This is a genomic window from Staphylococcus sp. AC872 (genome assembly GCF_979255425.1).
Map to the genome: position 1 here is coordinate 36,017 of NZ_CEEDKW010000004.1, position 57,671 is coordinate 93,687.

A 57,671-nucleotide genomic window follows, 5' to 3' on the forward strand; every position below is an offset into this window, starting at 1 on the left:
TTCAGAGTTACACCCTAAGAAGTTCTAAGCAATTTCTTGCAATAAGGTAGGAACGCCTGAGCTGAAGCTCATGACACACAGTAGATGACTGATATCAATGGACGTTACACTAATTGATATCTAGTCATCCTTGCGGGGGTAACACTAAGAATTTAGAAATTTCAGAGTTACACCCTAAGAAGTTCTAAGCAATTTCTTGCAATAAGGTAGGAACGCCTGAGCTGAAGCTCATGACACGCAGTAGATGACTGATATCAATGGACGTTACACTAATTGATATCTAGTCATCCTTGCGGGGGTAACACTAAGAAATTAGAAATTTCAGAGTTACGCCCTAAGAAGTTCTAAGCAATTTCTTGCAATAAGGTAGGAACGCCTGAGCTGAAGCTCATGCATAAGAAGTTCTAAGCAATTTCTTGCTAAGAACTTCTAAATATTGGCGTAAAGTTATTTTCAAGTGGGTATAGTACATACTAAAGGGAGGTGCCACTATGGACAAAATTCTATTAGGCAATGGTATTGAAATTGCTTATCGTGATGTAGGGCAAGGCATTCCCATCGTATTAATTCATGGATTAGATGGCAACTTAGCAGCATTTAAACAATTATCACAACAGTTAAGTGATCGCTATAGAGTCATAACTTATGATGTACGTGGTCATGGGAAATCATCGAGATGTGAGGCTTTTGATTTAGAAGATCATATCGAAGATTTATATATATTAATGGAGAGATTAAATATAAGTTCTGCACATATTTTAGGACATGATATGGGTGGATTAATCGGTAAAAGATTTACTGAAAAATATCCATTTAAGACCATTTCATTAACTGCAGTCGCTTCAAAAAGAGAGGATATTACCCACGGATTCACTAAATTAATGGTAGAACACCAAGATTTAGTTGCAGGATTTAATAAATCCGAGGCAGTTCTATTACTATTTCCTATTTTATTTAAAGAACAAGATAATACTATGAAATGGTTTCAAGATCAAAGAATGTATTATAGGCAAACATCAGAGGAAAGTGCTATTGCTATAAGAGCACTAATCTCTTATAATGCACAGGAACAAGAAGAACGTCCTTTAGTCAATGTACCAACATTAATCATTAATGGATTTTATGATCCTCTGATTAAGGATAAAAATAATTATTGTGTAGACGATCATTTTGAAAATATTACTAAAATGGTATTTAATGACTCAGGTCATGCACCACATATCGAAGAACCAGAAAAATTTGTAAAAGTATATACGGACTTTATTAGTTCAATTGAACATTGGATTGAAAGATAACGACTTATTCAAAAAAGGGATTTTATCACACGTGCAAATGGCACGAGGATGAAATCCCTTTTAATTTCAGACACGTTATATTTTTTTTCAAATCTAGTCATCATTAAAAAATACCTATCTTTTAAAAGATAGGTATGAGATGGGTAGATATTTACATTCAAATCTATTAAGTTGTTAGCTTAACTGTTTATATCTATCTATCTCGTTTAAAATATCCTCACTTACTTTAAAGCTTATACTTCGTTTTCGTCGTTAGCTTCAGTGATTCGTTTGTTAACACGTTTTAATAATTCATCGATTTTTTTACGTTGTTTAGTATTAACTAAAATTAATACTGTTCTTTCGTCATGTTCATTACGTTTTTTATCGAAATAATCTTCTTGTGATAAGTTTTTAACAGCTTTTACAACTTGTGGTTGTTTGTAGTTTAAGTGGTTGATAATATCTTTAAGATAGTATTCCTCTTCTTTGTGTTCACTAATATAAGTTAAAACTGCGAATTCCTCAAAACTAATTGAGAATTCTTTTTTAATAATACTTTTTAATTTGTCAGCATAAGTGACCATTGCTAGTAATTCGAAGCAATCATTTATTTTTGAAATAGCCATTACTGAAACCTCCCTATTATATACACTTACATATACTTCTATAAGTGCTTTTACCCGATTTTATCTATTTATATCTTTTTTTTGAAAAATACGAAGTGTCTGTCATAATTTAGTATTAAATTAATTTAAAGAATTATATTTAATGCTATATTATTTAGTTAATTATAACTAAATAAAATTAAGAAGTAAACAAATAAGTGTTTATAAAACAAATTATTGATTGTGATATATCTTTTTTTTCTTAAAAATAGCATTTTTCTAATTCAAATTTATCATAACAAATTCAAATTTTCTGTAATTTAATAAAAAAACAACTAAAAAGTAAAGTTTTTGAAATGATTATTACAAATAACTTATTTGAAAGACTTTTTTAAAGTCATCGAAGGTGCGACAATAACGTCTTCATTTAACATTAACCCTTGTGTAACATTTATATACCCATTTTGTTTGGCTATATTGTATTTAACCTCACGTTTAACTATTTTATTTTTGAGTTTAACGAGGACATATTTGTTATCTATTAATGTACTTTTAGGGATACGTATATCATTGGAAAAAAGTTTGATTTTGAAGTGGGTGCCGATAACATAATGTGGTCGAGTCGATATTTCAATTTGATACATAGATGTTTGCTTATTAATCTGTTTTGGGACATTTGAAATATATTTTATTTTTCCAATGAAACGATTTTTATCATTAGAATAGATTGAAATATTTTGATTTATTTTTAATAAATCCTTTTCGGATTCTGATATAGTAGCACGAATAATACGTTCTTTGCTATTGATTTGCATTATGGGTTGATTATTTTTAGAAGGAGATTTATTTAGTATATGTACATAACCGCTAATAGGGGCGTAAGCTTGTGTATGAATTTCTGATTTATCTTTAAAGAATTGTGATTGGTGAAGTGTTCTATCAGTGAGCTGTTGTTGATGTGAAGATGATAATTTAGGGAAGGTTTGCTGAATTTGTTTGAACGTCAGTTGTTGTTGATCATCAAGTTGTGTTGCCTTCGATGGATTGAAATATTCTAAAAGTGGGGAATTCTTTTTAGCGTAAGTAAGAGGTTTAACGAAGAATTGATGAATATAGCCATACTGTTTGTCGTAATAAAGAGTAAAATTTTCGACAGCTTCTTGTGTGCCAATAGTGGAAAGTAAGGTTTCATGTTTTGTCTTAATCGTTTTAACATGGTTAAGTTGATTGGGAGAATGAGAAGAACGATAAAGATAAAAACCGAATCCTGGGGAAATGATTATGAATAGGAGTATTAAAGGAAATAAAATCGCTTTGTTGAAGTTCAATATGTTCACCTCTGGGGATAAGATGGCATTATTATACTACACAATAAGAACGATAAAAATATTAAAACGAAATATTATTGAAATAGATGTTGTTACTATTAGGTAGTGTTGCAGAATATGAAAAATACACAACAAGAATGATAAAAAACTGAGTTCCTAAAATAAGAACTCAGTAGCAATTTAAACGTTAAAATAAACGTAATAATATAATGCCTATAGCAATACAACTCAAACCAATACATTTTCGAAGTGTGATTCTGTTTTTAGGTGTACCTAGTAAACCAAAGTGATCGATTATTACGCCCATTAACATTTGACCGAGCATACCTACAATCGTAGTTAAAGCAGCACCTAGAAATGGCATTAGTATGACATTAGAGGTAACAAAAGCCATACCTAAGATACCTCCCACAAAGTATATTGGTTTGATATGACCAAAATCTGGATGTGTTTGGTGAATTTTTAAGCTTCTATGGAAGATTAATGTCAAAATGAGTAAAGCGATTGTACCTATCGTAAACGACACTAATGAAGCAAAGAATGATGAATGGACTTCTTTTGCCAATGCACTATTGATTGTCGTTTGGATAGGGGGTGCACATCCGAAAATAAAGCCAATGATTAACCATATATATAAATTCGAATGAGATTGATGTAAAAGTTTGTCTTTAGGAATTTGATTCATCAGTAAAATACCTATAAGTAAAAGAACAATGCCCACTGCTTTGAAAAAAGTGAACGGTTGTTGACTTGCACCAAACAAGCCTAATGTATCAATGACAACACCCATCATAATTTGACCAGCTACTGTAATGACAACGGTAAGTGCTGCACCTAATCTAGGTAGTAATAATAAGTTGCCTGTTAAGAAACATACGCCTAATAAGCCACCTACAAACCAGTGATAATTAAAGGTTTGTTCAGTAAAAAAATGAGGAGTGAGCATATGAGGGTTGATTATTAAATTCAGGATGATTAAACATACGGTTCCCACACCGAAAGATACTGTTGAAGCATAAAAAGATGATCGGGTATATTGACTTAGTCTTGAGTTTACGGATGTCTGTATAGGAATTAACATACCAACAAAGATACCTAAAAAATATAGTAAAGCCATAATTAATGTCACTCTTTTCTCGTCATAGTGAATCAATTATATCGAAAATGACACTATTATAAAATAGTAGATTAGACTTGAATAAAATGTCTTAAATATATTTATTCAAATAGAAAGACCCTATACCCAATGTGATAAATATCAGAGGGTATAGGGCGTCAATCAATTATTTATTTTCAAAAAGGATTTGGGTATTTTTGGATACAATATAGGCAGCGTAGACTTTGTTGATTGAACCAACGGTTGATTTTAAAATATCTAATTTTAATAATTGATTCATACTTTCTTTTACGACTTGTTCGGTTAGTGCGCTATCATTTTCGGGTATTTGTAACTTTATTGGTTTGTCTAAGTCACTTTTAAAAACAAGGTCTAATGTAGTTTTCATATGCATTCTCCTAAACTATTGATTGTGTTCTAATGGCTTCAACTTTATCAAATGATTCGCCAGTCAAGCGTTCAATAATAGTTGAAAATGTTTTGATTTGTTCGTCAGTGGTAGCGGGTTTTAAATTTGAAAAACGGCGTTTATGTTGGATTGCTTTACCTTCTGAATCATAAGTAATACGAGTTAAAACAACCACCAGTTGATTTACTTCATTCATTGTTATAACCTCCTTTCACTATATATATCGAAATAAAAATTAAAAAGGGTCACAATTTAATAAATAAATTTAAGCAGATTGCTTTAATGTTACTTAAACATGATTTATCATTAAATAAGAAACTTAATAAGGAGGACGTATGAATCAAGTAGAGCCGATTAGAAGAACAGAAGATATACAAAAAATGTATAGTGTGTTGCGATCTCGTTCTCAAAGAGATTATTTATTATTTAAATTTGCAATACATACTGGAATAAAGTTATCAGAATTGTTAAATATGAGTGTTCAACGACTGAAATCAATTGAAAGTGGGAATATAAAAACAACTTGGATTGATGACGGAGAACCAACGATTCAAATTTTATTACCACCAGATTTAAGAAATGAGTTGCAAGACTATATTGACTATTATGAGATTAAGGAAAATGATCTTGTATTTCAGTCAATACGGACGGGGAAAGGATTATCAAGACAACAAGCATATCGTATTATTAATAAAGCAGCTGAAGAGTTAGACATACCACATATCGGATTAACTACATTGAGAAAAACCTTTGCATATCATGCATACCAATCGGGAATATCAATTTCAATAATCCAGAAGTATTTAGGGCATCAAACAACGCATGAAACAATGAAATTTATCGGTATTAAAGATAAAATGCACAATCGTACTGTCATTGCGTTAAATCTATAAAATATATAAAAGGAGGCTTTTGATGGTCTTGATATACCTAATGGTTATACTGTTAGCCATTATGGGCTTGGTGCTAGTAACCATGTCACATCGCAAATTAAATGCATGGTCTGGTTATGTTGCACTAAGTGCCCCCATAATTACATCAATTTATTTTATCTCGAAGATTCCACAAATTGTGCAACAACAATTTATAGCAGTTCAAATACCTTGGATGACTTCGCTAGATATTAATGTTGACTTGAGGCTAGACGGGCTTAGTTTAATGTTTGCTTTAATTATTTCACTAATTGGTGTAGCAGTATTTTTCTATGCTACACAATACTTATCACCTCAAACAGATAACCTACCTAGATTTTTCTTCTATTTACTATTATTCATGTTCAGTATGTTAGGTATTGTTCTTTCCAATAATACAATTTTAATGTATGTCTTTTGGGAATTAACTAGTGTGTCATCGTTTTTACTTATTTCATATTGGTACGATAACGGTAATAGTCAATTAGGTGCTATTCAATCGTTTATGATAACGGTATTTGGTGGATTGGCATTACTAACAGGATTTATTATGTTGTTTTTGATGACAGGTACAAACAGGATTACGGATATTATAGATCAACGTCATCATTTGATTAACCATACTTTATTCATACCAATGATGTTGATGATTTTATTAGGCGCTTTTACGAAATCAGCACAATTTCCATTTCATGTATGGTTGCCTAAAGCGATGGCTGCACCGACACCAGTTAGTGCATATTTACATTCAGCTACGATGGTCAAAGCAGGTATTTTCTTATTATTCCGCTTCACGCCAGTCTTAGGTTTAAGTGATGCTTATATTTACATCGTCACTTTTGTAGGATTAATCACAATGCTATTTGGTTCGTTAACCGCATTAAGACAATACGATTTAAAAGGTATTTTAGCTTATTCTACAATCAGTCAACTAGGTATGATGATGTCAATGGTAGGTATTGGTGGCGGTTATGCGCAACATCCATCTGATTCATTAACAGAGTTTTATGTTTTAGTTTTATTTGCTGGTTTATTTCATTTAATGAATCATGCCATTTTTAAATGTGCTTTATTTATGGGTGTAGGTATTATTGACCATGAAGCGGGAACAAGAGATATTCGTTATTTAAATGGAATGCGAAAGCTTTTCCCTAAAATGCATATAGCTATGTTGATTGCAGCGCTATCTATGGCGGGTGTGCCATTTTTAAATGGATTTCTAAGTAAAGAAATGTTCTTCGACTCATTAGTGAAGGCGAGTCACTTAGATCAATTTGGCATCACGCTAACAGTAATTGTGGTCACAATAGGCGTAATCGCAAGTATCTTTACTTTCACGTATGCACTTTACATGGTAAAAGAAACATTTTGGGGCAAATTTAATACGTCTTATTTTACGAAAAAAGATATTCATGAACCTTGGATGTTTAGTTTACCTTCATTAGTTTTAATCATACTTATACCAATCATATTCTTTATTCCGAATCTTTTCGGTCAAAATATGATTTTACCAGCTCTTAGATCAGTTACAGACGCAGGTTCGAAAATAGATACGATAGCACCACATATTTCGCAATGGCATGGGGTTAATTTACCGCTTATTCTAAGCGTGACTGTCATTGTTGTAGGCATTGTGTTGGCCTTATCAATAGATTGGAAGTCATTGACACATCGAATCATTAAACATGCTTCGATAACGAATTCGTATCAACAAGTTTATCGACAGTTCGAGTCATATTCTGGATATAGTATTAGAATGTTGATGAAAAATAAACTCAATCACTATATCATCATTACATTGCTGATCTTTGTAGCCATCATTGTCTATGGTTACATTAGTGTCGGCTTTCCACATGTACATCAATTGCATGTGTCTCAATTTGGACCGTTAGAAGTTATTTTATCTATAGTGACATTAATTATCGGAATTGTACTCATCTTTATTCGTCAACGTCTTACAATGGTAGTGCTTAATGGTGTGATTGGCTTTGCAGTAACATTATTCTTTATTGCAATGAAAGCGCCCGATTTAGCATTAACACAACTTGTGGTTGAAACGATAACGACCATTTTATTTATTGTGAGTTTCTCTAGATTACCTAACGTTCCAAGATCTAAGCCAAATATGAAAAAAGAAGTTGTGAAAATTGTTGTGTCACTGATTACTGCAATTACAGTGGTCTCACTGATATTTATTACCCAACAAGCAGACGGTATGCCAACGATTTCTAAATTCTATGAAAATGCGGATAAATTAACAGGCGGTAAGAATATCGTTAATGCCATTTTAGGTGATTTTAGAGCATTAGATACATTGTTTGAAGGCCTTGTACTCATTATTGCAGGTCTTGGTATTTATACATTATTAACTTATAAAGATCGGAGGGGACAAGATGAAAGAGAATGATGTCGTATTACGAACTGTAACTAAAGTCGTTGTGTTTATACTATTAACGTTTGGATTCTATGTTTTCTTTGCAGGACATAATAATCCGGGCGGTGGCTTTATCGGTGGTTTGATTTTTAGTTCTGCTTTTATTCTGATGTTCCTTGCATTTGATGTTAAGCAAGTGCTTATCAGTTTGCCGATCGATTTTAAAAAGTTAATGATCATAGGTTCTTTGATTTCTTTAGCCACAGCTATTGTCCCTACATTTTTTGGTAAACCGTTTTTATATCAAACTGAAGCCAATATCGCGTTTCCCTTATTAGGTCATGTACATGTCACAACGGTTACACTCTTTGAATTAGGTGTGTTATTAGCCGTTGTGGGTGTCATTGTTACAGTGATGTTGTCGATAAGTGGGGGTAAATCATGAATCTTATATTATTACTAGTGATTGGCTTTTTAGTATTTATAGGTACGTATATGATTCTATCTGTTAATTTAATTCGTATCGTCATTGGTATCTCGATTTATACTCATGCAGGTAACCTTATCATCATGAGTATGGGTCATTATGGTGGACATATGACAGAGCCATTAATTACAGGAGGGAAGGCTTACTTTGTTGATCCTTTATTACAAGCCATTGTTTTAACAGCTATTGTCATTGGATTTGGTATGACTGCCTTCTTACTTGTATTAATTTATAGAACATATCGAGTAACTAAAGAAGATGAAATTAACGTATTAAGGGGTGAAGATGATGATGAGTAATTTATTGATTCTACCTATGTTACTTCCATTTCTTTGCGCTTTAATACTTGTCTTTATCAAAGATAAAAGTAAAGTATCTAAATTCTTATGTATTGGCACAATGTTGGTAACAACACTGATATCGTTGTCATTATTAATTTATGTTATGAATGAAAAACCAATTACATTAGATTTCGGTGGATGGAAGGCACCATTTGGTATTCAATTTTTAGGAGATTCATTGAGTTTACTAATGGTAACTGTTTCATCATTTGTCATTACGTTGATTATGGCTTATGGATTTGGGCGTGGAGAGCAACGTGTCAATCGTTTTCATCTTCCATCATTCATTCTATTTTTATCTGTAGGTGTCATTGGTTCGTTTCTAACTTCAGATTTGTTTAATTTATATGTCATGTTTGAAATAATGCTACTTGCTTCGTTTGTACTAGTGACATTAGGACAATCTGTTGAACAATTACGTGCAGCAATTATCTATGTCGTATTGAACATTATCGGATCATGGTTTTTACTTTTCGCGATTGGTTTATTATATAAATCGGTAGGAACACTTAATTTTTCTCATATTGCATTAAGATTAAATAACATGGAAGATAATCAAACCGTGACGATGATTTCACTTATATTCTTGGTGGCATTTAGTTCGAAAGCAGCGTTAGTCATCTTTATGTGGCTACCTAAAGCATATGCGGTTTTAAATACAGAATTGGCCGCACTTTTTGCAGCACTAATGACGAAGGTCGGTGCATATGCATTAATCCGCTTCTTCACTTTATTATTTGACTCTCATGAAGGAGTCACACATCCATTGCTTATTTTTATGTCATGTCTAACAATGATTATTGGTGCTTTTGGTGTTCTAGCATACAAAGATATTAAGAAAATTGCTGCCTATCAAGTCATATTGTCGATTGGTTTTGTCATTCTTGGTTTAGGTACACACACATTTTCAGGTGTTAATGGTGCGATTTTCTATCTAGCTAACGATATTGTTGTTAAAACATTATTATTCTTTATTGTAGGTAGCTTAGTGTATATTTCGGGTTATCGTCAGTACCATTATTTAAGTGGACTAGCCAAGCGCGAACCATTCTTCGGTATAGCATTTATTATTATGATTTTTGCGATTGGTGGTGTACCACCATTTAGTGGATTCCCAGGTAAAGTATTGATATTTAAAGGTGCCATTGAAAATGGAAACTATATTGGTCTAGGATTAATGATTGTAACGAGTCTTATTGCGATGTATAGCTTATTTAGAATACTATTTTTAATGTACTTTGGTGACCAAGACGGTGAAGAGGTTGAATTTAAAAAAATACCTAAACATCGTAAAGGAATTCTAGGTATTCTTGTAGTAGTCATATTATTAATGGGAATCGGTGCACCAGAAGTATTAAATGTCACTGAAAATGCGACTAAGATGAATATGGATGAGCATCAGTTCCATCAAATTGTGAATACGCATTTGAAGGAGGGAGATAATTAGATGAATCAAGTCGTTCTGAATATTGTGATCGCGTTTTTATGGGTTTTATTTCAAGATGAGGACGAGTTTAAATTCACGACCTTCTTCTCTGGGTATTTAATTGGTGTGATCGTCATCTATATTTTACATCGTTTCTTTGGACAAGAGTTTTATTTGAGAAAAATATGGGTTGCCGTTAAGTTTTTAGTTGTTTACTTATATCAATTAATTACATCTAGTATTAGTACAATTAATTATATTTTGTTTAAAACGAAAGACATGAATCCTGGATTGTTAACGTATGAGACCAATTTAACTAATGATTGGGCAATTACCTTCTTAACGATATTAATTATCATAACGCCAGGTTCAACTGTGATTCGTATATCTAAAGGAACAAATAAATTTTTAATTCATAGTATTGATGTAACGGATAAGGATAAGAAAAATTTATTGCGAAATATTAAACAGTATGAAGATTTAATCTTGGAGGTGACACGATGATACAAGCTATGACACAATTTTTTATTATTGCAGCTTTGGTTATTTTTGGTATTGCATTACTAGTATGTCTTTTGAGGTTAATTAAAGGACCTACTACTGCTGACAGAGTCGTGTCATTTGATGCAACGAGTGCCGTTGTCATGTGTATTGTTGGGGTCATGAGTGTGATTATGGGCACCGTTTCATTCCTAGATTCAATCATGTTAATAGCCATCATCTCATTTGTAAGTTCGGTGTCTATTTCTAGATTTATTGGAGGGGGGCGCGTTTTCAATGGAAGTAGTAAAAGAAATCGTTAGTCTCATCTCTGCAATATTCATCTTTCTAGGTAGTGTGATTGCATTAATCAGTGCGATCGGCATCGTGAAATTCCAAGATGTCTTTTTGAGAAGTCATGCTTCCACGAAAAGTGCCACGTTATCAGTATTACTAACGATTGTTGGAGTATTAATCTATTTTGTTGTGAATACAGGTTTTTTCAGTGTTAGATTACTATTATCACTGATCTTTATTAATTTGACATCACCTGTAGGCATGCATTTAGTTGCACGTGCAGCATATCGAAATGGTGCATACATGTATAGAAAAGATGATGTACCAAGACAGTCTTCTATATTGTTAAGTCAAAATGAATTTAATTCACCCGAAGAATTAAAAACACGTGCAAAACTACGTGAACAACGAAGAGAAAAATTGTATTATAAAGAGAATCAAAAGCTAAATAAATAATACCTAAGATTAAAATAAAGCTATCGTGTATCCATAAAAATGGGTGTGCGGTAGCTTTTAATTTATATTAGAAAAAGTTATTGGTTTAAGGTGCGATTTATTTAAGTAATACTCAAAATAGTGATAAAATATTGTACAAGGAAAATTATGAATTTAAGTAGTAAATTTATTGAAAAGGGATAAAAAGATATTTTATGTGTTTGGAACTTTAAAGTATAACTTTGGGATAATGAGTACTGCGTAGTTAATAATGTATTACGTTACTTTAACATTCCAAAACCATAAAATGTGATGGTACTAGGTAACTTTTCAATTCATGTTCAAATGATTGATGTATGGATAACCTAACATTATGATAACTGAGTTGAGCCCTCCTCATAACATCTATATTAATAAATTCAATTGTCATTTAACAATTTGATAAAGCTTATTATTTAATGATTGCTTCTATATTAATTAACCTCTAAAGTACATCAATTCCAATACGTGTTACTTAATTTTCATTCCAAAACAATTCATTAAAGAGGTGAAAGTTTGGAAATATTTGAAACATTACTCATATTTATCGGCGTCGTTATTATTAGTTCATTCGTTCACACGTTTATGCCGAAAGTACCACTAGCGTTTATTCAAATCGCTTTAGGTATGCTGTTATTTATTACTCCTATTCCTGTTGAGTTTAATTTTGATTCCGAATTATTTATGGTTGCCTTAATCGCACCACTTCTATTTGTAGAAGGCGTTAATGTCTCACGGGTGCACTTAAGAAAATATATTAAACCTGTGATGATGATGGCATTAGGCCTAGTCATTACAACTGTCATTGGTGTAGGCTTTTTCATTCATTGGATTTGGCCTGAACTACCTACGGGCGCAGCTTTTGCGATTGCTGCTATTCTATGTCCAACTGATGCAGTAGCGGTACAAGCAATTACGAATGGTAAAGTATTGCCAAAAGGTGCAATGACTATTTTAGAGGGCGAGTCATTGTTAAATGATGCGGCAGGTATCATTTCATTTAAAATAGCGGTTGGTGCATTAGTAACAGGCACATTTTCTATTATGGAATCCGTCGAACAGTTTTTAGTTGCTTCATTAGGTGGGGCCATCGTAGGTTTGCTCATTGGTATGGCGTTAGTTCGATTTAGATTAACGTTAATGCGTCGAGGCATTGAAAACATTAATATGTTTACATTTATACAATTATTGACGCCATTTGTTACATACTTAGTTGCAGAGTTATTTCATGCATCAGGTATTATTGCAGCAGTAGTGGCTGGACTTGTTCATGGATTTGAACGTGATAGAATCGCACAGACACGTACAAGATTGCAAATGAGTTATAACCATACATGGAATATATTAGGTTATGTATTAAATGGATTTGTTTTTTCTATATTAGGATTTTTAGTACCTGAAGTTGTGATTAACATCATCAAAACTGAACCACATAATTTACTGTTTTTAGTGGTGATTACTGTACTAGTAGCATTGGCCGTGTACCTATTTAGATTCTTATGGGTATACGTATTATATCCTTATTTCTATTTAGCTGTCAGTCCATTCCAGAAAATGATTAGCCAAGATGACGACGGCAATAATACAACGGAGAAACCACCTAAACGAAGTCTGTATGCACTTATAATGACGTTATGTGGTGTTCACGGAACGATTTCGTTAGCTATCGCATTAACGTTGCCTTATTATTTAGCCGATCATCATGCATTTGATTATCGTAATGACTTGTTATTTATTGCATCAGGTATGGTGATTATCAGTTTAGTTGCGGCACAATTATTACTACCATTTGTTACTGCCAATGCACCTGAAGTAAAAGTGGGTAGCATGAACTTTAAAGAAGCTAGAATTTACATTTTGGAACATGTCATTGATTATTTAAATCAGAAATCAACGTTCGAAACCAGTTATCGTTATGGCAATGTTATTAAAGAATATCATGACAAATTAACATTCTTGAAAACGGTAGAGAAAGATGATGAAAACTCTAAAGAACTTGAAAGACTTCAAAAGATTGCGTTTAATGTGGAAACGAAAACGCTCGAACAGTTAGTAGATGACGGTAGTATCACAAATAGTATACTTGAGAACTATATGCGATATGCTGAACGTACACAGGTATATAAACAAGCATCATTAATTCGTCGTTTGATTGTATTATTTAGAGGTGCACTATTAAAACGACGGGTGAAGACAACTATTAACTCTGCATCATCTTTAAGCGTGACAGATAACTTGTTAGAATTAGTTAAAATCAATAAAATCGTTCACTATAATGTAGTAAGACGATTAGGACAAGAAGCTAACAATGATAACAAGTTAGAGGTAGGTATGATATGTGATGGCTATCTTATGCGTATAGATAACTTAACGCCAAATAATTTCTTTAATTCTCCTAGTGAAGATACATTGACTCGTATTAAACTAAACGCACTACGTGAACAACGTCGTATTTTAAGAGAGTTAATTGAAGATGAAGAAATTACAGAAGGTACGGCTTTAAAACTTAGAGAATCAATTAATTATGATGAAATGGTTATCGTAGATAGTATGACATAATTATATTAAACAATAGGAAAGCTCGTGAGGTAAGACCTCACGAGCTTTTTCCTGTATATAAAGCAGACACTCGTAAAACTCATCGGGTGAAATATAAGTTCTACGACCTACATTTATGGAGAGAATAGGCCATAAATGTTGAATCATTTGAGATTGAACCATCAGTGCATGGATTCTATACAACCTGTTCAACAGCGTCCTATAGTGAAATCCAATTCAATCTCAATGTTATAGGGATGATTTTATAACTTTGACAGATATATAAATGGATGAAAAGGAAACGTAATTCATGCCATTTTTATTATATTCTGTCAGTTTGAAACGATTTGGTAAAGGGGGATGAAATGATACCTTTACCACTGGGGAGTTAAGATAATGTATAAGCCCACTACATAAATGAGATGAGATAGACTAACACCACCATACCGTGCGTGAGAGAACGATTTTATATTTTAGGAGGATAATATAAAAATTCACGCACGATATGAGACTATTAGCTATATCATAGAGACTTAATAGGGAGGCTGAGTGTGATTCAAGTTATATCTTAATCACTCAGCCAATGGTTCTATTAAGTTATGTTGTCAGTTGTGCGATGAGCATTATTTCATACTACCATGTATTGTATCGATATTTGATTTCATCATTTTATAATAAGAATCACCTTTTGAGCCTTTTTTACCAATTGAATCAGTAAATACCTCTCCGTATATATTTTTATGTGTTTCTTCAGATAAGCTTTCCATCGCTTTTTTATCTACACTTGTTTCGACTAATAGATGCTTAATGTGATTTTCTTTTACAAATTGAATAGCATGTCGCATTTGTGAAGGTGTACCTTGTTTTTCTGTGTTGATTTCCCAAATATAGCCAGGTTTCACATCATATTGCTTAGCAAAGTATTTAAATGCACCTTCACTAGTAATCATGGCTCGTCGTTCTTTTGGAATGTCATTAAATTTGTCTTTACTTTCTTTATTAAGTTTTTCTAATTTAGATAGGTATTGATTACCTTGATGTTTATAATCTTTTTGATTTGATGAATCATATTTGATTAAACTATCTTGTATCGTTTTGACATATTTAATACCATTTTCAATACTTAACCATGCATGAGGGTCTAATTTATCTTTGTTACCTTCTTCTCCATTTAGATAGATAGGTTTAACATCTTTAGAAACAGCGATAACTTTTTTATCATCCATCGATTTACCAGCTTGATCTAACGCTTTCTTGAACCAGCCATTACCAGTTTCTAAATTTAAACCATTATAGAAAATAACATCTGCATCGGTTAACTTTTTAATATCCTTAGGTTTAACTTCATATTCATGTGGGTCTTGTCCAACTGGAACAATGCTATGGACGTCAACGTGATCACCACCTACATTTTTTACCATGTCATAAAGAATAGAGTTTGTTGTGACAACTTTTAATTTATGACCATCAGCATGTTGTTTGTCTCCATTAGATTGACTGCAGCCAACCAAGACGATAAAAATGGCTAACAATAAGGGAATGATTTTCTTCATTTAAATTACGCCTCTTCTCTGTTTATTTTTTAATGTTGTGATACCTAAAGTGACAACGTAAATCGCAAATGTACAAAGTACAATAGCTGCGCCACTAGGTACGTTATATATGTAACTAAAATAAAGTCCTATAATTGAACTGATTACACCAATTAAGCTTGCGACTGCCATCATGCCATATAAATTCTTGCATATAAGAAAGGCAGTGGAAGCGGGTGTGACTAATAGTGCGACGACTAAAATAATGCCTACGGTTTGGATACTCGCAACAGTTACTAATGCAAGGAGTAACATGACAAAATAATGTATTAGCTTAGTATTTAAACCATTCATTCTACTAAATGTATTATCAAACGTAGAAATCATTAACGGTCGATAGAATATAATGATGAGACTTAATACAAATAGTCCGATGATTACGGTAGTCCAAAACGTTGTATGCGTAATGGCGAGTAAATTACCAAATAAAATATGGTATAAGTCCGTCGTGCTATTGATAATACTAATTAAAATGACACCTAATGCGAGGAATGCTGTGAAACTAATGCCTATAGCTGCATCTGGTTTTGTTTTACTTTTAGAAGTAATAAATCCGATTAACATACTTGCAATCATTCCAGTTATTAACGCACCAACAAACATGGGTATGCCGAATAAGAATGATAATGCCACACCAGGTAATACAGCATGACTCATCGCATCACCCATTAGTGATAATCCTCTTAATACAATTAAGCTTCCGACAGTGCCACAAACAACACCAACAATCATTGAAGTGATCAGTGCTCTATTTAAAAATTGATAATTTAAAAGATGTGTGAAAAAGTCATTCATATCTAGGCACTTCCTTTCGATGAAACATCGACATGACTGTTCTGTGACATAAAGGTATCGTTTAACAACGTGTCGCTATTCATTGCCTCTTCTGCATTGCCAAAATAGCGTAATGTTTGATTGAGTAACATAATCCGATCAAAGTACTGGGAAGCCTTAGTTAAGTCATGATGAACAATAAGAATCAACTTACCTTGTGCTTTTAGTTGTCTAATTTTATTCATTATGAGTTGCTCACTTTTAAAATCAATACCGACAAAAGGTTCGTCGAATAAATAAAGTTTACTTTTAGACATGAGTGCTCGAGCAACAAGTACACGTTGCAGTTGACCACCACTTAAGGCAGAAATCTGCTTTCGTTTTAATGATTTTAAGTCTAAATCATCTAATAATTGATTCAATTGTATTTTAGTCTCATGTATAGGTTTGCTAAACCAACCGATGTCGCCATAACATCCTGAGAGAATCACTTTTTCCACATTTATTGGAAAATCCAAATCAATATTTGATTTTTGAGGTATGTATGTCATGTATTTCAATTGAGTATGTATCGGACGTTGATAAAGTAATTGAGTGCCAGTTGCTTGGAAATCTCCTATTAATGACTTCAGTAAAGATGACTTTCCAGCACCATTCGGACCCATAATACCTATCATTTCACCGGCAATAGGAATTTTAAAATCAATATCTTTTAAAATATGCTTATTACCTAAAAAAAGATTTAAATTACTAACTTCTAACAAATATTAATACCTCCTAATTAAAAGTTTAGGTTAACCTAATTTATTTTATAATAAACCGAGAAGTTTTAACATGTCAAGTAGATTCGTGATACAATAAAGTGAATATGTGTGAGGTGAAATGATGTTAACTGAAGAAAAAGAGGATTATCTCAAAGCAATATTAACGAATGACGGCGATGTATCCTTCGTATCAAATAAAAAATTATCTCAATTTTTAAATATAAAACCACCATCAGTTAGTGAAATGGTTGGGAGATTAGAAAAATCGGGCTATGTAGAAACAAAGCCGTATAAAGGTGTTAAATTAACAGAAGAAGGTTTAAATCACACTTTAGATATCATTAAAAGGCATCGATTACTCGAATTATTTTTAATAGAAATTTTGAAATATAATTGGGAAGAAGTGCATCAAGAGGCTGAAATTTTGGAGCATAGAATTTCAGATTTATTTGTCGAACGTCTAGATAATATTTTAAATTACCCAGAGACGTGTCCACATGGTGGCGTGATTCCAAGAGATCATCGTTACAAGGAAAAATATACAAAGACAATACTAGAATTTGAACCTGCGGATGTTGTCACAATTAAACGTGTTAGAGACAAGACAGAGTTGTTAGTTTATCTTTCAAGTAAGGATATATCTATTGGCAATGAGGTTGAAATTGTTTCCAAAGATGACACTAATAAAGTTGTCATTATTAAGCGCAATGATGTGGTTACCATTTTAAGTTATGAAAATGCTATGAATATTTTTGCCGAAAAATAATACTACATCAACTTGAGCCCTAAACTGAATCGTGTGGTGGTTAAGATAAAATGTCTTAACACCATATTGATCAGAAGGGCTCAAGTTTTTGTTTATTATAATCTTTGATAAAGATAGGTTAACCTTTTAAGTTTTAGAACAATAGTAATTTGATTAATATATACACAGTATATAGATTAATCGCAATCCAAATAGAGCTATAGATGACTGTTGGCATTTTACTGATATCAGTTAAGGTACTACCGTCCCAACTTTGTTTAGGTCTTTGGAATGTCAGTCTGAAAATTGTCCAAGACGACTGAAGCACTTCGCCAAGTAATACGCCTAAAATCAAATGGTAACTAAAACTTACAATTTGATGAATAACGAGTAGATCATCGCTTTGGAATAGGAAATACAAGAGTAAAGACATAGCGATAATAATGAGTATAGGTGATAATTTACGTGACGTTAAAATGAGAAAATAAATAAAAATTCCTAAGTAAATGAGAATGAAAAAGCTTGGATGATTATAAAAGACTGTAATGATACCTATCCATAACATAATTGGTGGCATGATATAGCCACCTAAAGTAGTGAACCATTGTCCAAGATAACTCTTAGATTGCGTAATTGCATAACCTTGTTGTAAGGTAGCTTCTCTTTCAGACGGTCGTGTCACAATAACTAAATCTTTAGCATGGCCACCGGATAATTTATTAAAAAGAACATGTCCAAATTCATGAGTTAATACTGGGATATAGTTAAGTATAATTGCAAAGTATCGATAGTAAGATTTATAGCGATTTTGATGGACGAAAATGTAGATGATACTTATGATTAATATGATATAAATATTTAAATGGATATGAGTAGTTAAGAATGATTTGAATTGTGTCATATTAAAGCTCCGTATTTAGAATTAATCAATTGACGCACGGTCAGACTGATTTTGTAAGTTAACATCTATTATACGTTAATATCTAGAAATTATCCTTTAGACTAAAGGCGTAAATTGTATGAGAGATGAAGGTTTTGCGAATAATAATATCTAGATGATTATTGATGTGTTAAAATAAGCGTACATTTTGGTTAAAATTAAAACAATGACAATATATGATTTAACTTGATATATCAGTTGAAATAACTGATCAAGTAGGATAGGAGATTTATTTTATGACATTAAAAGGTCAGCATAATAATAAAGTTGATATATTAGGCTTGAATTTTGACCATACTACGATGTTACAAATGGTTGAAAATATTAAAACATTTTTTATGTCATCTACGACAGATAATTTATTTATAGTTACAGCTAATCCTGAAATTGTAGACTATGCATCAGAAAATCATGACTATCAACAACTCATCAATAGTGCTGATTATGTCATCGCTGATGGTACAGGTATCGTGAAAGCATCGAAACGATTGAAACAACCGTTACCACAAAGAATTCCAGGAATAGAATTATTAGAAGAATGTCTAAAAATTGCACACGTGAATCAACAAAAAGTTTTTATTTTAGGTTCAAAGAATGAAATTATTGAAAAGGCAGAGCAACAATTAAAAGCTAAATATCCACGAGTGACATTTGCACATCACCATGGTTACATTAATTTAAAAGATGAAACAGTGATTAAGCGTATAGAGACATTTAATCCAGATTATATATTCGTTGGTATGGGTTACCCTAAACAAGAAAAGTGGATTGCACGCCATAGTAAAGCTTTTCAACATACAGTGATGATGGGTGTTGGTGGTTCGTTTGAAGTGTTTAGTGGTGCTAAAAAAAGAGCGCCCAAATTCTTTAGAAAGTTAAATATTGAATGGGTTTATCGCTTGTTAATTGATTGGAAACGTTTAGGACGATTGAAGAGTATCCCTAAATTTATGTTTAAAATTGCCAGACAAAAAAGACAACGTTAAAAATATGAACATAAGAAAAGGCAATCATGTGTTATGTAATTAACACAGTGATTGCCTTTTTATTGGTGTTTTAAGTTGATTATTTAACGACAAAGCGAGACGCATCTAAATCTCTTCTAAACGCCTTTTGATCATTTTTAGATTTTTTCTTAAATTCTTTCAAGAATTTTTCATAATTTGGTAAAACATCATCTAATTCGCCAAACTCTTTAAGTTTACCGCCTTCAATCCATGCGATTTTCGTACAGAATTCTTTAACTTGACGGATGTTATGGCTTACGAAAAAGATGGTTTTATTCGCTTCTTTAAATTCATAAATTTTATCTAAACATTTCTGAGTGAAGGTTTGGTCACCAACTGATAATGCTTCGTCAATAACTAAAATATCAGGGTTAACTGTTATGTTAATAGAGAAACCAAGTTTGGCACGCATACCACTAGAATATTTTTTTACAGGTTGATATATAAATTCACCTAATTCACTAAATTCGATTACTTGAGGCATTAATTCTTTAATTTCTTTACGTTTGAATCCCATACACAACATTTTGAATTCAATATTTTCAACGCCTGTTAATTGACCATTTAATCCAGCATTGATTGCAATAACACTCACATCACCTTTGCGATCGATTTTACCTGATGTAGGGGACAGAGAGCCGCCAATCATATTGCTTAATGTAGATTTCCCTGATCCGTTAATACCAACAAGACCAATCACATCTCCTTCATGCGCTTGAAGAGAAACATCATCTAATGCGAAGAATGTTTTGTTTTTATTTTTAGGTATTAAGGCATCTTTAATACGGTCTTTATTCGTTCTATATATACGATATTCTTTAGTTACATGTTCTATATTTACCGATACGCTCATAATTAGTCCTTCCTTAATTACATTTATATAGATTATAATATACTACTCATCAGTTGTTAAATTTATTAACCTAGTGTAAAGTGAGTAGAAGATTTTGTTTAAAATTGAGTAAAAGTTAATTTAACACGATAGACTATGTCTAATTATAGACAATCAATGACATTATTGTCTTTTTAAGGTACTTTATTATGTTTAATAACTTAAATGATTGTATAATAAGATGAGAATTTAATAAACTAATATCTTTTACTATGTTATATAGTTTGGTATATTTTATTCAATTAAAACAAATTTACATATTAAAAAACAATGAGTTTGAGATATGATTATCATCATTTCTGAAGTATTTGTTTAACTTAATTTACACCGTTGATATCATATATAGTGTGGATTGAAAGAAACATAGTACGCCAAATGACAGGTTGTATCTCATTATCAATTGTATATACATTAAATGTTTGAAAGTGTGGTTTAATTCAATGTCAGCAGTAGTTACTGTATTTAAAGAACACATCAAAAACTTTTATTTAATCCAAAGACTGGCACAATTCCAAATTAAAATTTCGAACCATAGTAACTATTTAGGTATGGCTTGGGAACTATTGAATCCAGCGCTACAAATTATGGTTTATTGGTTAGTGTTTGGTCTAGGAATCAGAAGTAACCATCCGGTACATGGTATTCCATTTGTATTTTGGTTACTCGTAGGTATCAGTATGTGGTTCTTTATTAACCAAGGTGTACTCGAAGGTACAAAATCTATTTCCCAAAAATTTAATCAAGTCGCTAAGATGAATTTTCCATTGTCTATTATTCCAACATATATTGTAACAAGCAGATTTTATGGACATATTGGATTACTTGCCATCATTATCATAGCGTGTATGTTTAGAGGTATTTACCCATCTATTCATATTATACAATTATTGATTTATGTGCCGTTTGCCTTTTTATTAACGGCGTCAGTAGCATTATTTACATCAACGTTAGGTATTTTAGTAAGAGATACTCAGATGGCGATGCAGGCATTAATGAGAATATTATTCTATATGTCACCCATTTTATGGATACCTAAAAACCATGGCGTAAGTGGCATTGTGCACCATATTATGTTATTTAATCCAGTATACTTCATTGCTGAATCATATCGTGCAGCAATATTGTTCCATCAATGGTATTTCATTGATCACTGGAAATTAGCCTTGTATAATGTCATGATCATTGTCATATTCTTTGTTTTGGGTTCTATTCTTCATAAAAAATATAGAGATCACTTTGCTGATTTCTTATAAGAATAAAGTGCGTCAAAAGACACATACTAGTAGACCGACGATATAATGTTGGTCTACTTTTTTATTTTATGGACAATAAGTAGAGAGAGAATTATTTTCTATCAATCTTGGAATCGTATATAATTTATGAATAAAGATAAAACGAAATAAAGACGGTGAATGAAATGAGAGTTTTAATCAAAAAAATATATATGATCGTCATTACGATATTTAATGTCATTTTTAGAGGACTAAAAGTTAAAAATAGCAATATTGTTGTTATGATGACATTTCCTAAAGATGTATTGCCGATAATCGAACAATTAAGGACTAAAGGATACAAATTAACGGTTATCACGACAGACAAGCATGCGCATCATATTCAACATTTATCAAATGTGACATATATTAAAGCAGGAAATAAAAATGTTATTCAACATATTAAAGCGCTAAGCACAGCAAAAGTAATTCTCATAGATACTTATTATTTAATTATGGGTGCATACCATAAAAAAGCGCAACAAACTGTTATTCAAACATGGCATGCTGCTGGTGCTTTAAAAGATTTTGGGTTAACAGATCATCAAGTGGATTCGAATAATCAAGCAATGGTGAATCAATATCAACGAGTATATTCAGCTACAGATTTATATTTAGTAGGTGGAGAAGAAATGGGGCATTGTTTTAACGAATCATTTGATGCACACCCTTCACAAATGTTACGTTCTGGACTTCCTAGATTAGTTGAATATTTAAATATTGATATTAAAGAAGAACAACAACGATTAAAAGAGCAATATGGTATCCAAGGAAAATTAGCAGTCTATATGCCAACCTATAGGGAAAATCATCAAGCTAACAGACAAATTAATAAAACTCTATTTGAAAAGGCATTGCCTGAATACACATTGCTTAGTCATTTTCATCCGTCTATCAAAAAAGATAAAGAAGAGCACGACTTAGATTCAACATCATTACTTATCATGGCAGATTTAATTATTAGTGATTATAGTTCAATACCAATTGAAGCGAGTTTACTTAATAAACCAACGCTCTTTTATGTGTATGACGAAAAGGAATATGAAAAGGTAAGAGGACTTAACCAATATTATTATGATATTCCTAATACGTATAAAGTGACGACGGAAGAAGCACTTATTGAAAAAATTAAGCAAGATGATAAGCAATTCAAGTCATTATTTAATCACTGGCATAAATACACTACACAAGAAACATTGAATCAAGTAACAAACTATATAGATAAGTTGGTGAAATCATGAAATTAGCGATTATAATGCCTGTATATAACGGACAAGATACAGTAAGAAGAGCGGTCACGTCGATTGATACTAAAGTAGAATTTGAAATTATTTGTATAAATGATGGTTCGACAGATAATACAAAGCATGAATTAACTGAATTACAAAAAGAATTTCCTAATATTAAAGTCATTCATCAAGAGAATCAAGGTGCTGCTAGAAGTCGTAATGTTGGATTAGCAGCTATGGATGACGATACGGATGCATTTATGTTTTTAGATGCAGATGATCAATATTTACCAAGTCGTATAGATGCAATGATACAAACATATGAGAATCACGAGGAAACCGACATTGTGATAGGCCAAATTGGTCGCGACGTTCATGGCGAATGGAAAGTATTTCCTACACATGAGGAAATTAAGAGAGATGAAGTTGTAACACTCGAAAGAAACCCAGAAATACTTCAATCTATAGGTCCTGGTGGCAAGTTGTTTAGTGCAAAATTTGTTTCTTTAAGGTTTGATGAAGATGTTGTATTTTGTGAAGAGCATACATTTATGGTACGTGCTTTTTCTAAAGCACGAGATATTAACCTTATGTCAATCATTGCATATGGCTATAATGAACGAGAAGGCTCGGTGACAGATAGACGTGCAGATACGTTCTTACCATATATGGAAGATGCTATGAAAGTGCGACAACGCGTAATGGAATTATTACTATTAATGAATGAAAAAATTTATTACAGCTATCGTATGGATAATCTTATTGTAAGTTATTTAATCCAAGCACATTTATTAAAAAATAGTGCGATTACGCCATCATTTATAGACAGTGTGACAAAGTATATTAATTTGATGCAAGAGACAAATTATTCAGGTGATGCAATGTTTAGAATTATAGAAGCGGTTGAACAGGGCGGAACACAATGGACTAAAGATCTCTATCAACCATGGAGGCGTACATTGGCAAATGTAGGTATTGGAAGACCAGGATATGTTCGATTTTTAGCACAGACTTTTCCTAAAAAATCAGCATTTTCTGGAAAGCAAAAGTTAAAAAAAGTATTAAAGAAATAATGGTCAATCATCGTATAGATTTTAAAGAGTGACATGATGTTTTAATGAATTAATGGTAAGCCTATACAATTTATGCTACATTAAGAATATAAATTTTTATTAAATATTTAGTTAAGGAGAATCACGTATCATGAAACGAGTAATTACTTATGGTACATATGATTTATTACATTATGGACACATTGAATTATTAAGAAGAGCACGTGAAATGGGAGATTATCTCATCGTTGCGTTATCTACTGATGAATTCAACCAAGTGAAAAATAAAAAATCATATTATGACTATAATCAACGTAAAATGATGTTAGAATCAATTCGTTATGTAGACTTAGTAATCCCTGAAGATGGTTGGGGTCAAAAAGAATTAGATGTTGAACGTTTCGATGTCGATGTTTTCGTAATGGGACACGACTGGGAAGGCGAATTTGATTTCTTAAAAGATAAATGTGAAGTGATTTATCTTAACCGTACAGAAGGTATTTCTACTACGAAAATCAAACAAGAATTATACGGGAAAGACGCTAAATAATAGCGTATTTATAATAAAGGACAAAGCCAAGACGAGATGTCTGTGCTTTGTCCTTTTATTGTTTTGATTGCATGTGGCCTATTTTCTGCGAAAAGCTTGAATGAATAGATGAATTATAATAGATAATACGATTACTAAACCTATAGCGAAGATAATAGCTATAGTAGGATGAGTTTGCCATATACTTTTAGCAACGGTTGTCGCATGATGGAATATGGGTTTATGTACTGTAACCGAAGGTGGTCCATCTTGTTTAGTGATGAATTCACGTTTGTAATCTGCATGTACTTTGCCTTTATCAATGACTAATTGAAAGTCCTTTTTAGTGAAATCTTTAGGTAGGACGTCGTATAAATCTTGTTCTACATAATATGTTTTACCATTAATTTGATGTTTTCCTTTTGATAGGATTTTTTCATATTTATATTGATTAAATGAACGTTCCATTAACGCATTGCCCATCATGTTGCGTTGTTTTTCTCCGCCGATATGTTTATAATCTCCAGCACCTAATATGACTTGGTTGATTCTAAACCCGTTTCGTTTTGTAGTAATCGTATGGTTGTAATCTGCAGTGTCACTAGAACCAGTTTTTAAACCATCTGTACCCGGTAAACTCATGTCGGCACCATCTAATGAATGGTTGAATGTATAATACGTTACACCATGTGTTGTTGGTGCGAGTTGTTTGGTAAAATCTAATATTTTAGGCGTTTCATTAATCACATGTTGGTCTAAAATGGCATAGTCGCGTGCTGAAGTTGTTGTGTTTTCAGTCTTTTTATATTTAGAAGGAGCAAAGCTCTTGAGACGAGTGTTTTCAGCACCTGAAGGATTCACATAATGTGTATCTTTCATACCGAGTTCCTTGGCTTTTTTATTCATTAAATCTGTGAAGTCATTGACATTACCAGATACTTGCTCGCCCAGTATTAGTGCAGCGGCATTACTAGAATTAGAAACGGTAATTTGAAGTAAATCTGAAATGGTCCACTTCTGTCCTGGATAAAGTTTAGTATTACTCAATTCAGGAAGTGTAGACATTTGATATTCACGATCAGTCATTTTGACTTCATCATTTAAGGATAGCTTTTTATCTTTGACAGCTTCTAAAGTAAGATACATTGTCATGAGTTTGGTCATTGATGCTGGATACCATACCTTATCTTTATTGTATTCATAGAGTATTTGGCCGTCTTGACTCACGTTAATGGCACTTTCAGGTTGATACGCTTCAGTTACTTTACTATAACCATTATCGATAGCAACTTGAACTGGGGTAACATCACCATTCTCTGCATTAGCAAAAGGTGTTATAATATTTAATACGAAGAACATCGTTATGATGAGTATAAAGATTCTTTTCATTATTTCTTTCCTTTAACTATAATTTTCAACTAATATATTTTATCATATACATTATTTGTTACATATATGTAAGATGTTGAATTTTTGAAATTTTATTATAGTTGGGAAAGACTTAAATATTTGGGATGCACGAACTTTTATAGTAAGATTGAGCAAAATTTAAAATATGAATATTAATAGAAGAGGTATTATTATGAAACAAACTAACCCTTTATTCTTTTTATTTAAAAGGCTCTCTTGGCCAATTGGGTTAATCATTGCTGCGGTCATTATTACTTCTTTAGGAAGTTTGAGTGGATTATTAGTACCTCTATTTACTGGGAGATTAGTAGATAAATTCTCAGTAAGTACTATGAACTGGAATCTTGTAGCCATATTTGGTGGTATATTCCTACTTAATGCTATTTTAAGTGGTATTGGATTATATTTACTAAGTAAAATTGGTGAAAAAATGATTTATGATATCCGTTCATTATTATGGGAACATATCATTCAATTAAAAATGCCGTTCTTTGATAAAAACGAAAGTGGTCAATTGATGAGTCGTTTGACAGACGACACAAAGGTAATCAATGAATTTATTTCTCAAAAATTACCTAATTTATTACCTTCAGCATTAACGTTAGTTGGATCTCTCGTTATGCTATTTATCATGGATTGGAAAATGACGTTATTAACGTTTATTACCATTCCTATTTTTGTACTTATCATGATTCCATTAGGTCGTGTGATGCAAAAGATCTCAACGAGTACACAAACAGAAATTGCTAATTTTAGTGGTTTACTTGGGCGTGTACTGACAGAAATGAGATTGGTTAAAGTTTCTAATACAGAAAGATTAGAACTTGATAATGCACATACTAATTTAAAAGAAATTTATCGCTTAGGTTTAAAGCAAGCTAAAATTTCAGCGGTAGTACAACCTATTTCGGGCGTGGTGATGTTACTAACTATCGCTATCATCCTAGGTTTCGGTGCTTTAGAAATCGCAACAGGCGCTATCACTGCAGGTACATTGATCGCAATGATTTTCTATGTGATTCAAATGTCTATGCCGTTGATTAATCTATCAACATTGATAACAGATTATAAAAAAGCTGTTGGGGCAAGTCATCGAATATATGAAATCATGCAAGAACCTATTGAACCTACAGAAGCACTTGAAGAGTCAAAAGATGTTGAGGTACAAGATGGTGAACTTGTATTTGATCATGTGAACTTCAAATATGATGTTAAGTCTATATTGAATGATGTGTCATTTAATATACCTCAAGGACAGGTTAGTGCATTTGTCGGTCCTTCTGGTTCTGGTAAGAGTACGATATTCAATTTAATTGAACGTATGTATGATATTGAAAGTGGCGACATTACGTATAATGGTACAAGTATTTTTGATATTCCATTATCTAAATGGCGTACTAAGATTGGTTATGTGATGCAATCAAACTCTATGATGAGTGGTACGATTAGAGATAATATCTTGTACGGTGTTAATCGTTCAGTATCGGATGAAGAACTTATTAAATACGCTAAATTAGCTAATTGTCATGATTTTATTATGCAATTTGATGAGGGTTACGATACATTAGTTGGTGAACGTGGTCTGAAACTTTCTGGTGGTCAAAGACAACGAATAGATATTGCACGTAGCTTTGTTAAAAATCCAGATATTTTATTATTAGATGAAGCTACCGCTAACTTAGATAGTGAAAGTGAATTGAAAATTCAAGAAGCTCTAGAAACATTGATGGAAGGCCGTACAACGATTGTTATTGCACATAGACTTTCTACAATTAAAAAAGCAGGTCAAATTATCTTTATAGATAAAGGACAAGTGACTGGTAAAGGTACACATAGTGAGTTAATGACAACACATGAGAAATATAAACACTTTGTAACATCCCAAAAGCTTGCTGACTAAAATTTTATAATATAAAGCACATACGCTTGGATGAGTGTATGTGCTTTTTTGTATAATTTAAAGATTTAATGAAAAACGTTATTTTAAGTCATTTTTACAAATGGTATAATTAAGCCAATGAGATGGGCTCTGCTTTTGGGGATGGATTTTATCCATGTTATAGAGTCTTATATCTATACATAAGTTACTTTTGTACAACGCGTTGTTAGAAAATTAAATAAATAGGTGGGTGCCAAATGTTTTTATTGATTAATATCATTGGGTTAATTGTTTTCCTAGGTATTGCAGTATTATTTTCGAGAGCACGAAAAGATATACAATGGAAATCGATTATTATTTTAGTCGTTTTAAACTTATTTTTAGCGTGGTTCTTCATTTACTTCCCATGGGGGAAATCAGGAATTAAAGCAGCTGCAAATGGTATTTCCTGGGTAATTGAATCAGCAAATGCAGGTACAGGATTTGCGTTTAATAGCTTTGTTTCTAATAAGCAGATGGATATGGCTGTTAGCGCACTATTTCCAATTTTATTAGTAGTACCGTTATTTGATATTTTAATGTACTTTAATATTCTGCCGAAATTAATTGGTGCGATTGGTTGGGTTTTAGCAAAAATTACACGCCAACCTAAATTTGAGTCATTCTTTGGTATTGAAATGATGTTCTTAGGTAACACAGAAGCACTAGCTGTTTCTAACGAACAATTGAAACGCATGAATGAAATGCGTGTGTTAACAGTAGCGATGATGTCTATGAGTTCTGTTTCAGGTGCGATTGTTGGTGCCTATGTTCAAATGATTCCAGGTGAATTAGTATTAACTGCGATTCCTTTAAATATCGTGAATGCCATTATTGTCGCGTCAATTTTGAATCCAGTTAGAGTAGAAGATAAAGAAGATATTATTTATAGTATTAAAGATCAAGATATAGAGCGTCAGCCATTCTTTTCTTTCTTAGGTGATTCTGTATTAGCTGCAGGTAAATTAGTATTAATTATCATAGCATTTGTGATTAGTTTCGTAGCATTAGCAGATTTAGCAGATCGTTTGATTAACTTAATTACAGGTGGTATTGGTCACTTGATGGGTCTTAAAGGTAGCTTCGGATTAGACCAAATTTTAGGTGTGTTTATGTATCCATTTGCATTATTACTTGGTCTACCTTGGGATGAAGCTTGGTTAGTTGCACAACAAATGGCGAAAAAAATCGTTACCAACGAATTTGTCGTAATGGGTGAAGTATCGAAGACGATTAATACACTTTCACCTCACCATAAAGCAGTGATATCAACATTCTTAGTATCTTTTGCTAATTTTTCTACTATTGGTATGATTATCGGTACGTTAAAAGGTATAGTAGATAAGAAGACAGCAGATTTTGTTTCTAAGTACGTGCCAATGATGTTGTTAGCAGGGATTTTAGTTTCATTATTAACAGCTGCATTTGTAGGCTTATTCGCATGGTAAATTAAAAATTGATGTACACCTCCTATTGCTAAAATCTTTTTCTAGCAATAGGAGGTGTTTTTAATGATGAAAGATTAAGCATAATAAAAACCAAGTATAGTAAGTGAGGAGACACTTGTTATACTTGGCTTTTATGGGAAATGAATATTAATGTACTTGTAACGGTAAGGACTAGGTACAGTTACAGTACTTCGAGCAAAATTTGTTTTGTTACTATAAACAACACAAAGGAGATAACTTCTTTTGTTAAGAAGTTAACATTATTATAGCAAACCGAAAGCTATAAGTAAATTAAAAATTCTGAAAATTTAAAATTATTTTATCCTTCTTATGTTAAACCTACTATTGCATTAGAGATGATTCATTGATTAGTTGAATAACGGGTAATCAAAATATTTCAAAAATATGAATTATTTACTCTAGCGGTGTTGTGGGGGTCTACATGCGTGTGCTAACATTTTGTTAATCATAAAAAATAAATAAAGGGATGTGGTTGCTTGAACAGATTAATACGAGATTTAATATTAGTCATTATTGGTTCGTTTATTTTTTCAGCGGGTGTTAATGCATTCATTATTTCAGGTAATTTAGGTGAAGGTGGGGTAACAGGTCTAGCTATTGTATTGTACTATGCCTTTCACTTATCACCAGCTATTACTAACTTTGTAGTCAATGCTGTTTTAATTGCAGTAGGATATAAATTTTTAAGTAAGCGTAGTATGTATTTAACCATTGTAGCAACTGTCCTTATTTCAGTATTTTTAAGTTTGACAGAATCTTGGCATGTTGAAACAGGAAATGTCATTGTTAATGCAGTATTTGGCGGAACAAGTGTAGGGTTAGGTATTGGTGTCATTGTATTAGCAGGTGGTACTACTGCAGGAACTACCATTTTAGCTAGAATTGCACATAAGTATTTAGATGTGAGTACACCTTATGCACTTCTCTTCTTCGATTTGATTGTTGTAGTGATTTCATTAACTGTGATTTCATTAGATCGTGCATTAGTTACCGTCATTTCATTATATATAGGAACGAAAGTGATGGAATTTGTAATCGAAGGTTTAAATACAAAGAAAGCGATGACAATTATTTCAAGTAAACCAGATGAAGTGGCTAAAGCCATAGATGAACAAGTAGGGCGCGGATTAACCATATTGAATGGACATGGCTATTATACTAGAGAAGAAAAAGATGTCCTTTATGTCGTAATTACGAAGACGCAAGTGTCACGAGCTAAAAAGATTATTAGAAATATTGATAATCAAGCATTTCTAGTCATTCATGATGTGAGAGATGTTTATGGAAATGGATTCCTTATAGATGAATAAATGATGTTATCCATATGCCGTTTTAAGTAGCAAATTTGTTAACTTAGAACGGCTATTTTAATGCTTTAAAAATGAGAAAATGAATGAAATTTATTAGTCAATATATGTGAAAGATGTTATAATGACTCCTGTGATAATGATTATCAATTACAATGATAAATTTAATAAATAACATATTTAATTACAGTTATGTTTTCGATATAGATATAGTAAATAAGAAAGTAGGGGAATTATGAGTCGTTTAAACGGTGAACAAGTAACAATAGGTTATGGTGATACGACGATTATTAATCATTTAGATGTGGAAATTCCAGATGGCAAAGTAACTTCAATTATTGGACCCAATGGGTGCGGTAAGTCTACCTTACTTAAAGCATTGTCTCGTTTGTTATCTGTAAAAGATGGTACGATTAATTTAGACGGAGAGAGTATCCACACACAATCTACGAAAGAAATTGCTAAGAAAATTGCGATTTTACCACAGTCCCCAGAAGTGGCTGATGGTTTAACTGTTGGTGAATTAGTATCTTATGGCCGATTTCCTCATCAAAAAGGATTTGGGCGTTTATCAGATGAAGATAAAAAAGAAATTAATTGGGCGCTAGAAGTGACAGGTACGTTTGAATTTAGACACCGTTCAATCAACGATTTAAGTGGTGGTCAAAGACAACGTGTCTGGATTGCAATGGCATTGGCTCAACGTACAGATATTATCTTTTTAGATGAACCAACCACATATTTAGATATATGCCATCAATTAGAAATCTTAGAATTAGTACAAAAATTAAATCAAGAACAAGGTTGTACGATTATTATGGTATTACATGATATCAATCAAGCTATTCGATTCTCAGATCATCTAATTGCTATGAAAGATGGTGACATTGTAGCAAATGGTGAAACAAATGAAGTGTTAACACAAGATATTTTAGAACGTGTATTTAATATAGATGTTGTGTTAAGTGAAGATCCTAGAACTGGTAAACCTTTATTAGTGACTTATGATTTATGTCAAAAGGCATATTCTTCATAAATTGTATGATTATTTAAAATATATAGAAAAGGTAAAGATATCATGTCAAAACCAAGGCAAAGCGGTTATATGAAATTTGTGTCTTATTTGATAGGTGGAATAATAGTGCTAGCAATAGCACTATTTTTATCTATTTTATTTGGAGATGCAAAAATAGATATACCCACTATTATAGATGCAATTTTCAATTATAATCCAAAAAATCAACAGCATAATGTGATTAGTGAAATTAGAATTCCTAGAGATTTAGGTGCTATTTTAGTAGGCATGGCATTATCAGTTGCTGGTGCGGTTATTCAAGGTGTCACGAAAAATAGTTTGGCGGATCCAAGTTTAATTGGACTCAATTCTGGTGCGTCATTTGGTTTGGCCATAACCTATGCTTTTTATCCAGAGGCACCTTTTACATTACTTATGGTAGCTGGATTTCTCGGTGCATTGTTAGGCGGTTCGATTGTGTTAATGATTGGTCGCTCAAGAAAAGATGGTTTCAATCCGATGCGTATTATTTTAGCCGGAGCAGCTGTTAGTGCCATGTTAACGGCATTAAGCCAAGGTGTTGCGCTTATCTTTAGATTAAATCAATCTTTAACATTTTGGAGTGCTGGTGGTGTATCAGGAACAACTTGGCCTCAAATTATTTGGACTGGACCAATCATTATTGTGACATTGGTGGTTATTCTCGCAATGAGTAGACAATTAACCATATTGAATTTAGGTGAATCTTTAGCCAAAGGGCTAGGACAGAATGTTACCATGATTAGAGTTGTCATATTAGTCTTAGCAATGGTGCTAGCTGGGGTAGCAGTATCGATGGTAGGTCAAATTGCATTCGTTGGATTAATGGTGCCACATATTGTTCGATTTATCATAGGAACGGATTATTCAAAAGTGTTACCTCTAACAGCCATTTTAGGTGGAATATTAATGTTAGTAGCTGATATGTTGGCTAGATATTTAGGAGACGCGCCAGTGGGTGCGATTATTTCATTTATTGGCGTTCCTTACTTTTTATACTTAGTTAAAAAAGGAGGACGCTCAATATGATAGATAGTAAATTACGACGTAAACAAATCATTACATTTGTGATATTTGCAGTGCTCGTCTTCTTAGCGTGTACATGGAGTATCGCTTCTGGTGAATATAACATCCCTGTAAGTCGATTTTTCCAAATTTTGACCGGTCAGGGTGATTATACAGACACACTAATTTTAGTCGACTTTAGATTACCACGTATGCTAATCACTATTCTTGCTGGTGCAGCATTAAGTATGAGTGGTGCGATTGTACAAAGTGTTACTAAAAACCCAATTGCAGAACCAGGCATACTAGGTATTAACGCTGGTGGTGGTTTCGCAATAGCATTATTCATCACAATTGGTCAGATTAAACCAGATAATTTTGTTTACGTTTTACCAATCATTAGCGTCATTGGTGGTGTAGCGACAGCTTTAATTATTTTTATGTTTAGTGTCAATCAAAGACATGGTGTTACACCATCTAGTATGGTCTTAATAGGTGTAGGTATGCAGACTGCTTTATATGGTGGTTCAATAACATTAATGTCTAAATTCGACAAAGATCAATCGGAATTTATAGCAACATGGTTTGCAGGTAATATCTGGGGAGATGAATGGATATTTGTGATTGCATTTTTACCATGGATCATCATCATACTGCCATATTTATTTTATAAATCTAATGAATTGAACATTATCAATACACATGAGCATGTAGCTAAAGGTTTAGGTGTTAAGGTCGGTAAAGAACGCATGGTATTATTCTTTGTAGCAGTAGTACTATCGTCAGTAGCAGTTGCAGTAGCAGGTTCAATTTCCTTTATAGGATTGATGGGGCCGCATATTGCTAAACGTATTGTGGGGCCACGCCATCAGTTGTTTTTACCAATAGCAGTGCTTGTTGGGGCATTTTTATTAGTGTTCTCAGATACATTAGGCAAGGTAATTTTAGAACCTACAGGCGTACCAGCAGGTATCATCGTTGCAATTATTGGTGCCCCTTACTTCCTATATCTCATGTACAAAACCAAAAATGTATAAAATATGTAAATAAAGTGGCATGTGCGTTACATGTCACTTTAATTATATATATAATTGTTAACGCTTTCTTATGTCGATGCTTTATAATGAAAGTGGATAAATAAGGAGGGCTAACTATGAAAAAACTAATTAAAGATAAACAACAATTTTTAAATGATATGCTCGAAGGTATAAAAATTGCTCATCCAGAATTAGAAGTTATCAATGACACTGTCGTTGTAAAAAAAGATAAAAAAACAACTGGTGTAGCTTTAGTATCAGGTGGTGGGAGTGGTCATGAACCAGCTCATGCAGGCTATGTTGCTCAGGGTATGTTAGATGCTGCAGTTTGTGGTGAAGTATTTACCTCACCAACTCCCGATAAAATTTTAGAGGCCATTAAAGCTGTAGACAATGGTGAAGGCGTACTACTCATCGTTAAAAATTATGCTGGAGACGTCATGAATTTTGAAATGGCACAAGAAATGGCAGAAATGGAAGGTATCAATGCTGCTATGGTAGTAGTGAAAGATGATGTTGCCGTTTCTGATATTGAACAAAGACGTGGTGTAGCCGGAACAGTTTTCGTTCATAAGTTTGCCGGATTTTTAGCCGATAAAGGTCTATCTTTAACAGAAATTCAATCTAAAGTAGAAGAGATTTTACCTACAATTAAAAGTATTGGTATGGCATTAACACCACCTATGGTACCTACAACTGGAAAGTATGGCTTTGATATTGATGAAAATGATATTGAAATTGGTATTGGTATTCATGGTGAAAAAGGATTACAGCGTCAACAAATGGAACCAATAGATCAGATAGTGACACGATTAGGCGATACATTATTACAAGAAGTTAATAGTAAAGAAATACTCGTGATGGTAAATGGTATGGGTGGTACACCTTTATCAGAGCTTACAATTGCCACGTCTTATATTAAACAATATTTTGATGCGCATGATATCACTGTCAAACATTGGTATGTAGGCGATTTTATGACATCATTAGACATGCAAGGATTTTCAATTACAGTCATACCGTATTCAGAAATACTTCTAAAAGCATTACTAGCGCCAACGACGAGTAGATATTTTAATATTTAATGAATAAATATACATAAAAGGAGAATCATAATGGATATCCAAAAGATGAAACAACAATTATTGGATTTAGAGACTACATTTAAAGAACAAGAAGATTCATTAACTGAACTTGATAGAGCTATTGGAGATGGCGATCATGGTGTTAACATGTTAAGAGGTTTTGAGAGTTTAAAAGATAAAATAGATGATAGTTCAATGCAAAGTGTATTTAAATCGACAGGTATGTGTCTGATGTCAAACATTGGAGGTGCTTCAGGACCATTATATGGTTTTAGCTTTGTGAAAATGGCTGAAGTTGTAAAAGATGACATTGATCATAATAATTTAGTAGAGTTACTTGAAACATTTGCAGAGGCAATTGCTAAACGTGGTAAGGTAGAACTTAATGAAAAGACCATGTATGATGTTATTGCCCGTGCTTATGAAGCGGTCAAAAAAGGTGAACAAGTTGATTTAAATCGTCTACAAAGCTTTGCAGAAGAAACTGTAGATATGGTAGCAACGAAAGGGCGTGCATCATACTTTAAAGAAGCGTCTAAAGGTTATATGGATCCAGGCGCACAAAGTATGGTTTATGTATTACATGCACTTATAGGAGATGAGGCTTAATGACAACACTTGTAATTATCAGTCATAGTGAACAAATAGCAAATGGTACGAAAGCATTATTACAGCAAATGGCACCGGATGTTAATGTCGTTGCTAACGGCGGTGTGAATGGTGATATTGGTACATCGTTTGAGACAGTTCAACAGTTAATCAATGATTTAGAAGATGATGCCATGTGTTTTTATGATATAGGTTCATCCGAAATGAATATTGATATGGCTATTGATATGTATGACGGGAATTATAAAATCGTTAAAGTGGATGCACCTATTGTAGAAGGTAGTTTTACAGCCGCAGTTAAATTATCAATAGGTGGCAATTTGGCGGACGCTATAGAAGAAGTTAAACAAACAACTTTTAATAATAAATGATTAATTAAGCTTAAATTGATTTTTTGAAATGAAAGTTAAGGATATCTGTGATATGATTAATATTAAATGTACGATAAAATCTGGCTAATAGGAGGACATTGCCATGCAACATCTTATAAAGAAACATGTATTGAATGGCGAGTTTGATTTAGTAAGACAATTGATGTCCGAAACAGATTTTATGGAATTTGAAGAAGCATATATTTCAAGTGCTCATGAAGTAGAAAGTATGATGTTTTATACTTGTATTTTAGACATGATGAAAGTGGAAGAGACAGCAGAATTGCATGACTTAGCATTCTTATTACTTGTTTATCCACTAAGTGACTATGAAGGTGCTTTACATTCTGCGTATTATCATGCAGATTCATCCATAAAAATAACTGACGGAAATGAAGTTAAAAGCTTATTACAAATGCTATTACTACATGCAATTCCAGAGCCTGTTATCTCTGATAAAAAGGCCTTTGATATTGCAAAACGTATTCTTAAATTAGATCCTAATAACAACGTGGCTCGTAATGTATTGAAAGATACAGCGAAACGTATGGATAATGTTGTTGTTGATATAAATGAACTCAATCAACATCGTAACGCACGTTAAAAAATGAATATTAATTTTGATTAATAAAAGTCATTGAGATGAGTCTGATCGTTTCAATGACTTTTTATTGTGAAATTATAAATTATTTTGCATTAAAATAAATGTGATTTTAATAAATAAATTATTGTAGAATTGTTAGAAAAGTATGAATTTTATATTTTGTAGATTAGTGAAAACAGTTGGTATATAAGTCTAAATCACGGATTTAGGCTTTTTTAACATGCATTGAGTTGGGTTGAAATTAAATAACAGTACGTTATAATTCAAAATATGCGAAACGAAGGAGGTAAACTTTTCATGGGGCTCAATAAAGAAGCTATAAAAATTGGTTTCGCCTATGTCGGCATCGTTGTCGGTGCAGGTTTTTCAACCGGACAAGAAGTGATGCAATTCTTTACACCTTATGGCTTATGGTCATACATTGGTGTCCTTTTATCAGGTTTAATTTTAGGGTTTATAGGTAGACAAGTAGCCAAAATAGGAACAGCTTTTGAAGCAACTAATCATGAATCTACATTGCAATATGTCTTCGGCGATAAATTTAGTAAGATTTTCGATTACATTCTTGTATTCTTTTTATTTGGTATCGCCGTTACGATGATTGCGGGTGCTGGATCAGCCTTCCAAGAAAGTTTTAATGTACCCATTTGGTTAGGTGCTCTAATTATGACTGTAGTTATTTATGGCACATTACTATTAGATTTCAATAAAATAGTAAGAGCTTTGGGTATTGTGACACCATTTTTAATTGTGATGGTTGTATTAATTGCAGTGTACTATTTGTTTAATGGATCTATACCATTGAATAAAGTTAATGATACTGTAGATAAGCCAAACATCATTTTAGGTATTCTTAAAGGTATTCAATATGGTGGTCTTGCATTTGCAGTAGGTTTTAGTACAGTTGTGGCAATTGGTGGAGATGCATCTAAGCGAAAAGTTTCAGGTGCAGGTGCGTTATTTGGTGGTATTGTTTATACTATTCTATTAGCGCTAATTAACTTTGCATTACAAGCAGAATACCCACAAATTAAAGATGCAGCTATTCCTACACTGAATTTAGCAAATGAAATCAATCCATGGATTGGATTAGTTTTAACAATTATTATGTTGGCAGTAATGTATAACACTATATTAGGGTTATGTTACTCATTTGCAGCACGTTTCACTGAACCATATAGTAAAAAATATCATGTGTTCATTATTATAATGATGATTGCGGCCTACATTTTAAGTTTCGTAGGATTTGCTGATTTAATAAACTATTTATATAATATTATGGGTGTAGTCGGTTTATTTATAGTTGTTGCCGTACTAATCAAATATTATAAACGTAAGAGTGATGACAAAAAACATATTGCATAATGATATGTAATTTGATGTACTTTACAATTAAAAGCGATTGATTTAATCTTAAAAGCAATTCATCTTTTTAAATAGAAGGTGAATTGCTTTTTTAATGTAATTATTATGCCAATTAATAATATAAGTGAGCATTGATGAGAGGATTATCCGTCATGAAGGCAAAACATAAATGGTTGTTGATAACTGTCGTTGTTATTTTAATAGTAGGTACTAGTACTGGTCTGTTATTGAAAAAACATTATGATCATGAACACCGACAACAACAAAATAAAGAAAAAGTCCAAATAAATAATAAAAACGTGAAAGTCTTACAGAATATTTCTTATGGTCAAGGCATACCTAATAGTAAATTAGATATTATTATGCCATCTGATATGAATAAAGATAGTAAGTTACCAGTCATCTTTTGGATGCATGGTGGTGGTTTTATTGCTGGTGATAAACAGTATAAAAATCCTTTACTATCCAAAATAGCTGAGCAAGGTTACATTGTGGTAAACGTCAACTATGCGTTAGCGCCTCAATATAAGTATCCTACACCTATTGAACAAATGAACAAAGCTGTCAAATTTATAAAAACGAATGAACATGATTTGCCTATTGATTTTGATCAAGTCATTATAGGTGGTGATTCTGCTGGCGCACAATTAACCAGTCAATATGTTGCTATGCAAACAAATCAATCGTTACGTGATGAAATGAAATTTGAACCCGAATTTAAACCTTCTCAAATTAAAGCAGCGATATTCTTTGGTGGTTTCTATGATATGAAGACAGTTAAAGCTACAGAGTTTCCTAGGATCCAATTATTTATGAGAAGTTATACAGGTACAACAAATTGGGAGAGTAATTTTAAAAACTTATCTCAAATGTCTACGATAAATCAAATAACTAAAGATTATCCGCCTACATTTTTATCAGTGGGTGATGCGGATCCATTTTATAGTCAGAACATAGATTTTTATAAAAAATTAAAAGAAAAAGATGTGCCAGCTGAAACATTATTTTATGATGGTTCACATCACTTACACCATCAATATCAATTTCATTTAAATAAACCAGAATCCAAAGAGAATATTAAACGGGTACTCTTATTCTTAAGTAGAAACACATCTTCTTCAGGTGTTGAACGAAACAATCAATCTAATCACAATGAAAACAATAATTTGAATAAAGATGTACAATTAGACCCATTTAGTGAATAAATGAAGCAAAACACCGTAAAACGACAACAATAGTCGCTTTACGGTGTTTTTATACATGATATATCGTTATCAACTTATTTCATCTAATTATATGATAAAATTCAATATGTAATTATCATAAATAATTAATTTAAAATTTTAGCCATCACGTATTCATTATAATATTTGTTGTTAATATACAACTTATCTTTTAGTTCGCCTTCAATTTGGAATCCAGCGCTCTTAAATAAGTTAACAGCTCCATCATTTTCAGGTACTACTGTTGCTTCAATTCGACGGATATTATGATTGAGGGACCAGGCTTCTATCGCATTAATTAAAGTTTGTCCGACGCCGTCTTTTTGGTACAGTTTTTTTACACCTAGATAAACAATCGCTTCATGACGTGTACGTTCATATGTTTCAGTACCTACAAAACCGTATCCTACAAGTTGATCATTACTTTCGACAACGAAAATCGCCTTAGAAGAAGAGGTAATATAATCTTCTAAGCGTTTAATCACTTCGTTAGTACTAGGTGCATATTCACCAGGATTGTAAAATGTGAATTCTGATTCATCATAGATTTTAGTAAGTAAGTCTATAAAATTGTCTACGTCTTTTATACTAATTTCACGAATAGCGTGAGGCATGAAAACACTCCTATATTCATTTAAGTTTCTGCTACTTCTATATTATAATATAAATAAGTTAAGTTTGCTTTGAATCGTGTAATTGCACACGATGGAGTGTTCATTATACACAAGGGAGTTTAAAATATGAAACCAAAAGTACTTTTAGCAGGTGGCACAGGCTATATTGGAAAACATTTAAGTTCAGTCATTGAAAATGATGCCGATTTATATGTATTGTCCAAGTATCCTAAACCAGAACATGTTAATGCAACCGATATGACATGGTTACAGAGCGATATTTTTAATTATCAAGATGTTGTTGAAGCAATGAAAGAGATAGATATAGCTATTTTTTATTTAGATCCAACGAAAAATTCAGCAAAATTAACGCAAGCAACAGCGCGAGATCTTAATTTAATTGCTGCTGATAACTTTGGTAGGGCAGCGGCAGTGAATCATGTTAAAAAGTTAGTATATATTCCGGGAAGTCGAAATGATAATCAAACGATGGAACGTTTAGGCGCTTATGGTGTACCTGTAGAGCGTACGAAACTGGAAATTAAACGTCCACATATCAATGTCGAATTGCAAGTATCTAAGTACGATGATGTTAGAACAGCTATGAAAATGGTTTTGCCTAAAAAATGGACACTTAATCAAGTTGTAGAATACTTTTTTAATTGGTTAGATAAAACCAAAGGAACGATTGTTAAGACGTATCATAGTGATGACCATTATTATATATATTTAAAAAGTAAAAACAAACCATTGGCTATTTTTAAGAAAGTGTTAACAGAGGAAAATCTTATCACTTTATATTTAGTTGGAGGTAAGTTAGTAAAATCCAATGCGAAAAAGCAAGGTAAATTAGAGTTTCGATTGTTAAAAAATAATGCAATCGTTATAGTTCATCTATATGATTACATTCCTAAAATGTTTTGGCCTGTATATTATTTTGTTCAAGCGCCACTACAAGGTATTATGATGCGTGGATTTGAAGTAGATTGTCGCATCAAACATTTTCAAGGACGAGTTCAATCTGGAGAAAAAATTAAATACACAAAATAATAAGGTGATATGAATGCAAATATTATTAGTAGAAGATGATAATACATTGTTCCAAGAACTAAAAAAAGAGTTAGAACAATGGGATTTTAATGTGGTTGGTATAGATGATTTTGGAAATGTTATGGATACATTTGAAGCATTTAATCCAGAAATTGTTATTCTAGACGTGCAATTGCCAAAATATGATGGCTTTTATTGGTGTAGAAAAATGAGACAAGTGTCTAATGTACCTATTTTATTCTTATCATCCCGAGATAATCCAATGGATCAAGTCATGAGCATGGAGTTAGGTGCTGATGATTATATTCAAAAACCATTTTATACCAATGTTTTAATAGCTAAACTCCAGGCGGTTTATCGCAGAGTATACGAATTTGGTGTTGAAGAAAAACGTACATTGAACTGGCAAGATGCTGTAGTAGATCTATCAAAGGATAGTATTCAAAAAGGTGATCAAGCTATCTTTTTATCTAAAACAGAAATGATCATTTTAGAAATGTTAGTCAATAAAAGAAATCAAATTGTCTCACGTGATACGCTAATCACCGCATTATGGGATGATGAAGCTTTTGTAAGTGATAATACCTTGACTGTCAATGTCAATCGCTTGAGAAAGAAACTATCTGAAATAGGTATGGACAGTGCGATAGAAACTAAGGTTGGTAAAGGATATATGGCACATGAATAATTTAAAGTGGTTTTGGTTATTCGTTAAATCGCGATTAAATTGGATCTTATGGATTGTATTTATCAATCTAGTTATGATCGGAATTTCGTATATAGATTATGATATTGCAGCAGATAGTGTTTGGTATATCGTAGTTTTGAACTTAGGTATGAGTGTATTATTCATTATTTTTACGTTTTTCAAAGAATCTAGGTTGTCTAAGCACTTTTATAAAAATAAAGAAATAGAAGAAATTAAACATAAAGATTTAGCTGAAACACCATTTCAACAACAAATCGTAGACTATTTATATCGAAATATAACATCGCAAAAAGATAAGGTATTAGCGCAACAGGTACAAATCAAAAACCATGAACAAAGTATTACAGAATTTGTTCATGATATTAAAACACCAGTAACAGCAATGAAGTTATTAATTGATCAAGAGCAAGATTATAAACGTAAACAAGCATTGTTATATGAATGGTCGCGTATTAATGAAATGTTAGATAAACAATTATATTTAACAAGGTTAGAAACTCAAAATAAAGATATGTACTTTGACTATGTATCTTTAAAACGAATGGTTATAGATGAAATTCAGTTGACGCGTCATATTAGTCAGGCTAAAGGTATTGGATTTGAATTGAATTTTACGGATGATTTTAAAGTTTATACAGATTTAAAATGGTGCCGTATGATGATCAGACAAATATTATCTAATTCATTAAAATATAGTGAAGATAATATGATCGAAATGAATGGTAAATGCACAGATCAGCATATCGTATTAGAAATAAAGGATTATGGACGGGGTATAAGTAAGAAAGATATGCCAAGAATTTTTGAAAGAGGTTACACGTCAACAGCTAATAGAAATGAAACGACGTCCTCAGGTATGGGTTTGTATTTGGTTGATAGTGTTAAATCACAATTAGGAATTGAAATTAAAGTGGAATCTAGCGTAGGAAAAGGAACTACTTTTAGTCTCATATTCCCACAACAAAATGAAGTGATTGAACGCATGTCTGAAGTGACAACATTGTCATTTTAAACATGCGTTTTGTTACACAGAATTAGCGCATTTGTTATATACAATCGTTATAATAATATTGAATAGTTATGCGTTTCATTATATCTACAAATGATGTGGCATCAACGATAAACAGTTGATAATCATAGGAGTGTTAAAGTGGCAATATTAGAAGTAAAACAATTAACAAAAATATATGGGAATCAATATTCACCGCAAGAAGTGTTACACGATATCAATTTATCAGTTGAAAAAGGTGAATTTATCTCGATTATGGGGCCATCTGGTTCAGGAAAAACAACCTTATTGAATGTACTCAGTTCCATAGATTATGCAACGCGAGGATCGATTAAATTAAATGGTCAATCATTAGATAAATTATCAAACAAAGCTTTATCAAATATTCGTAAAAAAGACATTGGGTTTATTTTCCAAGATTATAATGTCTTGCATACCTTAACTGTAAAAGAAAATATTATGCTACCATTATCGGTGAAGAAAATAGATAAACAAGAAATGAAACAGCGATATGATCGAATCGTGGAGGCATTAAATATTAGTGATATCAGTGATAAGTATCCATCTGAATTGTCAGGAGGACAAATCCAAAGAACGTCTGCCGCTAGAGCCTTTATTACTAACCCGTCAATTATCTTTGCTGATGAACCAACAGGAGCATTAGACTCTAAAAGTACACAAGACTTATTAAAACGACTGTGCAAAATGAATGAGAAATTTGATACTACAATTATAATGGTTACACATGATCCAGTAGCTGCCAGTTATTCAAATCGAGTAGTTATGTTAAAAGATGGAAGAATATTTACAGAAATTTTCCAAGGTGAAGATGATAAACAAACCTTTTATAATGAAATTATTAGAACACAAAGTGTACTTGGTGGCGTGAATTATGACCTTTAAAGAAATTATTTTTAAAAACTTCCAACAAAAGTTTTCGCATTATGCCATATATTTATTTTCTTTAGTGATTAGTGTAGTACTGTATTTTAGTTTTATTACTTTAAAATATGCACATCATTTACATGGCAACCAGAATTATCCAATCATTAAAGAAGGCTCTCAAATAGGTAGTTATTTTCTATTTATCATTATTATCGTATTTATTTTGTACGCGAATTTGTTATTTTTAAAACGGAGAGGTCGTGAATTTGCCTTATTGCAAACAATCGGTCTTTCAAGATTCAATATTTTACAAATGATTATGATTGAACAGTTACTTATTTTTATAGCGACTTCTATTTTAGGTATTATCATCGGTATTTTTGGATCTAAGATACTATTAATGATTGTTCTAAGATTACTCGGTATTAACATTACTGTTTCAATCATTTTCAGTGTGTCTGCTATTTTACAAGCAATTTTATTAATTGTTGTGGCATATATTTTAACCATAGGTCAAAGCTATTTTTATATAAGGAGACGTTCGATTATAGAATTAGCCTCTAATATGACTAAGAGAGAAATCAACCATAATCGTTTTACAATTGGTGAATTAATTTTAGGTGTATTAGGCGTTCTTATGATTCTGACAGGTTACTATTTATCGACTACAGTTGTTCAACATTTTAATAGTATTTTTCAACCGTTTGTCATTTTAATATGTACTGTGATTGGAGCATATTTCTTTTTTAGAAGTACTGTTTCTTTAATTTTTAAAGCAATTAAAAAAGTGAGACAAGATACAGTAAGCGTCAACGATGTGATGTTTACTGCACCAATTATGTATCGTATAAAGAAAAATGCATTTTCTTTAACTGTTATGACAATTATTTCTGCTATTACTGTATCAGTATTGTGTTTTGCAGCGATTAGTCGTGGGACGTTAACCAATGAAGTTCTATTGAATTCGCCACATGATGTGACATTAAAAGATAAAGAAAAGGCAAATGAATTAGCATATGAATTAAACAATAAAAATATTGAGCATTTTTATAATTATAAAGAAGTTGTTTATAGTAAGCTGTTTAAAGATAAATTATTTGAAAAAGGCATTGCTAAACCATATGAAGTATCTGTAACAAGTGACAAGTATATCCCTAATGTTGAAGTGTCGAAGGGTTACACAGATATTATTGTACCTGAAGGTAAAGTGAGTGATGTCATGAAATATAAGAAACACGGTGCAACACAATTAGGTACACATCAACACGCCATCAAGGTTAAATTAAATAAAGAAATAAACCAAGTTTATTTTATGAGCGATGTTGATTTAGGAGGGCCTACTTTAGTATTAAATGATAAAGATTACCAATACTTGAGAAATCATGCTAAAGCTAAAGATATTGTGTCTCAATATGGATTTGATATTAAGCATAAAAAGGATATGCCGGAATTGCAAAGCGCGGTAAAAAATGTAGATAAAAATATTGAAACAAGAAGTGAAGCGGCAAGTGAAATTTCTAGTTTAACGGGTGTATTACTATTTGTTACATCATTTTTAGGGATCACATTTTTAATTGCTGCAGGCTGTATCATATATATTAAGCAAATCGATGAAACAGAAGATGAAATAGAAAATTATTCTATATTGCGTAAATTAGGATTTTCACATCGAGATATGGCAAAAGGTTTGAAATTAAAGGTTCTATTTAACTTTGCATTACCATTAATCATTGCTTTATTACATGCTTATTTTGCTTCATTAGCATTTATGTCATTATTAGGTGCGACCAATCAAATCCCTATATTTATTGTTATGGCAGTGTACACAGCCATCTATGCTGTATTTGCTCTAACAGCGTATAACCACTCTAAAAGAACAATTAGACATTCAATTTAAGATTAATAAAAAAGGATTTCATTGTGATTATAAAATGTACAATGAAATCCTTTAACTATATGATTTGAATGATTATTGCGGGATTTGTTCACTCACAATAGTTTGTTGTTTTAAATCAATATATGAACAAGTACCAGCATTGATATCGATATACCATTTATAGATACCAGCTTGAGCCATTTCTTCACAAAATGTAGGGAAATCAGTCTGCCCTGCTTGATGTCGTTTAAGAATGTCTTTTACCTCATCTGTATTTGAAGTATCCGCGATAGGATGTGATACTTTAACACCTTCAGCGGTAATCGTTTGTTCGTTAGTATTTGTATAAACAGATGTACCATGCTGAATATTCACTTCATTACTGACCATTCCCATGTCTTTAAATGCTTTAAATAGTTTGGGGAAATCAGGACCTGTATATTTTTCATGTGCTTCTTGAATCGATTTTAATGTAAATTCCATAGTTATCTCCTTTAGTATAGTAATGCTAGTATAAAGTGGAACAGGTAAGATAGCAAAATTTATGTTTTATACTTACTACATGGGAAATTGATTGAAAGACATCATTTAAAACGTTAAATTATAAAGTGGATTGGTCATTATACTCCTTTTGTGCATAATAGGAAAGGGTATGTAAATTTTTAATTGCGTATTTGTTAAGAATTTGTAAATTGAATTGTAGTTATGTAAATTTTGTGATATTTTCAAGTAGGAACAAATCGCAATTTATATGAATGCAATCATCATTGCTTATAACTATGATTTACATAATATTTACAAAATGAAAAAGTGAATCTCCTTTTTTCTGAAAATTGTAAATGTGTTTCTTATAATAGGTTTTATGGAGTAAAAATTTATGAATGTGATTGGCAACAATCGCTCAAATGGAGGATTTTGAATGTTTAGTAAGAAAAAAGATAAGTTCATGGTTCAGTTAGAAGAAATGGTTTTTAATCTTGATCGTGCAGCAATTGAGTTCGGTAAAATGGATTTCAATACACACTTAGATTTAAAAGCATATTCTGATAATATCAAAACTTATGAATCTCATGGTGATGAATTAATGCATCAAGTGATTACTGATTTAAATCAGACTTTTATCACACCAATTGAACGTGAAGATATCTTATCTTTATGTAATGCAATTGATGATGTATTAGATGCTATGGAAGAAACGTCAGCAATGTTTGAAATGTATTCTATCGAATATACAGACGAATACATGGCTGAATTTGTTGAAAATATTCAAAAGGCAGTTGCAGAAATGAAACTAGCTGTAGGTTTATTAGTAGATAAAAAATTATCTCACATGCGTATTCACTCAATTAATATTAAAGAGTTTGAAACGAACTGTGACGGTATTTTAAGACAATCTATGAAACATATCTTCAACAGTGAAACAGATCCAATCACATTAATTAAAATAAAAGATATTTATCAAAGCATGGAAGAAATTGCAGATAAATGCCAAACAGTCGCAAATAATTTTGAAACTATAATCATGAAAAATAGCTAAAGGGAGTCCTCACTTATGGAATATATTTTAATCGTCACGATAGCTATAGTTATATTTTCATTAATATTTGACTTTATCAATGGTTTCCATGATACAGCCAATGCTGTAGCTACAGCCGTATCTACGAGAGCATTAACTCCAAGAACAGCCATTTTATTAGCAGCAGTTATGAACTTTATTGGTGCTTTAGCATTTACTGGAGTCGCTGGTACGATAACAAAAGACATTGTAGATCCATTTAAATTACAACATGGATTGGTTGTAGTTTTAGCAGCAATTATCGCTGCGATTGCATGGAACTTAATCACTTGGTTATATGGTATTCCAAGTTCATCATCACATGCTTTAATTGGTTCAATCGCAGGTGCAGCTATTGCTTCAGAAGGATCATTTGGAGTTTTACATTATCAAGGTTTCACTAAAATTATTATCGTATTAATCGTATCTCCAATTGTTGCTTTCTGCGTTGGTTTTATTATGTATTCAATTGTTAAAGTCGTATTTAAAAATGCTAACTTAACACGTGCTAATCGTAACTTTAGATTCCTACAAATCTTCACTGCAGCGTTACAATCATTCTCACATGGTACTAACGATGCGCAAAAATCAATGGGGATCATTACTTTAGCTTTAATCGTTGCTAATATTCAAAATGGTTCAAACGTAGAACCAGCATTATGGGTTAAAATTGCATGTGCTACTGCTATGGGTCTTGGTACAGCAGTCGGTGGTTGGAAAATCATCAAAACTGTTGGTGGTAATATTATGAAAATCAGACCAGCGAATGGTGCTGCAGCTGACTTGTCATCTGCGTTAACTATTTTCGTAGCATCATCATTACATTTCCCACTTTCAACTACACACGTTGTATCTTCATCAATTTTAGGTGTTGGTGCTTCTAACCGTGCGAAAGGTGTTAGATGGAGTACAGCACAACGTATGTTAATTACTTGGGTAATTACATTACCTATTTCAGCAGTATTAGCAGCACTTGTATACTTTATCATGCATTTCTTCTTAAAATAATATATAACATAGCGATTTAAATAGTCAGGTTGAGCGGGTAAGAAACTCGCTCAACCTTTTTTATACATTAAATGTTACAAATTAAGAGAGTATAATAGGGGGAAGAGAAATGAAGAATGAACGCGCACTTGTTTTAGGTGGTGGCGGAATTACAGGCATCGCATGGGAGTCAGGTGTATTAGCAGCACTTATTGAAAATGGCATGAACATAAGTCAAATTGGCAAAATTTTTGGGACTTCTGCAGGAGCCTTTGTTGGCGCAGTATTATCAAATAATCAAGACATGAAAGCATATTACCACTATCTGAATGAAAATAAGGACCCTAATGAGCAGACTAAGCTAAAAAAAGAAGTTTATGAGATGTGGAGACAGGCTTATATTCAGGGTGGAAATAACCAAGAAAATATTGGACGATTACTTGGAGAGATGATCGACCAAGTTCAACCTGTTATTTCAATGAAGGAAAGAAAAAAGGCGATAGCTAAAAGATTAAACGGTTCAAAATGGACGTCGCAATTAGTGATAACGGCTATCAATGCTCGGACTGGACAATTGGAAACGATTAATCAACAAATTGGAATGGATTTGATCGATTCTGTAGCAGCAAGTGGAGCAGTTCCAGGATTATGGCCTCATGTGACGATGAATGGAAAAGAGTATATTGATGGGGGAATGGTTTCATCAACAAATACATGTTTAGCTAAAGATTTTAAGCAAATTTTGATTATCGCCCCGTTAACACAGAAAATAGGGAAATTACCTAATGTGTTTGATGATGAAATAACTTTATCCAACACAAGTGATGTCTATACTATCACTCCAGATGAATTTAGCAAAAGCATAATAGGTGATAATATTTATGATGCGAGTGTTATTATTGAGGTTGGTAATGCTGGATATGAACAAGGAAAGCGTCTCGCTAAGGAAATCAAAGCACTTATGCCAGAATGGTTGTCTTAGTATTAGATTAATTACGATGATAAATAAAAGGGAAAGTTTCATTTAAATAGAGATCATCAGTTAAGATAATAAAAAAACACCAACAAAGTGATGTGCTTTGTTGGTGTTTATATATATTGATGAAAAGTATAATTAATTTTATAGTATCTCACTTTGTTAGTGGATGAATGCGTAACTTGACACTTCAGAAGCTGGAATTGTTCTGTAGTTTGTGTTGTAAGGTCCATTAGTATAGTTCATTTCTGAAATTAAGATACTTCCGTCGCCATTAACACGTTCAACGTATGCAACGTGACCATAAGGACCTGGGACACTTTGCATAATTGCACCTACTTCAGGTGAATGGTCTACTTGGTAACCGTCATTCGCAGCACCAGTAGCCCAATATTTAGCATCTGACCAATATGTGCTAATTGGTTTACCAGCTTGAGCACGACGGTCAAATACGTACCATGTACATTGTCCTTCAGTATATAAATTTTGATGGTTAAATGATGGTGATTGTGTGCTTGTATTACCTTGTGTAGCTGTTGCACCACCAGAACCAGCGCCTGCGCCTGCACCAGAACCGCCGTTAGGAATTTTTAAAGTTTGGTTTGGTGTGATTAAATAACCGTTTAAATTATTTGCTGACATTAACTCGTTAACTGATACACCGTATTTATTTGCAATAATATTTAATGACTCACCTGATTGTACAGTATGTGTTGAAGGTGATCCTGATTGTGAAGAAGTGTTTGAACTTGAGCTTTGAGAAGCACTTCCACCTACTGTAATGACTTGTCCAGGGAATACCATATTATTATCTAGATTATTATTTTGTTTAATACTATCTACTGACGTATTATATTTCTGAGCGATAGTCCATAATGATTCACCTGACTGAACTTTATGTTGAGTAGAAGCTTCGGCATCGTGATGAGAAAGTGCTGCGGCTGCGCCAGAAGCGGCAGTTACTGCAAAGGCTAACTTTTTCAAAGTGACTCCTCCTTAAATTTGCTTTAATATTTTTTATAGAATTATGATTAACGATGTATCATCGCGTTCTCGTTTTTTACTACGCTATCCATACTAACAAAAATATGAGTCTCTGTGTGGTTTGTTATTATCTTGTAATATTGTTAACAATTGGGAATAGAAATATTTCATTTGTAAAAATGCTGATATGACAGTTATGAAGTGGGTTTTCGATTGAAAAATTCAATAAAAAAGTTTTATAAATTGTAACAAAGTGTATAGTATATATAGAAATACCTACTAAGTATATCATTTTTCATTATTATTACTTTTTTTAATTAATATATTATTGTAAAATCGTACCATTAGATTAACAAATCATGAATGAAGGAGCAGAATATATGTCACATGCTGCACAACATACAAATGAAACAAAAGATAAACATCGTTCACATGCTTATGCTAAAGTTTGGCTATTCTTCATGTATTATTGGATTATTTTTGGGATTGGGTGTTATTTTGGTCAATTTTTACCAATGGAATGGAGAAGACCTTTATCTCTTGCATTAATGGTCTTAGTATTAATTACCTTAGTATTTCAACGTGCACGTAAGTATGGCTTAGTTATTTCACATATTTATGCCATTATATTGGGTCTTTTGTCATATGCTATGTTTACTAGCTATTTACAAAATTTAGGACCGGAAGTTTTTTATAAGAATATTATACTAGCCATTGGTGCTTTTATTGCTTTTGGTATTGTAGGATTCTTTTTAATCAACGATGCATCAAGTATGGGAAGATATTTATTCGTTACTTTATTAGCATTAATTATTGCAAGTATTATTGGAATATTTATCCATAACCCTATTTTCCATACTATTATTACAGTCGTAAGCTTATTATTATTCTTGTTATATACGCTTTATGATTTTAATAGGATGAAGCGAGGGCAATTTTCTCCAAGAGAAATGGGCTTTAATCTATTTATCAATCTGTTAAACATCATTAAAGATATACTTCGATTGGCAAATCGATTTAGATAAATAAAATAACGATTGTTAAAATACAAAGATGTTGGCGTGAAATTAACTGTTTGATGTAAAATATTTTCTTAATGTCTTTAACTAAAGCATTAAGAAGTTAACGCCGCATCTTTTTTTATTCAAAATATTTATGTTGTTTTATAACTTAATTTTTTATAGATATATAAACAAGTATATTTTTTTGGTACGTGTTATAATTGCGTTAAATTATTTCAAGTATGCATTTAGAATGATGATTATGTTTAGAAGCTATATTGGGTTTATTAGAAAAGAGAGGGAGAAATATGCCGAATTCGTATTTGCGTATACTATCTAATGTTGAATATCCAACAACTAGGTGCCAAGATGGTATCATCTTATTTTGGCCATTAGAGAGTGATATGCATGTTCAAAAATTTCGTAAACAAATGACGATTAATAACGACATCTATATCATCAACAATGCTGATGTATTTAGTGTAGACACAAAAGGTAGAATGATCATGCTATATCTAACAAGTGATTGGTTTACTGAGCAAGGTTTTTCATTTTTTGAATTCCAATATACATCCAATCTGATTAAATCTTCTAATCTACTTAAAGACTTGATTTTACAGTTAGCACTTAAAAGAATTAACCACGATAATCAAGAAATGCTAGATCAACTTACAAGGGAAATTGTTCAAATCATTGGTACAGAAGCAGTTGTAGATAAAGATATTGCAGTTAATCAATATAACTATACATATTACAATGATTTAAAAGAGGAATTAGAATATATCGATAATCATATTGAAACGAGATTGACGTTGAAAGATATATCAACAGATCTTTTTATATCAAAATCAAATATTTCTTCCCAATTCCATCAATTAATAGGTATGGGCTTTAAGAGATATGTAGATACTTTAAAAATTAATAAATCAATAGAAATGCTTCTAACAACTAATGACACAATTAGTCATATTAGTGACGCATTAGGTTTTAGTAATATGTCTACATTTTCTAAAATGTTTAAAGGCTATTTGGGTGTGACGCCCAATGATTATCGTAAATTGTCTAAATATGATAAGAATGTGATGTTTAAAGTAAATATTGAAGCTGATGAAGATATTGAAGCTTTCAAAACTTATGTTGAAAATTTAGTAGAACAACATAATATTGAAAAATACGAAGATATTCAACTAGATGTTGGAACGGCTAATAAAGTTAAGCCGTTTCATAGCATTATTCAAATCCAGACAATAGAAGAAATTCGATATCTATTTTTATATGATAAGTTTGAAAAATATGACTTTTCTCGTACTGATGTTATTTTCTATATTGTGCCAACACTCACAGAAATTTGTGATGTCATGACTTATGACGACAAACGAAAAATTGCAGAGGTTATTATAGAAAGAGGTTTAAGGGTTGCTTTTAATATTGATAATTATAGAGTTATTGATCATTTAGGAATTTGCTTTAATGATGCAGTGTTAAAATTGAAAAATGCTATGAAGTCAATTCCTCATCAATATGAAGTGATTTCGGTATTCAGTTTAGATGAAAAGGAAATACGTGAAGTTTATAGAGATATTATTAAGTTTCAAGATTTGCATATTAATCATGTTATCGGTTTAGATATAACATGTTTGTTAGATGATCCTGTACTATTAAAATCTATAGAATCACAAATTAAGCGATTGAAATTCGAATATTTATTTATAGATAATGCCAAATTAAAAACATCCTATTTAATAGATGAAAATGAGCATTTATTATTAAAAAATGAGATTCAATTAAAGAATTTAAAAGCAATATTGAATGAAATTGACTTTGTAAAAGAGAAGATGATTTTACTAAATGTAGAAAACCATCAACTCATCAATGATAAAGATAATGATTTGAGCAATAGTGCACCCCTTATCATTGAAACGATATCCGCTTTAAGAGAAACGTTTGCCGGATTAGGTTTTAATTTATATGATCATACACAGCTTTTTAATACATTACACTTATTTGATAAGAACGGTTTTAAAACAACATTCGGCTTAATATTTAATGAGTTAACTTGGTTATTTAATCAAGAATATGTTGATGCAAGTTACTACAAAAAAGTAGAACTGGAAGACAGGTACGTATTATGTTTATTTGATTGGAGAATTATTGAAAACGAAGCTACAAATGAGAACTATGAAGATAGTCATGTGTATGTAAGTTTTGATCAAACGCCTCCCAATAAGAGCTACTTTATTTTTATAGGAAAAATAAATAGTTATAGTGGAAACCTAAATCATTTAATAGCCAAAGATTTAAGAAATAAATATGACTGGACAAGTGAATTTCTAGATACTATAGATTATTACTTTAAACCTATGGTAGAAGTGATTGAACATGATTTTACAGAAAAATCGCTAGACATTAATCTCAGTTATAATTCCTTTTATATGATTACTATATTTAAAAATGAATCTAAAATCAAAAGAGCGTGGCACAACTCAATTTAAATTTATCGGTAATTTTGACAATAGATTAAAAACAAACAGGAAAGACAAATTTTCAGATATTTAGGATAATTTTATTATACGTTGTCTGTTTATATTTGGGGGTGCAAGTCTTTTGAATAAAGAGAAGTTAGATAAGTTATTAGAATTTTACAAACAATATAAAGCATTATCTGAATATATAGATCAAAAATATAAGTTAACATTAAATGATTTAGCTGTTTTAGACTTGGCAGAAAAGAATTGTCAAGAAGAACAAATGTTAATGCAAACATTTTTAAAAATTGCTATTTCAGAATTAGAATTGAGCAGAACTAAATTATTAGTTTCTATTCGTAGACTGATTGAAAAAGATAAATTAAGTAAAGTAAGATCTAAAGAAGACGAAAGAAAAATTTATCTATATATGAATCAAGACAACATGAAAGAATTTAATGCTTTATTCAATGATGTTGAAGAATATTTAAATATTTAAATATCTACATATAAGTTAGTTCCTAATTTTAGGAGCTAATTTTTTTATGTTTAATGATATATCATCTAACTGTATACTATAGTGAGTTCAAACGTTATCAAAGAGATAGGTTACTAGTGGTATATAATCGATGCAAAATCATGTATAATATAGAATGTTAATTATAGAGAATGAAAGCGAGATGACCATAATGGGACGTAAGTGGAATAATATTAAAGAGAAAAAGGCTCAAAAAGATAAAAATACAAGTAGAATTTATGCTAAATTTGGTAAAGAAATATACGTAGCAGCAAAATCAGGTGAACCGAATCCTGAATCTAACCAAGCCTTACGATTAGTATTAGAACGTGCAAAAACATATTCCGTACCAAACCATATTATTGATAAAGCAATCGATAAAGCTAAAGGTGCTGGAGAAGAAAACTATGACCACTTAAGATATGAAGGTTTTGGTCCTAGTGGTTCAATGTTAATCGTTGATGCACTTACAAATAATGTGAATAGAACAGCGTCTGATGTTCGTGCGGCTTTCGGTAAAAATGGTGGTAACATGGGCGTTTCAGGTTCAGTTGCTTACATGTTTGATCATACGGCTACGTTTGGTATTGAAGGTAAGTCTGCTGATGATGTATTAGAAGAGTTGATGGAACAAGATGTAGATGTTAGAGATGTGATTGATGCTGAAGGTTTAACAATTGTTTATGCAGAGCCAGATCAATTTGCACAAGTTCAAGATGCACTAAGACAAGCAGGCGTTGAAGACTTCAAAGTAGCAGAGTTTGAAATGTTACCTCAAACAGATATTGAGTTATCACCTGAAGATCAAGAGACTTTTGAAAAATTAGTAGATGCATTAGAAGATCTTGAAGATGTTCAAAATGTATTCCATAATGTGGATTTAAAATAATGACTAACGCACAATATTGGATTGATCAACTACAAATGACACCTCATCCAGAAGGTGGGTATTTTAAGGAAAGTATACGTCAAGGCTCTTCGAATTCAATAAGAGCTGCATTCAGTAGTATATATTTTCTATTAACACCAAATGATATTTCACATTTTCATCGAATTGATGCTGACGAAGTGTGGTACTATCATGCTGGCCAATCTTTAACTATTCATATGATTATGCCTGATGGTAAATACGAAGCGGTACAATTAGGTACTAATATTGAAGCGGGAGAAGTTTTGCAGTATGTTGTACCTAAAGATACTATTTTTGCATCTTCTTTTGAACATAATGAAGGGTTCTGTTTAGTAGGTTGTATGTGTCAACCTGCGTTTGAATATAAGCATTTTGAATTATTTAAAGCACATGAATTATTAGCATTATATCCAGAACATCAAACAGTTATAGATAAATATGCCCTAAAAGATAAATAGCTGATTTTTGGCATACCTATGAGAGCAACTTACCTCGTAGGTATGCTTTTTTATGTTAATGTTTAACTGAGTTTTAATATATATTGTAGTGTCTATTAATGTTTTAAAATGATTAGAATTTAAATTAAATAAATTCATAGTAATTTAGTCGTTTTAAAGTAAAATGTCTTGATATGTAGTAGAATATAGATAAATCCATTTTACGACAATATATAACTAGGTTCGGCATATGATGACATTACAGAACCATTTTTATATAATGAGAACAAGGAGTTGGTGACTGTGAAAGTAAAATATATAGACAAACGTCACTGGCGTCGCCTGATTGAAAGAGAATATACAGAGGTTAAAGTTAATAATAATAGATTTAAAGGTATTATAGGCTTGGTCACGATGAAGAAAGTACGTGAACCTTTAGAGGTGACGGTAGTTGGTCAAAATATTATAGTCGCAGATGATAATTATAAATGGTTACAAATATTACCTGAAAAAAAGAGATATAGTTTGACCGTTATGTTTGATGATAAGGGGAATCCACTAGAATATTATTTTGATATTAATATTAAAAATATCACTCAAAAAGGGAATGCACGTACTTTAGATTTATGTTTAGACGTTTTAGTATTGCCCGACGGATCGTATGAATTAGTTGATGAAGATGATTTGTTATTCGCATTACAAAATGGGCAAATTAGCCAAAAGCAATATCACGAGGCATATATTATTGCGCATCAGTTAATGATTGAAATTGTAGAAAATTTTGATGATATACAGAGCAAAGTGATGAAATGTTATCATAAAATCAATCAAAAATATAAGAAAAATAAACACAATCATCCATTTAAAAGTAAAAAAGTGCATCGAGTAAAATCGTCTGATAAAAAATAATGCATATGACACTTGTATAAAAAATAGAAATGACAATATATAGAAGCATTTAAAAGAAACGTTACATTCTAGGGGGACACTATGAAAATAGATGATTATCGTTTATTAATTACATTAGACGAAACGAAAACATTAAGAAAGGCAGCAGAAATATTATATATTTCGCAACCAGCTGTCACACAACGGTTAAAAGCTATTGAAAGTGCTTTTGGAGTAGATGTTTTTATAAGAACGAAAAAGCAACTTATCACAACAACTGAAGGTGCAATGATTATCGAACATGCACGTGATATGTTGAAAAGAGAGCGTTTGTTTTTTGATAAAATGCAGGCACATATAGGGGAGGTCAATGGAACAATCTCTATTGGTTGTTCTTCTTTGATAGGCCAAACACTACTACCTGAAGTATTAAGTTTATATAATACTCAATTTCCTAATGTTGAAATTCAAGTACAAGTAGGTTCTACAGAACAGATTAAGGCAAATCATAGAGATTATCATGTCATGATTACTAGAGGAAATAAGGTCATGAATTTATCTAACACGCATTTGTTTAATGACGATCACTATTTTATCTATCCTAAAGATAGACGTGATGAAGTTACAAAACTACCATTTATTGAATTCCAAGCTGATCCCATTTATATTAATCAAATTAAGCAATGGTATAACGATAATTTAGAACAAGATTATCATGCGACGATAACTGTTGACCAAGTTGCTACATGTAAAGAAATGTTAATTAGTGGTGTAGGGGTAACGATTTTACCTGAAATTATGATGAAAAACATAGATAAGAATATGTTTGAATTTGAAAAAGTGACTATAGATAATGATCCACTTATTCGTTCAACTTATATGAGCTATGATCAAAGTATGTTACAACTACCTCAAGTAGACTCATTTGTTAATTTAATGTTGAATTTTATTCGTTAGATACAGTAAACAGATTCGCTTAATGAATAGAGGTTATTCTTATGTTTAAAGAATTGTTATATATCAAAAATTACAAGTTATTTGTTGTGAATATGTTGCTATTAGGTATGGGTATTGCAGTAACGGTACCCTACCTTGTTTTATTTGCAACGAAAGATTTAGGCATGACGACGAAACAATATGGCCTATTATTAGCTTTAGCAGCTATCAGTCAATTCACAGTTAATTCAATTATTGCTAGGTTTTCTGATACACATAATATTAATAGAAAATTTTTAATTATAACGGCGCTGTTTATGGGTGCGATTAGTTTTTCTATTTATTTTTTTGTGAAAGACATTTTATTATTTATTATCCTTTACGCCCTTTTTCAAGGATTGTTTGCGCCTGCAATGCCTCAACTTTATGCATCCGCTAGAGAATCGATTAATGTTTCAAGCTCTCGTGAAAATGCCAAATTTGCCAATACAGTTTTAAGATCAATGTTCTCGCTAGGTTTTTTATTTGGGCCATTTATCGGTTCGCAATTGATTGA

58 protein-coding genes (1 of these 58 cut by a window edge) are annotated in these 57,671 nt (G+C 31.9%); 44 read left to right on the plus strand and 14 right to left on the minus strand.

The genetic code is table 11. The features are described 5' to 3' along the window. The first annotated feature begins 491 nt into the window (after positions 1-491). On the plus strand, positions 492-1,295 hold the full coding sequence (locus ACZ267_RS07375) for an alpha/beta fold hydrolase (protein ID WP_002465857.1): 804 nt from the start codon (positions 492-494) through the stop codon (positions 1,293-1,295). 233 nt (positions 1,296-1,528) lie between these two features. Here the strand turns inward: ACZ267_RS07375 and sarA are convergent, their stop codons facing one another. The 5 genes from sarA to sroA form a co-directional block, all read right to left on the minus strand. Continuing rightward, positions 1,529-1,903: a global transcriptional regulator SarA gene (gene sarA, locus ACZ267_RS07380; protein WP_002451055.1), complete on the minus strand. Its 375-nt coding sequence runs from the start codon at positions 1,901-1,903 to the stop codon at positions 1,529-1,531. A 353-nt stretch (positions 1,904-2,256) separates the two neighbouring features. Further along, on the minus strand, positions 2,257-3,210 hold the full coding sequence (locus ACZ267_RS07385; RefSeq protein WP_002465866.1) for an efflux RND transporter periplasmic adaptor subunit: 954 nt from the start codon (positions 3,208-3,210) through the stop codon (positions 2,257-2,259). A gap of 187 nt (positions 3,211-3,397) precedes the next feature. Then, positions 3,398-4,327, minus strand: a complete 930-nt coding sequence (locus tag ACZ267_RS07390; protein ID WP_002465868.1) for a DMT family transporter — start codon at positions 4,325-4,327, stop codon at positions 3,398-3,400. Positions 4,328-4,493: 166 nt separating this feature from the next. Next, positions 4,494-4,715 carry a DUF2922 domain-containing protein gene (locus ACZ267_RS07395; RefSeq protein ID WP_002465859.1) on the minus strand — a complete coding sequence of 74 codons (222 nt, stop codon included), beginning with the start codon at positions 4,713-4,715 and terminating at the stop codon, positions 4,494-4,496. A 10-nt stretch (positions 4,716-4,725) separates the two neighbouring features. After that, positions 4,726-4,932, minus strand: a complete 207-nt coding sequence (gene sroA, locus ACZ267_RS07400; protein ID WP_002465851.1) for a sigS mRNA-stabilizing protein SroA — start codon at positions 4,930-4,932, stop codon at positions 4,726-4,728. Positions 4,933-5,071: 139 nt separating this feature from the next. On the opposite strand from sroA, the gene ACZ267_RS07405 reads away from it, so the two are divergent. The 9 genes from ACZ267_RS07405 to ACZ267_RS07445 all read left to right on the plus strand — a co-directional run bounded on the left by ACZ267_RS07405 (position 5,072) and on the right by ACZ267_RS07445 (position 14,085). Further along, positions 5,072-5,629: a tyrosine-type recombinase/integrase gene (locus ACZ267_RS07405; protein WP_002465875.1), complete on the plus strand. Its 558-nt coding sequence runs from the start codon at positions 5,072-5,074 to the stop codon at positions 5,627-5,629. Between the two features lie 22 nt (positions 5,630-5,651). Then, positions 5,652-8,054 (plus strand): Na+/H+ antiporter Mnh2 subunit A, encoded by a 2,403-nt coding sequence (mnhA2, locus tag ACZ267_RS07410; protein WP_002465908.1) that lies wholly within the window; start codon positions 5,652-5,654, stop codon positions 8,052-8,054. Beyond that, positions 8,041-8,466, plus strand: a complete 426-nt coding sequence (gene mnhB2 / locus ACZ267_RS07415) for a Na+/H+ antiporter Mnh2 subunit B (RefSeq protein WP_002465881.1) — start codon at positions 8,041-8,043, stop codon at positions 8,464-8,466. Before mnhA2 ends, mnhB2 begins: the two co-directional genes overlap by 14 nt. After that, positions 8,463-8,807 (plus strand): Na+/H+ antiporter Mnh2 subunit C, encoded by a 345-nt coding sequence (gene mnhC2, locus ACZ267_RS07420; RefSeq protein ID WP_002465882.1) that lies wholly within the window; start codon positions 8,463-8,465, stop codon positions 8,805-8,807. The genes mnhB2 and mnhC2 overlap by 4 nt, the downstream gene beginning before the upstream one ends. After that, positions 8,797-10,296 (plus strand): Na+/H+ antiporter Mnh2 subunit D, encoded by a 1,500-nt coding sequence (gene mnhD2 / locus ACZ267_RS07425; protein ID WP_019235802.1) that lies wholly within the window; start codon positions 8,797-8,799, stop codon positions 10,294-10,296. Before mnhC2 ends, mnhD2 begins: the two co-directional genes overlap by 11 nt. After that, positions 10,297-10,779, plus strand: a complete 483-nt coding sequence (gene mnhE2, locus ACZ267_RS07430; RefSeq protein WP_002451044.1) for a Na+/H+ antiporter Mnh2 subunit E — start codon at positions 10,297-10,299, stop codon at positions 10,777-10,779. It begins immediately after the preceding gene. Then, positions 10,776-11,078, plus strand: coding sequence for a Na+/H+ antiporter Mnh2 subunit F (mnhF2, locus tag ACZ267_RS07435; RefSeq protein WP_002465880.1), 303 nt, complete (start codon positions 10,776-10,778; stop codon positions 11,076-11,078). Before mnhE2 ends, mnhF2 begins: the two co-directional genes overlap by 4 nt. Further along, positions 11,053-11,508: a Na+/H+ antiporter Mnh2 subunit G gene (mnhG2, locus tag ACZ267_RS07440; RefSeq protein WP_002465894.1), complete on the plus strand. Its 456-nt coding sequence runs from the start codon at positions 11,053-11,055 to the stop codon at positions 11,506-11,508. Before mnhF2 ends, mnhG2 begins: the two co-directional genes overlap by 26 nt. A gap of 534 nt (positions 11,509-12,042) precedes the next feature. Continuing rightward, positions 12,043-14,085 (plus strand): cation:proton antiporter, encoded by a 2,043-nt coding sequence (locus ACZ267_RS07445; protein ID WP_002465855.1) that lies wholly within the window; start codon positions 12,043-12,045, stop codon positions 14,083-14,085. A gap of 602 nt (positions 14,086-14,687) precedes the next feature. Here the strand turns inward: ACZ267_RS07445 and mntC are convergent. Genes mntC through ACZ267_RS07460 form a run of 3 tightly spaced genes read right to left on the minus strand, consistent with a single transcriptional unit; the run spans position 14,688 to position 17,194 of the window. After that, positions 14,688-15,617 carry a manganese ABC transporter substrate-binding lipoprotein MntC gene (gene mntC, locus ACZ267_RS07450; RefSeq protein WP_002465858.1) on the minus strand — a complete coding sequence of 310 codons (930 nt, stop codon included), beginning with the start codon at positions 15,615-15,617 and terminating at the stop codon, positions 14,688-14,690. Beyond that, complete coding sequence (locus ACZ267_RS07455) at positions 15,618-16,451, minus strand: metal ABC transporter permease (protein ID WP_002465905.1); 834 nt, start codon at positions 16,449-16,451, stop codon at positions 15,618-15,620. A gap of 2 nt (positions 16,452-16,453) precedes the next feature. After that, positions 16,454-17,194, minus strand: a complete 741-nt coding sequence (locus ACZ267_RS07460; RefSeq protein ID WP_002465865.1) for a metal ABC transporter ATP-binding protein — start codon at positions 17,192-17,194, stop codon at positions 16,454-16,456. Between the two features lie 121 nt (positions 17,195-17,315). Here ACZ267_RS07460 and ACZ267_RS07465 point away from each other — a divergent pair, with 121 nt between their 5' ends. Further along, positions 17,316-17,960, plus strand: a complete 645-nt coding sequence (locus ACZ267_RS07465; RefSeq protein WP_002465911.1) for a metal-dependent transcriptional regulator — start codon at positions 17,316-17,318, stop codon at positions 17,958-17,960. Between the two features lie 133 nt (positions 17,961-18,093). Here the strand turns inward: ACZ267_RS07465 and ACZ267_RS07470 are convergent, their stop codons facing one another. Next, positions 18,094-18,840 (minus strand): M50 family metallopeptidase, encoded by a 747-nt coding sequence (locus ACZ267_RS07470; RefSeq protein WP_002465871.1) that lies wholly within the window; start codon positions 18,838-18,840, stop codon positions 18,094-18,096. Between the two features lie 275 nt (positions 18,841-19,115). Here ACZ267_RS07470 and tarA point away from each other — a divergent pair, with 275 nt between their 5' ends. Further along, positions 19,116-19,865, plus strand: a complete 750-nt coding sequence (tarA, locus tag ACZ267_RS07475; protein WP_079449063.1) for an N-acetylglucosaminyldiphosphoundecaprenol N-acetyl-beta-D-mannosaminyltransferase TarA — start codon at positions 19,116-19,118, stop codon at positions 19,863-19,865. A 79-nt stretch (positions 19,866-19,944) separates the two neighbouring features. Here the strand turns inward: tarA and tagH are convergent, their stop codons facing one another. Next, positions 19,945-20,739 carry a teichoic acids export ABC transporter ATP-binding subunit TagH gene (gene tagH / locus ACZ267_RS07480; RefSeq protein ID WP_015365325.1) on the minus strand — a complete coding sequence of 265 codons (795 nt, stop codon included), beginning with the start codon at positions 20,737-20,739 and terminating at the stop codon, positions 19,945-19,947. 479 nt (positions 20,740-21,218) lie between these two features. On the opposite strand from tagH, the gene tagG reads away from it, so the two are divergent. From tagG to tagD, 4 genes are all read left to right on the plus strand, one after another. Further along, positions 21,219-22,031, plus strand: coding sequence for a teichoic acids export ABC transporter permease subunit TagG (gene tagG, locus ACZ267_RS07485; protein ID WP_002465986.1), 813 nt, complete (start codon positions 21,219-21,221; stop codon positions 22,029-22,031). A 164-nt stretch (positions 22,032-22,195) separates the two neighbouring features. Continuing rightward, positions 22,196-23,290 (plus strand): teichoic acid glycerol-phosphate primase TarB, encoded by a 1,095-nt coding sequence (gene tarB, locus ACZ267_RS07490; protein WP_002465963.1) that lies wholly within the window; start codon positions 22,196-22,198, stop codon positions 23,288-23,290. Continuing rightward, positions 23,287-24,351, plus strand: coding sequence for a glycosyltransferase family 2 protein (locus tag ACZ267_RS07495; RefSeq protein ID WP_015365324.1), 1,065 nt, complete (start codon positions 23,287-23,289; stop codon positions 24,349-24,351). Before tarB ends, ACZ267_RS07495 begins: the two co-directional genes overlap by 4 nt. 130 nt (positions 24,352-24,481) lie before the next feature. Continuing rightward, positions 24,482-24,880, plus strand: coding sequence for a glycerol-3-phosphate cytidylyltransferase (gene tagD / locus ACZ267_RS07500; protein ID WP_002465978.1), 399 nt, complete (start codon positions 24,482-24,484; stop codon positions 24,878-24,880). A gap of 78 nt (positions 24,881-24,958) precedes the next feature. Here tagD and pbp4 read toward each other — a convergent pair whose 3' ends face one another. After that, the gene (pbp4, locus tag ACZ267_RS07505; RefSeq protein ID WP_002465980.1) at positions 24,959-26,248 is read right to left on the minus strand and encodes a penicillin-binding protein PBP4; all 1,290 of its coding nucleotides are present in this window, start codon (positions 26,246-26,248) and stop codon (positions 24,959-24,961) included. A gap of 193 nt (positions 26,249-26,441) precedes the next feature. Here pbp4 and ACZ267_RS07510 point away from each other — a divergent pair, with 193 nt between their 5' ends. From ACZ267_RS07510 to ACZ267_RS07565, 12 genes are all read left to right on the plus strand, one after another. Continuing rightward, positions 26,442-28,169: an ABC transporter ATP-binding protein gene (locus tag ACZ267_RS07510; RefSeq protein WP_015365323.1), complete on the plus strand. Its 1,728-nt coding sequence runs from the start codon at positions 26,442-26,444 to the stop codon at positions 28,167-28,169. A gap of 236 nt (positions 28,170-28,405) precedes the next feature. Next, positions 28,406-29,635: a NupC/NupG family nucleoside CNT transporter gene (locus ACZ267_RS07515; RefSeq protein WP_002465985.1), complete on the plus strand. Its 1,230-nt coding sequence runs from the start codon at positions 28,406-28,408 to the stop codon at positions 29,633-29,635. 497 nt (positions 29,636-30,132) lie between these two features. Further along, on the plus strand, positions 30,133-30,966 hold the full coding sequence (locus ACZ267_RS07520) for a YitT family protein (RefSeq protein WP_002465988.1): 834 nt from the start codon (positions 30,133-30,135) through the stop codon (positions 30,964-30,966). Between the two features lie 232 nt (positions 30,967-31,198). Continuing rightward, positions 31,199-31,999, plus strand: a complete 801-nt coding sequence (locus ACZ267_RS07525; protein WP_002465971.1) for an ABC transporter ATP-binding protein — start codon at positions 31,199-31,201, stop codon at positions 31,997-31,999. A gap of 69 nt (positions 32,000-32,068) precedes the next feature. Further along, a complete protein-coding gene (locus tag ACZ267_RS07530; RefSeq protein WP_308880599.1) occupies positions 32,069-33,046 on the plus strand; it encodes a FecCD family ABC transporter permease in 978 nt (325 codons plus the stop codon). After that, on the plus strand, positions 33,043-34,059 hold the full coding sequence (locus ACZ267_RS07535) for a FecCD family ABC transporter permease (RefSeq protein ID WP_002465982.1): 1,017 nt from the start codon (positions 33,043-33,045) through the stop codon (positions 34,057-34,059). The genes ACZ267_RS07530 and ACZ267_RS07535 overlap by 4 nt, the downstream gene beginning before the upstream one ends. A 116-nt stretch (positions 34,060-34,175) precedes the next feature. Next, positions 34,176-35,144 carry a dihydroxyacetone kinase subunit DhaK gene (gene dhaK / locus ACZ267_RS07540; RefSeq protein WP_015365322.1) on the plus strand — a complete coding sequence of 323 codons (969 nt, stop codon included), beginning with the start codon at positions 34,176-34,178 and terminating at the stop codon, positions 35,142-35,144. A 30-nt stretch (positions 35,145-35,174) separates the two neighbouring features. Next, positions 35,175-35,753, plus strand: a complete 579-nt coding sequence (gene dhaL / locus ACZ267_RS07545; protein ID WP_002465959.1) for a dihydroxyacetone kinase subunit DhaL — start codon at positions 35,175-35,177, stop codon at positions 35,751-35,753. Further along, positions 35,753-36,124 carry a dihydroxyacetone kinase phosphoryl donor subunit DhaM gene (gene dhaM / locus ACZ267_RS07550; protein WP_002465961.1) on the plus strand — a complete coding sequence of 124 codons (372 nt, stop codon included), beginning with the start codon at positions 35,753-35,755 and terminating at the stop codon, positions 36,122-36,124. The genes dhaL and dhaM overlap by 1 nt, the downstream gene beginning before the upstream one ends. A 103-nt stretch (positions 36,125-36,227) precedes the next feature. Next, positions 36,228-36,728 carry a hypothetical protein gene (locus tag ACZ267_RS07555; RefSeq protein WP_002465974.1) on the plus strand — a complete coding sequence of 167 codons (501 nt, stop codon included), beginning with the start codon at positions 36,228-36,230 and terminating at the stop codon, positions 36,726-36,728. Between the two features lie 297 nt (positions 36,729-37,025). After that, positions 37,026-38,093 carry a YkvI family membrane protein gene (locus tag ACZ267_RS07560; RefSeq protein ID WP_002465991.1) on the plus strand — a complete coding sequence of 356 codons (1,068 nt, stop codon included), beginning with the start codon at positions 37,026-37,028 and terminating at the stop codon, positions 38,091-38,093. 152 nt (positions 38,094-38,245) lie between these two features. Next, a complete protein-coding gene (locus tag ACZ267_RS07565) occupies positions 38,246-39,298 on the plus strand; it encodes an alpha/beta hydrolase (protein WP_015365321.1) in 1,053 nt (350 codons plus the stop codon). A gap of 125 nt (positions 39,299-39,423) precedes the next feature. Here the strand turns inward: ACZ267_RS07565 and ACZ267_RS07570 are convergent, their stop codons facing one another. Continuing rightward, the gene (locus ACZ267_RS07570; RefSeq protein ID WP_002465993.1) at positions 39,424-39,930 is read right to left on the minus strand and encodes a GNAT family N-acetyltransferase; all 507 of its coding nucleotides are present in this window, start codon (positions 39,928-39,930) and stop codon (positions 39,424-39,426) included. Between the two features lie 126 nt (positions 39,931-40,056). Between ACZ267_RS07570 and ACZ267_RS07575 the strand changes: the two genes are divergently transcribed. The 5 genes from ACZ267_RS07575 (at position 40,057) to ACZ267_RS07595 (ending at position 45,480) form a co-directional block, all read left to right on the plus strand. After that, on the plus strand, positions 40,057-40,980 hold the full coding sequence (locus tag ACZ267_RS07575) for an NAD-dependent epimerase/dehydratase family protein (protein ID WP_015365320.1): 924 nt from the start codon (positions 40,057-40,059) through the stop codon (positions 40,978-40,980). A 13-nt stretch (positions 40,981-40,993) separates the two neighbouring features. Then, positions 40,994-41,668, plus strand: a complete 675-nt coding sequence (graR, locus tag ACZ267_RS07580; RefSeq protein ID WP_002451014.1) for a response regulator transcription factor GraR/ApsR — start codon at positions 40,994-40,996, stop codon at positions 41,666-41,668. Beyond that, positions 41,661-42,701: a sensor histidine kinase gene (locus ACZ267_RS07585; protein ID WP_015365319.1), complete on the plus strand. Its 1,041-nt coding sequence runs from the start codon at positions 41,661-41,663 to the stop codon at positions 42,699-42,701. Before graR ends, ACZ267_RS07585 begins: the two co-directional genes overlap by 8 nt. A 138-nt stretch (positions 42,702-42,839) precedes the next feature. Then, positions 42,840-43,601 (plus strand): ABC transporter ATP-binding protein, encoded by a 762-nt coding sequence (locus ACZ267_RS07590; RefSeq protein WP_002465987.1) that lies wholly within the window; start codon positions 42,840-42,842, stop codon positions 43,599-43,601. Then, the gene (locus tag ACZ267_RS07595) at positions 43,591-45,480 is read left to right on the plus strand and encodes an FtsX-like permease family protein (RefSeq protein WP_002465976.1); all 1,890 of its coding nucleotides are present in this window, start codon (positions 43,591-43,593) and stop codon (positions 45,478-45,480) included. Before ACZ267_RS07590 ends, ACZ267_RS07595 begins: the two co-directional genes overlap by 11 nt. 72 nt (positions 45,481-45,552) lie before the next feature. Here the strand turns inward: ACZ267_RS07595 and ACZ267_RS07600 are convergent, their stop codons facing one another. Further along, positions 45,553-45,942 (minus strand): DUF1398 domain-containing protein, encoded by a 390-nt coding sequence (locus ACZ267_RS07600; RefSeq protein ID WP_002465992.1) that lies wholly within the window; start codon positions 45,940-45,942, stop codon positions 45,553-45,555. 436 nt (positions 45,943-46,378) lie between these two features. On the opposite strand from ACZ267_RS07600, the gene ACZ267_RS07605 reads away from it, so the two are divergent. From ACZ267_RS07605 to ACZ267_RS07615, 3 genes are all read left to right on the plus strand, one after another. After that, complete coding sequence (locus tag ACZ267_RS07605) at positions 46,379-46,996, plus strand: DUF47 domain-containing protein (RefSeq protein ID WP_002433514.1); 618 nt, start codon at positions 46,379-46,381, stop codon at positions 46,994-46,996. 15 nt (positions 46,997-47,011) lie between these two features. Next, entirely contained in the window at positions 47,012-48,022 is a 1,011-nt protein-coding gene (locus ACZ267_RS07610) for an inorganic phosphate transporter (protein ID WP_002465970.1), read from the plus strand. A gap of 109 nt (positions 48,023-48,131) precedes the next feature. Then, a complete protein-coding gene (locus tag ACZ267_RS07615; protein WP_463680304.1) occupies positions 48,132-48,983 on the plus strand; it encodes a patatin-like phospholipase family protein in 852 nt (283 codons plus the stop codon). A gap of 156 nt (positions 48,984-49,139) precedes the next feature. Here ACZ267_RS07615 and ACZ267_RS07620 read toward each other — a convergent pair whose 3' ends face one another. Next, positions 49,140-49,961 carry a LysM peptidoglycan-binding domain-containing protein gene (locus ACZ267_RS07620; protein ID WP_015365317.1) on the minus strand — a complete coding sequence of 274 codons (822 nt, stop codon included), beginning with the start codon at positions 49,959-49,961 and terminating at the stop codon, positions 49,140-49,142. A gap of 380 nt (positions 49,962-50,341) precedes the next feature. Here ACZ267_RS07620 and ACZ267_RS07625 point away from each other — a divergent pair, with 380 nt between their 5' ends. The 8 genes from ACZ267_RS07625 to ACZ267_RS07660 form a co-directional block, all read left to right on the plus strand. Next, the gene (locus ACZ267_RS07625) at positions 50,342-50,986 is read left to right on the plus strand and encodes a Bax inhibitor-1/YccA family protein (RefSeq protein WP_002465958.1); all 645 of its coding nucleotides are present in this window, start codon (positions 50,342-50,344) and stop codon (positions 50,984-50,986) included. A gap of 284 nt (positions 50,987-51,270) precedes the next feature. Continuing rightward, the gene (locus ACZ267_RS07630) at positions 51,271-53,454 is read left to right on the plus strand and encodes a helix-turn-helix domain-containing protein (protein WP_047210666.1); all 2,184 of its coding nucleotides are present in this window, start codon (positions 51,271-51,273) and stop codon (positions 53,452-53,454) included. A 112-nt stretch (positions 53,455-53,566) separates the two neighbouring features. Next, complete coding sequence (locus ACZ267_RS07635) at positions 53,567-53,926, plus strand: transcriptional regulator, SarA/Rot family (RefSeq protein ID WP_002451005.1); 360 nt, start codon at positions 53,567-53,569, stop codon at positions 53,924-53,926. A gap of 190 nt (positions 53,927-54,116) precedes the next feature. After that, positions 54,117-54,833 (plus strand): YebC/PmpR family DNA-binding transcriptional regulator, encoded by a 717-nt coding sequence (locus ACZ267_RS07640; RefSeq protein ID WP_002465997.1) that lies wholly within the window; start codon positions 54,117-54,119, stop codon positions 54,831-54,833. After that, positions 54,833-55,312, plus strand: coding sequence for a cupin domain-containing protein (locus ACZ267_RS07645; protein ID WP_002465994.1), 480 nt, complete (start codon positions 54,833-54,835; stop codon positions 55,310-55,312). Before ACZ267_RS07640 ends, ACZ267_RS07645 begins: the two co-directional genes overlap by 1 nt. A 282-nt stretch (positions 55,313-55,594) precedes the next feature. Beyond that, a complete protein-coding gene (locus tag ACZ267_RS07650; RefSeq protein WP_015365314.1) occupies positions 55,595-56,200 on the plus strand; it encodes a ribonuclease FAU-1 family protein in 606 nt (201 codons plus the stop codon). A gap of 81 nt (positions 56,201-56,281) precedes the next feature. Continuing rightward, on the plus strand, positions 56,282-57,136 hold the full coding sequence (locus ACZ267_RS07655; protein WP_002451001.1) for a LysR family transcriptional regulator: 855 nt from the start codon (positions 56,282-56,284) through the stop codon (positions 57,134-57,136). Between the two features lie 35 nt (positions 57,137-57,171). Continuing rightward, positions 57,172-57,671 carry the 5' portion of a sugar efflux transporter gene (locus tag ACZ267_RS07660; protein WP_162832899.1) on the plus strand. The gene runs 715 nt beyond the window's last position, so the window shows 500 of its 1,215 coding nt (coding positions 1-500); it begins with the start codon at positions 57,172-57,174; its stop codon lies off the right edge, out of view.

Excerpts from the sequence above, each read along its gene's own strand:
- ACZ267_RS07375 (WP_002465857.1), top strand. The coding sequence starts at position 492 with ATGGACAAAATTCTATTAGGCAATGGTATTGAAATTGCTTATCGTGAT.
- sarA (WP_002451055.1), bottom strand. The coding sequence starts at position 1,903 with ATGGCTATTTCAAAAATAAATGATTGCTTCGAATTACTAGCAATGGTC.
- ACZ267_RS07390 (WP_002465868.1), bottom strand. The coding sequence starts at position 4,327 with ATGGCTTTACTATATTTTTTAGGTATCTTTGTTGGTATGTTAATTCCT.
- ACZ267_RS07395 (WP_002465859.1), bottom strand. The coding sequence starts at position 4,715 with ATGAAAACTACATTAGACCTTGTTTTTAAAAGTGACTTAGACAAACCA.
- sroA (WP_002465851.1), bottom strand. The coding sequence starts at position 4,932 with ATGAATGAAGTAAATCAACTGGTGGTTGTTTTAACTCGTATTACTTAT.
- ACZ267_RS07405 (WP_002465875.1), top strand. The coding sequence starts at position 5,072 with ATGAATCAAGTAGAGCCGATTAGAAGAACAGAAGATATACAAAAAATG.
- mnhA2 (WP_002465908.1), top strand. The coding sequence starts at position 5,652 with ATGGTCTTGATATACCTAATGGTTATACTGTTAGCCATTATGGGCTTG.
- mnhB2 (WP_002465881.1), top strand. The coding sequence starts at position 8,041 with ATGAAAGAGAATGATGTCGTATTACGAACTGTAACTAAAGTCGTTGTG.
- mnhC2 (WP_002465882.1), top strand. The coding sequence starts at position 8,463 with ATGAATCTTATATTATTACTAGTGATTGGCTTTTTAGTATTTATAGGT.
- mnhD2 (WP_019235802.1), top strand. The coding sequence starts at position 8,797 with ATGATGAGTAATTTATTGATTCTACCTATGTTACTTCCATTTCTTTGC.
- mnhE2 (WP_002451044.1), top strand. The coding sequence starts at position 10,297 with ATGAATCAAGTCGTTCTGAATATTGTGATCGCGTTTTTATGGGTTTTA.
- mnhF2 (WP_002465880.1), top strand. The coding sequence starts at position 10,776 with ATGATACAAGCTATGACACAATTTTTTATTATTGCAGCTTTGGTTATT.
- mnhG2 (WP_002465894.1), top strand. The coding sequence starts at position 11,053 with ATGGAAGTAGTAAAAGAAATCGTTAGTCTCATCTCTGCAATATTCATC.
- mntC (WP_002465858.1), bottom strand. The coding sequence starts at position 15,617 with ATGAAGAAAATCATTCCCTTATTGTTAGCCATTTTTATCGTCTTGGTT.
- ACZ267_RS07455 (WP_002465905.1), bottom strand. The coding sequence starts at position 16,451 with ATGAATGACTTTTTCACACATCTTTTAAATTATCAATTTTTAAATAGA.
- ACZ267_RS07465 (WP_002465911.1), top strand. The coding sequence starts at position 17,316 with ATGTTAACTGAAGAAAAAGAGGATTATCTCAAAGCAATATTAACGAAT.
- ACZ267_RS07470 (WP_002465871.1), bottom strand. The coding sequence starts at position 18,840 with ATGACACAATTCAAATCATTCTTAACTACTCATATCCATTTAAATATT.
- tarA (WP_079449063.1), top strand. The coding sequence starts at position 19,116 with ATGACATTAAAAGGTCAGCATAATAATAAAGTTGATATATTAGGCTTG.
- tagH (WP_015365325.1), bottom strand. The coding sequence starts at position 20,739 with ATGAGCGTATCGGTAAATATAGAACATGTAACTAAAGAATATCGTATA.
- tagG (WP_002465986.1), top strand. The coding sequence starts at position 21,219 with ATGTCAGCAGTAGTTACTGTATTTAAAGAACACATCAAAAACTTTTAT.
- tarB (WP_002465963.1), top strand. The coding sequence starts at position 22,196 with ATGAGAGTTTTAATCAAAAAAATATATATGATCGTCATTACGATATTT.
- ACZ267_RS07495 (WP_015365324.1), top strand. The coding sequence starts at position 23,287 with ATGAAATTAGCGATTATAATGCCTGTATATAACGGACAAGATACAGTA.
- tagD (WP_002465978.1), top strand. The coding sequence starts at position 24,482 with ATGAAACGAGTAATTACTTATGGTACATATGATTTATTACATTATGGA.
- pbp4 (WP_002465980.1), bottom strand. The coding sequence starts at position 26,248 with ATGAAAAGAATCTTTATACTCATCATAACGATGTTCTTCGTATTAAAT.
- ACZ267_RS07510 (WP_015365323.1), top strand. The coding sequence starts at position 26,442 with ATGAAACAAACTAACCCTTTATTCTTTTTATTTAAAAGGCTCTCTTGG.
- ACZ267_RS07515 (WP_002465985.1), top strand. The coding sequence starts at position 28,406 with ATGTTTTTATTGATTAATATCATTGGGTTAATTGTTTTCCTAGGTATT.
- ACZ267_RS07525 (WP_002465971.1), top strand. The coding sequence starts at position 31,199 with ATGAGTCGTTTAAACGGTGAACAAGTAACAATAGGTTATGGTGATACG.
- ACZ267_RS07530 (WP_308880599.1), top strand. The coding sequence starts at position 32,069 with ATGAAATTTGTGTCTTATTTGATAGGTGGAATAATAGTGCTAGCAATA.
- ACZ267_RS07535 (WP_002465982.1), top strand. The coding sequence starts at position 33,043 with ATGATAGATAGTAAATTACGACGTAAACAAATCATTACATTTGTGATA.
- dhaK (WP_015365322.1), top strand. The coding sequence starts at position 34,176 with ATGAAAAAACTAATTAAAGATAAACAACAATTTTTAAATGATATGCTC.
- dhaL (WP_002465959.1), top strand. The coding sequence starts at position 35,175 with ATGGATATCCAAAAGATGAAACAACAATTATTGGATTTAGAGACTACA.
- dhaM (WP_002465961.1), top strand. The coding sequence starts at position 35,753 with ATGACAACACTTGTAATTATCAGTCATAGTGAACAAATAGCAAATGGT.
- ACZ267_RS07555 (WP_002465974.1), top strand. The coding sequence starts at position 36,228 with ATGCAACATCTTATAAAGAAACATGTATTGAATGGCGAGTTTGATTTA.
- ACZ267_RS07560 (WP_002465991.1), top strand. The coding sequence starts at position 37,026 with ATGGGGCTCAATAAAGAAGCTATAAAAATTGGTTTCGCCTATGTCGGC.
- ACZ267_RS07565 (WP_015365321.1), top strand. The coding sequence starts at position 38,246 with ATGAAGGCAAAACATAAATGGTTGTTGATAACTGTCGTTGTTATTTTA.
- ACZ267_RS07570 (WP_002465993.1), bottom strand. The coding sequence starts at position 39,930 with ATGCCTCACGCTATTCGTGAAATTAGTATAAAAGACGTAGACAATTTT.
- ACZ267_RS07575 (WP_015365320.1), top strand. The coding sequence starts at position 40,057 with ATGAAACCAAAAGTACTTTTAGCAGGTGGCACAGGCTATATTGGAAAA.
- graR (WP_002451014.1), top strand. The coding sequence starts at position 40,994 with ATGCAAATATTATTAGTAGAAGATGATAATACATTGTTCCAAGAACTA.
- ACZ267_RS07585 (WP_015365319.1), top strand. The coding sequence starts at position 41,661 with ATGAATAATTTAAAGTGGTTTTGGTTATTCGTTAAATCGCGATTAAAT.
- ACZ267_RS07595 (WP_002465976.1), top strand. The coding sequence starts at position 43,591 with ATGACCTTTAAAGAAATTATTTTTAAAAACTTCCAACAAAAGTTTTCG.
- ACZ267_RS07600 (WP_002465992.1), bottom strand. The coding sequence starts at position 45,942 with ATGGAATTTACATTAAAATCGATTCAAGAAGCACATGAAAAATATACA.
- ACZ267_RS07605 (WP_002433514.1), top strand. The coding sequence starts at position 46,379 with ATGTTTAGTAAGAAAAAAGATAAGTTCATGGTTCAGTTAGAAGAAATG.
- ACZ267_RS07610 (WP_002465970.1), top strand. The coding sequence starts at position 47,012 with ATGGAATATATTTTAATCGTCACGATAGCTATAGTTATATTTTCATTA.
- ACZ267_RS07615 (WP_463680304.1), top strand. The coding sequence starts at position 48,132 with ATGAAGAATGAACGCGCACTTGTTTTAGGTGGTGGCGGAATTACAGGC.
- ACZ267_RS07625 (WP_002465958.1), top strand. The coding sequence starts at position 50,342 with ATGTCACATGCTGCACAACATACAAATGAAACAAAAGATAAACATCGT.
- ACZ267_RS07630 (WP_047210666.1), top strand. The coding sequence starts at position 51,271 with ATGCCGAATTCGTATTTGCGTATACTATCTAATGTTGAATATCCAACA.
- ACZ267_RS07640 (WP_002465997.1), top strand. The coding sequence starts at position 54,117 with ATGGGACGTAAGTGGAATAATATTAAAGAGAAAAAGGCTCAAAAAGAT.
- ACZ267_RS07645 (WP_002465994.1), top strand. The coding sequence starts at position 54,833 with ATGACTAACGCACAATATTGGATTGATCAACTACAAATGACACCTCAT.
- ACZ267_RS07655 (WP_002451001.1), top strand. The coding sequence starts at position 56,282 with ATGAAAATAGATGATTATCGTTTATTAATTACATTAGACGAAACGAAA.